The organism is Pseudomonas koreensis (assembly GCF_024169245.1).
GTDB lineage: Bacteria > Pseudomonadota > Gammaproteobacteria > Pseudomonadales > Pseudomonadaceae > Aquipseudomonas > Aquipseudomonas koreensis_F.
Genome location: NZ_JALJWP010000001.1, coordinates 1 through 57,671, shown reverse-complemented (window position 1 = coordinate 57,671; position 57,671 = coordinate 1). Strand labels below are relative to the sequence as shown.

At 60.0% G+C, this 57,671-nt stretch carries 46 protein-coding genes (1 of these 46 running past the window's edge); 21 read left to right on the top strand and 25 right to left on the bottom strand.

The window, feature by feature from the left end; translation table 11 throughout:
* The 6 genes from J2Y90_RS00230 to J2Y90_RS00205 all read left to right on the top strand — a co-directional run.
* Nucleotides 1–1,321: the 3' portion of a CS1-pili formation C-terminal domain-containing protein gene (locus J2Y90_RS00230; RefSeq protein WP_253495609.1), read on the top strand. It extends 1,202 nt beyond the left edge of the window; only the last 1,321 of its 2,523 coding nucleotides appear in the window; the start codon falls outside the window, past its left edge; it ends in the stop codon at nt 1,319–1,321.
* Between the two features lie 4 nt (nt 1,322–1,325).
* Nucleotides 1,326–2,540 carry a hypothetical protein gene (locus tag J2Y90_RS00225; protein WP_253495605.1) on the top strand — a complete coding sequence of 405 codons (1,215 nt, stop codon included), beginning with the start codon at nt 1,326–1,328 and terminating at the stop codon, nt 2,538–2,540.
* A 44-nt stretch (nt 2,541–2,584) separates the two neighbouring features.
* Nucleotides 2,585–3,328: a molecular chaperone gene (locus tag J2Y90_RS00220; RefSeq protein ID WP_253495601.1), complete on the top strand. Its 744-nt coding sequence runs from the start codon at nt 2,585–2,587 to the stop codon at nt 3,326–3,328.
* A gap of 33 nt (nt 3,329–3,361) precedes the next feature.
* Nucleotides 3,362–3,862, top strand: coding sequence for a CS1 type fimbrial major subunit (locus tag J2Y90_RS00215; RefSeq protein ID WP_253495598.1), 501 nt, complete (start codon nt 3,362–3,364; stop codon nt 3,860–3,862).
* A gap of 47 nt (nt 3,863–3,909) precedes the next feature.
* Nucleotides 3,910–5,154: a hypothetical protein gene (locus tag J2Y90_RS00210; protein ID WP_253495594.1), complete on the top strand. Its 1,245-nt coding sequence runs from the start codon at nt 3,910–3,912 to the stop codon at nt 5,152–5,154.
* A 72-nt stretch (nt 5,155–5,226) separates the two neighbouring features.
* Nucleotides 5,227–6,486 (top strand): hypothetical protein, encoded by a 1,260-nt coding sequence (locus tag J2Y90_RS00205; protein WP_253495591.1) that lies wholly within the window; start codon nt 5,227–5,229, stop codon nt 6,484–6,486.
* A gap of 68 nt (nt 6,487–6,554) precedes the next feature.
* On the opposite strand, the gene J2Y90_RS00200 is transcribed toward J2Y90_RS00205, so the two are convergent.
* Nucleotides 6,555–9,698: a transglycosylase domain-containing protein gene (locus J2Y90_RS00200; RefSeq protein ID WP_253495588.1), complete on the bottom strand. Its 3,144-nt coding sequence runs from the start codon at nt 9,696–9,698 to the stop codon at nt 6,555–6,557.
* A 292-nt stretch (nt 9,699–9,990) separates the two neighbouring features.
* Between J2Y90_RS00200 and J2Y90_RS00195 the strand changes: the two genes are divergently transcribed.
* The gene (locus J2Y90_RS00195) at nt 9,991–13,134 is read left to right on the top strand and encodes a dermonecrotic toxin domain-containing protein (protein ID WP_253495584.1); all 3,144 of its coding nucleotides are present in this window, start codon (nt 9,991–9,993) and stop codon (nt 13,132–13,134) included.
* 340 nt (nt 13,135–13,474) lie between these two features.
* Entirely contained in the window at nt 13,475–14,896 is a 1,422-nt protein-coding gene (locus tag J2Y90_RS00190; RefSeq protein ID WP_253495581.1) for an amino acid permease, read from the top strand.
* A 79-nt stretch (nt 14,897–14,975) separates the two neighbouring features.
* On the opposite strand, the gene J2Y90_RS00185 is transcribed toward J2Y90_RS00190, so the two are convergent.
* Both J2Y90_RS00185 and J2Y90_RS00180 read right to left on the bottom strand, forming a co-directional pair.
* Nucleotides 14,976–16,595: an FMN-binding glutamate synthase family protein gene (locus tag J2Y90_RS00185; protein ID WP_253495578.1), complete on the bottom strand. Its 1,620-nt coding sequence runs from the start codon at nt 16,593–16,595 to the stop codon at nt 14,976–14,978.
* A 172-nt stretch (nt 16,596–16,767) separates the two neighbouring features.
* Nucleotides 16,768–17,568: a helix-turn-helix transcriptional regulator gene (locus J2Y90_RS00180; protein ID WP_253495574.1), complete on the bottom strand. Its 801-nt coding sequence runs from the start codon at nt 17,566–17,568 to the stop codon at nt 16,768–16,770.
* 125 nt (nt 17,569–17,693) lie between these two features.
* On the opposite strand from J2Y90_RS00180, the gene J2Y90_RS00175 reads away from it, so the two are divergent.
* Together J2Y90_RS00175 and J2Y90_RS00170 are read left to right on the top strand one after the other, a co-directional pair.
* Entirely contained in the window at nt 17,694–18,512 is an 819-nt protein-coding gene (locus J2Y90_RS00175) for a carbon-nitrogen hydrolase family protein (protein WP_253495571.1), read from the top strand.
* 286 nt (nt 18,513–18,798) lie between these two features.
* Complete coding sequence (locus J2Y90_RS00170) at nt 18,799–20,124, top strand: APC family permease (RefSeq protein WP_253495567.1); 1,326 nt, start codon at nt 18,799–18,801, stop codon at nt 20,122–20,124.
* Nucleotides 20,125–20,131: 7 nt separating this feature from the next.
* Here J2Y90_RS00170 and J2Y90_RS00165 read toward each other — a convergent pair whose 3' ends face one another.
* From J2Y90_RS00165 to J2Y90_RS00145, 5 genes are read right to left on the bottom strand one after another with little or no spacing between them, the layout of a single operon-like run.
* Complete coding sequence (locus J2Y90_RS00165) at nt 20,132–21,535, bottom strand: ATP-binding protein (RefSeq protein WP_253495564.1); 1,404 nt, start codon at nt 21,533–21,535, stop codon at nt 20,132–20,134.
* Nucleotides 21,532–23,346: a DAHL domain-containing protein gene (locus J2Y90_RS00160; protein WP_253495561.1), complete on the bottom strand. Its 1,815-nt coding sequence runs from the start codon at nt 23,344–23,346 to the stop codon at nt 21,532–21,534. The genes J2Y90_RS00165 and J2Y90_RS00160 overlap by 4 nt, the downstream gene beginning before the upstream one ends.
* Nucleotides 23,343–24,296: a cytochrome-c peroxidase gene (locus J2Y90_RS00155; RefSeq protein WP_253495557.1), complete on the bottom strand. Its 954-nt coding sequence runs from the start codon at nt 24,294–24,296 to the stop codon at nt 23,343–23,345. The genes J2Y90_RS00160 and J2Y90_RS00155 overlap by 4 nt, the downstream gene beginning before the upstream one ends.
* Nucleotides 24,297–24,339: 43 nt before the next feature.
* A complete protein-coding gene (locus J2Y90_RS00150; protein ID WP_253495554.1) occupies nt 24,340–26,211 on the bottom strand; it encodes a putative bifunctional diguanylate cyclase/phosphodiesterase in 1,872 nt (623 codons plus the stop codon).
* Nucleotides 26,208–28,466 carry a GGDEF/EAL domain-containing response regulator gene (locus J2Y90_RS00145; RefSeq protein WP_253495551.1) on the bottom strand — a complete coding sequence of 753 codons (2,259 nt, stop codon included), beginning with the start codon at nt 28,464–28,466 and terminating at the stop codon, nt 26,208–26,210. Before J2Y90_RS00145 ends, J2Y90_RS00150 begins: the two co-directional genes overlap by 4 nt.
* A gap of 250 nt (nt 28,467–28,716) precedes the next feature.
* On the opposite strand from J2Y90_RS00145, the gene J2Y90_RS00140 reads away from it, so the two are divergent.
* The 4 genes from J2Y90_RS00140 to J2Y90_RS00125 all read left to right on the top strand — a co-directional run bounded on the left by J2Y90_RS00140 (nt 28,717) and on the right by J2Y90_RS00125 (nt 31,749).
* On the top strand, nt 28,717–30,078 hold the full coding sequence (locus J2Y90_RS00140) for an HD domain-containing phosphohydrolase (RefSeq protein ID WP_253495548.1): 1,362 nt from the start codon (nt 28,717–28,719) through the stop codon (nt 30,076–30,078).
* 66 nt (nt 30,079–30,144) lie between these two features.
* Nucleotides 30,145–30,579, top strand: coding sequence for an NUDIX hydrolase (locus J2Y90_RS00135; RefSeq protein WP_253495545.1), 435 nt, complete (start codon nt 30,145–30,147; stop codon nt 30,577–30,579).
* Between the two features lie 23 nt (nt 30,580–30,602).
* Nucleotides 30,603–31,241 (top strand): LysE family translocator, encoded by a 639-nt coding sequence (locus tag J2Y90_RS00130; protein ID WP_253495542.1) that lies wholly within the window; start codon nt 30,603–30,605, stop codon nt 31,239–31,241.
* Between the two features lies 1 nt (nt 31,242).
* On the top strand, nt 31,243–31,749 hold the full coding sequence (locus J2Y90_RS00125) for a GNAT family N-acetyltransferase (RefSeq protein ID WP_253495539.1): 507 nt from the start codon (nt 31,243–31,245) through the stop codon (nt 31,747–31,749).
* An 83-nt stretch (nt 31,750–31,832) separates the two neighbouring features.
* Here the strand turns inward: J2Y90_RS00125 and metR are convergent, their stop codons facing one another.
* Nucleotides 31,833–32,750 (bottom strand): transcriptional regulator MetR, encoded by a 918-nt coding sequence (gene metR / locus J2Y90_RS00120; protein ID WP_253495535.1) that lies wholly within the window; start codon nt 32,748–32,750, stop codon nt 31,833–31,835.
* A gap of 215 nt (nt 32,751–32,965) precedes the next feature.
* On the opposite strand from metR, the gene J2Y90_RS00115 reads away from it, so the two are divergent.
* Entirely contained in the window at nt 32,966–34,000 is a 1,035-nt protein-coding gene (locus tag J2Y90_RS00115; protein WP_253495532.1) for an alpha/beta fold hydrolase, read from the top strand.
* A 278-nt stretch (nt 34,001–34,278) separates the two neighbouring features.
* Here J2Y90_RS00115 and J2Y90_RS00110 read toward each other — a convergent pair whose 3' ends face one another.
* The 9 genes from J2Y90_RS00110 to J2Y90_RS00070 all read right to left on the bottom strand — a co-directional run bounded on the left by J2Y90_RS00110 (nt 34,279) and on the right by J2Y90_RS00070 (nt 43,292).
* Nucleotides 34,279–34,608, bottom strand: a complete 330-nt coding sequence (locus J2Y90_RS00110) for a GlpM family protein (RefSeq protein WP_172667875.1) — start codon at nt 34,606–34,608, stop codon at nt 34,279–34,281.
* A gap of 8 nt (nt 34,609–34,616) precedes the next feature.
* Nucleotides 34,617–35,942, bottom strand: coding sequence for a sigma-54-dependent transcriptional regulator (locus J2Y90_RS00105; protein WP_024014166.1), 1,326 nt, complete (start codon nt 35,940–35,942; stop codon nt 34,617–34,619).
* Nucleotides 35,939–37,840 (bottom strand): sensor histidine kinase, encoded by a 1,902-nt coding sequence (locus J2Y90_RS00100; RefSeq protein ID WP_253495529.1) that lies wholly within the window; start codon nt 37,838–37,840, stop codon nt 35,939–35,941. The genes J2Y90_RS00105 and J2Y90_RS00100 overlap by 4 nt, the downstream gene beginning before the upstream one ends.
* 155 nt (nt 37,841–37,995) lie before the next feature.
* On the bottom strand, nt 37,996–38,730 hold the full coding sequence (locus J2Y90_RS00095; RefSeq protein ID WP_016773390.1) for an amino acid ABC transporter ATP-binding protein: 735 nt from the start codon (nt 38,728–38,730) through the stop codon (nt 37,996–37,998).
* Complete coding sequence (locus tag J2Y90_RS00090) at nt 38,727–39,398, bottom strand: amino acid ABC transporter permease (RefSeq protein ID WP_253495526.1); 672 nt, start codon at nt 39,396–39,398, stop codon at nt 38,727–38,729. Before J2Y90_RS00090 ends, J2Y90_RS00095 begins: the two co-directional genes overlap by 4 nt.
* Nucleotides 39,398–40,144, bottom strand: coding sequence for an amino acid ABC transporter permease (locus tag J2Y90_RS00085; RefSeq protein ID WP_056790046.1), 747 nt, complete (start codon nt 40,142–40,144; stop codon nt 39,398–39,400). Before J2Y90_RS00085 ends, J2Y90_RS00090 begins: the two co-directional genes overlap by 1 nt.
* A gap of 200 nt (nt 40,145–40,344) precedes the next feature.
* Nucleotides 40,345–41,259, bottom strand: coding sequence for a glutamate/aspartate ABC transporter substrate-binding protein (locus tag J2Y90_RS00080; protein ID WP_253495523.1), 915 nt, complete (start codon nt 41,257–41,259; stop codon nt 40,345–40,347).
* 273 nt (nt 41,260–41,532) lie between these two features.
* On the bottom strand, nt 41,533–41,943 hold the full coding sequence (locus J2Y90_RS00075; RefSeq protein ID WP_253495520.1) for a DUF4440 domain-containing protein: 411 nt from the start codon (nt 41,941–41,943) through the stop codon (nt 41,533–41,535).
* The gene (locus J2Y90_RS00070; protein ID WP_253495517.1) at nt 41,940–43,292 is read right to left on the bottom strand and encodes an MFS transporter; all 1,353 of its coding nucleotides are present in this window, start codon (nt 43,290–43,292) and stop codon (nt 41,940–41,942) included. The genes J2Y90_RS00075 and J2Y90_RS00070 overlap by 4 nt, the downstream gene beginning before the upstream one ends.
* A 106-nt stretch (nt 43,293–43,398) precedes the next feature.
* Between J2Y90_RS00070 and J2Y90_RS00065 the strand changes: the two genes are divergently transcribed.
* Entirely contained in the window at nt 43,399–44,286 is an 888-nt protein-coding gene (locus tag J2Y90_RS00065; protein WP_253505007.1) for a LysR family transcriptional regulator, read from the top strand.
* A 335-nt stretch (nt 44,287–44,621) separates the two neighbouring features.
* Here J2Y90_RS00065 and glpD read toward each other — a convergent pair whose 3' ends face one another.
* The 4 genes from glpD to J2Y90_RS00045 all read right to left on the bottom strand — a co-directional run bounded on the left by glpD (nt 44,622) and on the right by J2Y90_RS00045 (nt 49,736).
* A complete protein-coding gene (gene glpD / locus J2Y90_RS00060; protein ID WP_253495515.1) occupies nt 44,622–46,157 on the bottom strand; it encodes a glycerol-3-phosphate dehydrogenase in 1,536 nt (511 codons plus the stop codon).
* Nucleotides 46,158–46,453: 296 nt separating this feature from the next.
* Nucleotides 46,454–47,209 (bottom strand): DeoR/GlpR family transcriptional regulator, encoded by a 756-nt coding sequence (locus tag J2Y90_RS00055; protein ID WP_007953179.1) that lies wholly within the window; start codon nt 47,207–47,209, stop codon nt 46,454–46,456.
* 95 nt (nt 47,210–47,304) lie between these two features.
* On the bottom strand, nt 47,305–48,807 hold the full coding sequence (glpK, locus tag J2Y90_RS00050) for a glycerol kinase GlpK (protein WP_126366033.1): 1,503 nt from the start codon (nt 48,805–48,807) through the stop codon (nt 47,305–47,307).
* A gap of 77 nt (nt 48,808–48,884) precedes the next feature.
* A complete protein-coding gene (locus J2Y90_RS00045; RefSeq protein ID WP_253495512.1) occupies nt 48,885–49,736 on the bottom strand; it encodes an MIP/aquaporin family protein in 852 nt (283 codons plus the stop codon).
* A gap of 351 nt (nt 49,737–50,087) precedes the next feature.
* On the opposite strand from J2Y90_RS00045, the gene ybaK reads away from it, so the two are divergent.
* Nucleotides 50,088–50,558 (top strand): Cys-tRNA(Pro) deacylase, encoded by a 471-nt coding sequence (gene ybaK / locus J2Y90_RS00040; protein WP_253495509.1) that lies wholly within the window; start codon nt 50,088–50,090, stop codon nt 50,556–50,558.
* Nucleotides 50,559–50,657: 99 nt separating this feature from the next.
* A complete protein-coding gene (locus tag J2Y90_RS00035) occupies nt 50,658–51,440 on the top strand; it encodes a PhzF family phenazine biosynthesis protein (protein WP_253495506.1) in 783 nt (260 codons plus the stop codon).
* Between the two features lie 108 nt (nt 51,441–51,548).
* On the opposite strand, the gene J2Y90_RS00030 is transcribed toward J2Y90_RS00035, so the two are convergent.
* Together J2Y90_RS00030 and argF are read right to left on the bottom strand one after the other, a co-directional pair.
* Complete coding sequence (locus tag J2Y90_RS00030; RefSeq protein WP_253495502.1) at nt 51,549–52,658, bottom strand: ABC transporter ATP-binding protein; 1,110 nt, start codon at nt 52,656–52,658, stop codon at nt 51,549–51,551.
* Nucleotides 52,655–53,575, bottom strand: coding sequence for an ornithine carbamoyltransferase (gene argF, locus J2Y90_RS00025; protein WP_253495499.1), 921 nt, complete (start codon nt 53,573–53,575; stop codon nt 52,655–52,657). The genes J2Y90_RS00030 and argF overlap by 4 nt, the downstream gene beginning before the upstream one ends.
* 407 nt (nt 53,576–53,982) lie before the next feature.
* Between argF and J2Y90_RS00020 the strand changes: the two genes are divergently transcribed.
* The 3 genes from J2Y90_RS00020 to grxD all read left to right on the top strand — a co-directional run bounded on the left by J2Y90_RS00020 (nt 53,983) and on the right by grxD (nt 56,953).
* A complete protein-coding gene (locus J2Y90_RS00020; RefSeq protein WP_253495496.1) occupies nt 53,983–54,273 on the top strand; it encodes a hypothetical protein in 291 nt (96 codons plus the stop codon).
* 135 nt (nt 54,274–54,408) lie between these two features.
* The gene (locus J2Y90_RS00015) at nt 54,409–56,514 is read left to right on the top strand and encodes a molybdopterin oxidoreductase family protein (protein WP_253495493.1); all 2,106 of its coding nucleotides are present in this window, start codon (nt 54,409–54,411) and stop codon (nt 56,512–56,514) included.
* A 97-nt stretch (nt 56,515–56,611) separates the two neighbouring features.
* The gene (gene grxD / locus J2Y90_RS00010) at nt 56,612–56,953 is read left to right on the top strand and encodes a Grx4 family monothiol glutaredoxin (protein WP_016773402.1); all 342 of its coding nucleotides are present in this window, start codon (nt 56,612–56,614) and stop codon (nt 56,951–56,953) included.
* Nucleotides 56,954–57,080: 127 nt separating this feature from the next.
* On the opposite strand, the gene bfr is transcribed toward grxD, so the two are convergent.
* Nucleotides 57,081–57,554, bottom strand: a complete 474-nt coding sequence (gene bfr / locus J2Y90_RS00005; protein WP_042607368.1) for a bacterioferritin — start codon at nt 57,552–57,554, stop codon at nt 57,081–57,083.
* Between the last annotated feature and the right edge of the window lie 117 nt (nt 57,555–57,671).

The window sequence follows — 57,671 nt, the reverse complement described above, 5'->3', positions numbered from 1 at the left end:
CGGCACGTCCATCGACTGGACGCTGGCCAATCACATCAGCCTTTTTGCCAACGTCTACAAGACCGAGGACTACGGCACCGGTCTGGACCTGCAGAGCCTCTACAACTACGGTTCCGGCAGCATCGTTGTCAGCCACAATCGCAGCTGGCTCGACACCACCAACACCTACGACACCTTGCCGGACGGCACGCGTGTTCGCCCGCGCAACGTGTTCATCGGCCAGACCAGCAATTCCTCGCTGGCGCTCAACCATCGGGTCAGCAGCAAAAGCACGATCAATGCCCGGGTGGCCCACAGTGAGGGCAATGTCGAAGGTCTGGGCGTGGACCTCGGCTGGACACAACGCACCACGCTGTTTGGCAGCGATGCCAGTTGGCGCTTGTCGGTGTTCGACCGACCGGGCAGTTACAGCAGCGGTGACGCGCGCAACCGCGGCGTCGATTTGAGCGTCAATCTGGCGTTGGGCACACCCGGTCAGCAGCTCACCGGCAGCATCGGCTCGCGTACCGCCCGCGACGGCCAGCGCGACAACAATGCGTCGCTCGGCTGGCGCAAGGACTTCAAGGATCATGTGCTGCAAAACGTTTCGGTCACGGCGCTGACCGATACCTACGGTGTTGGCATGTCCAGTCTGGCGAATTTCCGCACTGACTCGGTCAACGGCGATGGCTTTATCCAGCGCTCGTCGTACAACGGCAATTTCACCGGCGGCCTGAACCTCGACAGCACGCTGGTGGTCGGCGGCCAGCAGATGTTGCTGACCAGTCAGTACGAAATGCGCGGCGCCGGAATGATTGTCGATGTGGAGTCGGACATCGACGATATCGCCCTGCGTGCCGACGATTACAGCGGTGGCAGCGCGGCCTTGAAACCGGGGCGCAATTTCATCCCGATCACCGCGTACCAGAACAGCTCGGTGAGCTTCGACTTCCAGGGCAATCACGTACCGGCTGCCACGATCGAGCCGGCGCGCACTCGCTATCACTTGAACAAGGGCGGGGTGGAGTACCGCAAGATCCGGGTGATGAAAACCCTGACAGTGCTCGGTCGACTGATCGATGAGGCAGGGCAGCCGCTCAAGGGCCATCATGTGATCAACCACGCCAGCCGTGGCGTCACCGAGGTCGACGGGTTCTTTTCAATGGAAATGAACGCCGGTTCGCCGACTCTCGAAATCCGTCGCGATAACCGCTTGCTGTGTCAGTTCCGCCTCGATGCCAACCAGTACCGCAGTGAAAACAACGTATTGATGATCGGCGATCTGCGCTGTACGCCAGACACCGTGGCCGACGTCAGTGTCACCGCACAGAAGGCGGGCTGAACCGATGACCAAGTCGACATATGGCCTGGGCCTGTGGCTGGCATTGGCGACGCCGGCCGCCCAGGCGGCGAGTCAGGAGATCCGGGCGTTGTTTCAGCCGGATTCGTCGCAGCCGAGCAAAAACGTGTTTATCAACCAGACGCCGAACACCGGTTATTGCGCGGCTGCCCCCAGCGAATGTGCCGATAACGGCATGTTCAGCATTCAGTTTCCGATTCGTTTTGCATCTACCCGCAGTCTCCAGCCAGGTGACGCGGTGGCGGTCAAGGCCCCGGCCAATTGGCGGCAGCTGACGGTGACCAATGCCGAGACGCAGGAAACCGAGACCGTCGAAATCCGCATCATCGGCATTGGTTCCACCTTCGTGTTGAGCGACACCGCAGCCAATCTGGTAGGCGTCAGCGACCCGCTTGAAGGCCATCAGAAACTCTGGACCGGCAGCAGTTGGGTTTATGCTCCTGCCCCCTGTCTCTACAGTGGTGTCGGTTACTTTTCGCCCGATTACTACCGGTTTTTCTGGAAGGCACCGGTGGAGACGGCTTGCACCAAGGTTGCCGCGTTCAGCATTCCATCGATGTATTTCAACAATCTGGATTTCGCCTACGAGTTGCGCACGCCCAATCCGTTAGGCATGTCATCCGGCCTCTACACCGGTTCGCTGGCGTACTCCATCGGCAACGGCGGCGATTTCGATCTGGGACCGTTGATGGCGCCGGACGATGGCAGCCTGAATCTGGACTTCGTCCTCGACGTGCAGCACACCCTCAAGGTCGATCTGCCACCGGGCGGCAACAAAGTGCTGCTCGAACCCGAGGGAGGCTGGATGCGCTGGGTCGACAGTGGCCGCCCGCCGACACGCATCTTCCGTGATCAACTGTTCTACATATCAGCCTCGTCGCGCTTCAAGGTCATGATCCTGTGCGACTCCACGGGCGGGTCGCGCTGCAAGTTGCGCAGCCCCAGAGGCAATGTCACCGAGGTGGAAACCTACCTCACCCTGCCCAACGGCATCGACGGGCCTTTGGGGGGCACGGCGAGCCAGCTCAAGCTGCTTTACAACACCTGGGTCGGTCCTTTTCAACCGGGCTTTTATGTGGATCGCAAGGCCGGCTCATTGCGTTTCGAAATGCCCAGGGATGCCATCGACTTTCTGTTGCGGCCGGGTTTCACCGACACGCTCAGCGGCAATATCGCCGTTATCTGGGACTCGGACGTATGAACGTACGGACCGGAACCTTTTGCTTTTTTCATGGAGTTGAAGCGATGAACCGTGGTTTTTTGCTGGGCGTGCTCAGCGTGTTTTGCCTGACGGCGCAGGCCGGGCCGCAGATCAATGTCGGTACGGTGTACGACTATCTCGATGCCGATAAAAGTACCTATCTGAAGCGGGTGTTCAACAGCGGGGATGCCACCGCGTTCGTCAAGGTCAACGTTCTGGAGATTGTCTACGGTGCCGACGGCACGCCGAAGGAAATCCCGGTTGAGAACGCAGCCGACGGCGCTTCGCGCAATGGCCTGATGGCCAGCCCGGCGCGGCTGATCGTCCCGGCTCAGGGCATGCAGGGCACCCGTTTGCTGTACATGGGCGAACGCGATCGCGAGCGTTATTTCCGCGTGCGGTTCGTGCCGGTGGTGCCGGAAAAGGAAGACGAGTTCGCTGTCAGCCAGGAAGAACGCGAAGACTACAAAAAGGCACTGACGGCCGGGGTCAACGTGATGACCGGTTTCGGCACGGTGTTCTTTGTACGGCCCAGGGACGCACGCTTTGCCACGACGATCAATGAAACCGCCAGCCGCTACGAACTGCGCAATGACGGCAACACCGTGGTGATCGTCGACGAGTTCAAAAGCTGCTCGCTGAGCAACGAAACCGACTGCAGTGCGACTACCAAACACCATGTGCTGGCGGGCAAGACATTCGCCTTCGACAAGGAGAAGGGTCGTGCGTACCGCTTCTTCCTGATCGAGGGCAGCGAGAAGAAGAACCTGACGGTCAGCAGCCGCTAGGTCTGCTTTTCATTGACGCAACAGGTAACCAACATGATCAAGCAATGCACCGTCGCCGCGCTGATAGCCGCGGCGGCCCTGACCAGCGATGCGGCCTGGGCGGCTCGGGAAGAACACATTTTCGAAGTGACACTGAACGTGCCAAGCCGACCGTTCTACATCATTCCCGCGGAGCCGGACTGGATTCACCGGCCGCAGCGGCTCGACTGGAATCACTCGACCTCAAGCCTGAGCAGTGTGCGCAAATACTTTGATGTGCGCCACGACACCAGTGCGATTGAGGCGCGGCTGGAGTCCGAGCCTTACCTTTCCAACGGTCGGCCGGCGGACGATATCAGGCTGCGCGTGACGTTCAACAAGGTGGAGTTGAGCGCCGAGATGGCGCCGCGCGAGGTGGTGTCGCAGGCCGAAGCCGCTGCGGGCGCACGGGTGTTGTTGCAGATCGACCCCATCAAACCGGAGGCAGGCTACCGCCCCGGGGATTACGCCGGCAACGTGCTGTTGCTGTTCAGTGCTCGAGCGCCTGGCGAGTGAGTCGGCGCGTACAGCCCTGCTATCGAAATATTTTCAGGAGAACACCCTTGAGTTTTTCCAGCCCCCCCGGCATCCGCCCATGGATCGGTTTGCTGCTGACGTTGTTCAGCGCTGCGGCATTGGCCGAAGTGCACAACATCGAAGCGACCTTCGAACCGGACTTTGCCAACCCGCAAAAAAACCAGTTCAAGAACCAGACCCCGTCGGAGGGGTTCTGTCGGCAGATGCCCGCGAACTGTGAGGCTCTGGGACTGTTCAGTCTGATCGCCCGGATACCGTTCACGGCCAACGCGCCGATAATGGCCAACCACACCGATCCGCGTCAGGGCGGTATGGCCAGGGTGCCTTCCAGCTGGCGGGATGTGCAGGTTACGCACGCCTCGGGTGATTCACACATCGTCCAGTTGAGGATCGCCGGTATCGGTCACGAAACAGCACTGCCATTGCCGATCTACGACGTGACGGACAAGGGCTGGTGGGACGATTTATGGGAAGGAGGAGGCTGGGCCTGGGCACCGGCACCCTGCGTGGGGGTCGGTAACTATACGGCAGGCGATTATGGCTATAACAGTTTCTGGAGGGTGCCCGAGGGCGTGGGAACCTGTGCAAAAAAGGCCCTGTTCGATATTCCGATGTCCATGCGCTATCAGTTTTTCGTCTACGCCTATGAACTGCGCACCCCGGATCCGCTGAAGATGGATGCGGGCGACTACACCGGCTCCATCACCTACACCGTCGGTCCGAACATGGATTTCGACATGGGCGATGTGATGATCCCGAGCGATTCGATTCTGACCCTCAATTTCAATCTGAAGGTCACGCACACCATGAAGGTCGATATTCCTCCCGGCGGCAACCGCGTGGTGCTGGAGCCGGTGGGCGGTTGGCAGTCGTGGCTGAACCAGGGGCGCAAGCCGACCCGGCTGGTGCGCGACCAGACGTTCAATATCTCGGCCTCGAGCCGCTTCAAGATGAACATCGAGTGCCAGTACGTCGTCGACAACAGCTGCGCGTTATGGGAGTCGACCGCCGGCCATGTAGCGCCGCTGGAAGTCAGCGTCAGCCTGCCCAACGGGCTGACCAATGGCGCCGGGCAAGCGGTCAATCGCCGGCGCTTGCTGCGCGATGGCACGGGCACCGAGCTGTTTCAGCCGGGCTTCTATCTGGATCGCAAGGTCGGCACGCTGCATTTCGAAGTGGCCCGCGATGCGGTGGATGAAATGCTCAAGGACGGCTATGCCCGCAGCTATTCGGGCAATGTCACGGTGATCTGGGATTCGGAAGTGGGTTAGGCGAATTGTCGATTGCGCTGTGTCACCAGGGAAACTTCGGATGTTCCGACGCCATTTTGAGGAAAACAGATCATGGGTAGCTATTGCATACGGTCTCTGCGCTTGCCGAAGAGCAGCGTGTGGAGCGCTTTGGCGCTGTCGCTGATGGCCGGGGCAGCGGCGGCTGAAGTCCATAACATTGAAGCGACCTTCGAGCCGGATTTTGCCAATCCGCAAAAAAACCAGTTCAAGAACCAGACGCCATCCGAGGGTTTTTGTCGGCAAGCGCCCTGGGCTTGTGAGCCTGTGGGGCTGTTCAGTCTGATCGCCCAGATACCGTTCACGGCCAACGCGGCGATTCAGGCCAACCACACTGATCCTCGTCAGGGCGGGATGGCCAGAGTGCCCTCACATTGGCAGAACATTACTGTCACTCACTCTTCCGGTGATACGCAGATCGTGCAGTTGAGAATTGCCGGTATCGGTCATGAAACGCAGCTGCCAGACACGGTGGTCAAGTTGACCGGAGGTGGCGGGTGGGACGATCTGTGGGCGGGCGGCGCGTGGATGCACGCCCCGGCGCCGTGCCAGGGCGTCGGTACTTTTTCCGCCGGAGAAGTGGGCTACAACAGTTTCTGGAAAGTGCCGACGGGCGCGGGGGCCTGTAGCAAGCAGGCGAAGTTCGATATTCCGCCGTCCATGCGCTATCTGTTTTTCGTTTATGCCTATGAACTGCGCACGCCGGATCCGCTGAAGATGGAGTCAGGCGACTACACCGGTTCCATCACCTACACCGTCGGGCCGAACATGGATTTCGACATGGGCGATGTGATGATCCCGAGCGATTCGATTCTGACCCTCAACTTCAATCTGAAGGTCACGCACACCATGAAGGTCGACATTCCTCCCGGTGGCAACCGCGTGGTACTGGAGCCGGTGGGCGGCTGGCAGTCGTGGCTGAACGAGGGGCGCAAGCCGACTCGGCTGGTGCGTGACCAGACGTTCAATATCTCGGCCTCGAGCCGCTTCAAGATGAACATCGAATGCCAGTACGTCGTCGACAACAGCTGCGCGCTGGGGGAGTCGACCGCCGGCCATGTGGCACCGCTGGAAGTCAGCGTCAGCCTGCCCAACGGGCTGACCGATGGCGCCGGGCAAGCGGTCAATCGCCGGCGCTTGCTGCGCGATGGCACGGGCACCGAGCTGTTTCAGCCGGGCTTCTATCTGGACCGCAAGGTCGGCACGCTGCACTTCGAAGTGGCCCGCGATGCGGTGGATGAAATGCTCAAGGACGGCTATGCCCGCAGCTATTCGGGCAATGTCACGGTGATCTGGGATTCGGAGGTAGGTTAAGCGCGATTCCGCTCAGGCGGCTCATGCCGAATCTGGCGGGACAGGAGCAAGAGCGGTGACGCGATGTTTCATCCGGAAAGAATTGCCGGCTGCGCAGGGCCGGTGGTGACCACGGGTGGGTTTTCCGCCGGACGACATTGCGAGTCACTGCCCGGTTGCAGATACGGCGTGAGAATCGGCGCCATGCCCTTGAGCACCTGTGTGGGCAGGGCCGAGGTGAACTTGAAGTTCTCCGCCGAGCGCCCGGGCACGAACGCGGTGAGGGTGCCGAAGTGGTGGTCGCCGATGTAGAACACGAAGGTCGCCGTGCGGTTGATCGACTTTGAACTGATGATTCGCCCGCCGGAACCGATCGCCGCGATGCGGTTGTCGCCGGTGCCGGTTTTACCGCCCATGGCCAGCGGCGTGCCGTCAGGCAATTTGAAACTGCCGGACACCCGTTTGGCCGTACCGGCATCGACCACTTGCGACAGCGCTTCGCGCATGGCTCGCGCGACTTCCACCGGCATTACCCGTTTACCCACATGCGGATCGTTGACCACTTTGGTTTCGTAAGGTGTGCCGGCAGCGAAATGCAGGCTGTCGATGCGCAGCGTCGGCATGCGCACGCCGTCGTTGAGGATGGTGCCGATCAGCTCGGCCAGCGCGGCGGGGCGGTCGCCGGAACTGCCAATGGCAGTGGCCAGCGACGGCACCAGGTGATCGAACGGGTAGCCGACTTTCTGCCAGCGCTGATGAATATCGAGAAACGCTTCGATCTCGAGCATGGTGCGAATGCGACTGTCGCGGGCGCCCTTGTGCCGACTCTTGAACAGCCAGCTGTAGACTTCCTGGCGTTCGAAATGGCTGGCCTTGACGATCTCGCTGAAGGTTGCCTCCGGGTGATGCAGCAGGTAACCCATCATCCACAAATCGAGTGGATGGACCTTGGCGATGAAGCCCTGATCAGGCAAATCGTAACTGCCGGGGCCATAAGAATCGTAGAGGCGGATCAGACGCTCGTCAGTGAGTTTTTCGTTGAGCCTGGTGCCCTTGAGGTGCGAGCGCACGAACCGGTTGAAATCTTCCTGGCTGGCCTCCGGCAGCAGATAACGATGCACGGCCGCCATGCGGATCGGCGTCGGGCGCATGCTGTCGAGGAAGGTATCGAGACGCGCCTGGGTGTCCTTGTTCCTGTACTTCTTCCAGAACTTGAGCAGGAACGAGGTGCCTTCGCGGTCGGCAAAACTGGCCAGGTATTCCTGACGGCGCGGGTCGCGATCATCCTTGAGCAATTCGGCGTTCGGCCCTGAGTAGGTGGTGTAACGGACGATGTCGCGCATCAGACGAATGAACGGCAGGTTGATCGACTCGCGCAATGAATCGCGCAAAGTGGGCAGGCGACCGTTGTCCTCTTTGCGAAAGTTGTGAAAGGTGTGCAAACCGCCGCCGGTAAAAAACGCCTCGCCGGGGCTCGCCGAATATTTGCGATCAAGCGCGGCGCCGAGCAGCTTCGACAGGTCGTGATCCTTGTTCTGGATCAGGTAGTCGATGACCCAGCGACTGAGGCGATCCTGATCCGGCACTTCGACCTTTTTCAGTTCCGCCACGCCCATGGCGCCGTACTTGTCGTGCAGCTCGGCGACGATTTGCAGGTAGGTGGTCAGCACGCGCATTTTCGCTGTCGAGCCAAGTTCGAGTTTGCTGCCTTCGTTGATGTCGAACGGTTGGTCGGTGCTGTCGGTCTGCACCCGTACGCGCGAGCCGTCCGGGGTCAGTTCGAACAGGGTGAAGCTGTAGCGTACTTGCGTGGTGCTGGTCGGCGTCAGCAAGCGTTCGCCGAGCAGGCCGATTTCCGCAGCGTAAGCCGGGTCGGCGAGTTTTTTCAGGTAGGCGGTGGCCTGGGTTTGCAGATCGCCCTGCAGGGTGCTGGTGGCCGACAGGTCGAGGCGATCGAGGTCGTACAGCGGCCGGTTGAGCATGCTCGCCAGGCGGCTGCGGGCAACGCTGATGCCTTTGTTGGTTTCGATCGGTTGCATCGTTGGCTGGGTCTGCCAGTCGCGGTACGACACCGTGCTGGCCAGCGCGGCGTCGGCGAGGGCGCTGTCGATCACGCCGTTCTGTTTGAGCAGGCGCAGGTGGCTGTCGGTCAGACTGGCAAGATCCTCGCGGCCTCTGGTCAGGTAAAACGATGGACGGCGCTGGGCGATCATCAGCGAAAGCATTTCGCGCAGGGCCAGACCTTTGGCGGCCATGGTCTGTGGGTCCGTCGCCGGGCTGTTCAGTTGCTCATTGGCTTTGCTGAAATCACTGCCGTACCAGACCCGCAAGCCTTCGGCCATACCGTGGACTTCGCCATGCCCCGGCACTGCCGACAGTGGCACGCTGTTGAGGTAGTCACGCACGATGTTCTGTCGCGCACCAAGGGTTTGCGGGCCATCCTGATAAGCCCGCACGCTGGCCGAAAACATCTGGCGCAGTTTCTCGGCGCCCGACGCGGTCAGGCCGTCCGGCGAATGTCGATACTTCTCCAGTTGCGTGGCCAGCGTACTGCCGCCCGCCGACTGGCCGGGCAGGTGTAGCAACTTCGCCACTTGCGACCACGCCGCCATGCCGAAGCGCGGCCAGTCTACCGCCGGGTTGGCCAACGGTTGTTTCGGGTCGAGGAGAAAGCGGTTTTCGATGAACAGCAGGCTGCTGACCACCACCGGTGGAATCGCCGCGAAGTCGGCATACAGTTGCTGCGGATAGTTGTATCGATACAGCGGCGCGCCCCGGCAATCGGTGATCGACAGCCCGGCCTGAATCTTTTCCGAATACGGCACGAACAGGCCTTTGTCGGTGTAACCGAGCAGGGCAGGGGAGAAGCGCGTCTGCTCAGTGATCACGTAGTTGCGCTTGAGCAGGCGCGGCAGGAATTCGTCGAGCGAGCTGTAACCCAGGCGCAGATCGAACGGCCCGTTGCCCGGATAGCGAATCGCTTCGCTGGGGCCGGGTTCAAGTTTGTAGGTCAGCGACGCGGCGTACTGGCTCAGCTCCCGCGCCTGGAAGCGCGAGGTGCGCATTTCCTTTGACGCAGCGAGTCCCACCACCACCGCGATGATCAAAAACAACAGCCAGAAAGCCTTCCACCCATGCCGGTTGCGGCGGGTTTTTTCAGGGCCAGGCGCTTCATTCACACGTTCAGTCTGAACCACGGTTTTACTCGAATCGGTTTGCCACAAAGCGCCCATAGTCGACTGATCCATTCACGCAGATTGATCGGACTTGTCTGAAGCTTAGACGGTGGTTGGGGTCGGTGAAAAAAATGTGCGGCCAGGGGCAGGCCTGGAGGTACGGCACGGAGAATGCGATGCGATGTGGCGTGTTGAAAGACTGCGAATCAAAAGCACACGGGTGTAACGATTTCGTAACGGTTATTTGTATGAATATAAGTTGCTAAAGTTCGGTAGTACTCATCGGCTTCGCCTGTTGAATGTTTTGATGTTAACTCAGGCTTTAATTTTATTTGTCTGGAATGAAGTCATGTTTGAATCTCGTGGTCAGGTTTTCAGCATTGCCGAACATGTCGGTATTGTTAAGGCCGCAACGCCGTCGCCATTGTTGAATATGTCAAAAGAAAACCTTGAGATGTTAAAGACGTTTGATGCCAATGCACCACTGTGGCTAAAGAGTGCGTCGCCGAAACAACGCGAAGAAGCTCAATGGCTGATAGAACAAAGTTTGACCGCGCACACGTTGCTCAATAACGCCATGGCATCGGTGAAAACACCTCATGAATTCGCCGCGCCGTTGCTGGCAATGGCCATCAAAGAAAGGTTTGGCCTCGATCTGGACGTCAATCGGGTGCTTGTGGATTTATCCGGTAAACGCGATTTCCACACCTCGCAAATTCCACCCGCTTCGCTGCTTGACTCCGCCCTGCAAAACCATCCGGCTGAAAAAAAGCCGATGTTCTTTTTCAAGGCGAATTGCTATACGGCAGCATCGGGAGGGGAGGTAGTCGAAGTCGGGCTTGGTGTTCATGAGTTTATCGATCTGTGCAGGTTGCTCGATCTCGGGAAACAGTATCAGGCCCATATGCATACTGAACTTCATTGGGCTGACGGCAGTGCTCGGGACGAGTTGAACAAACGCTTCGTTAACTACCAGAAAACGGCGCTGAGGGCTGCGAGTTATATTGCACTGTGTAAAGGTGATATTCGCCGCGAGCATTTTGAAGCACTGATATCGAGTATTGAAGGGAAGGAACATGTTCATGTCGACGGCAAGACATTGTGGTATCGCAGTTTGAGCTTTAATGAGTTGCCCGTGCACAGCTGCATCATTTTCGAGATCGCCGAGCCGGGCGATGAAAGCATTCTGGACAATCTGCTGCCAACCGTTGACGGTTTTGCCAATAACGATTTCATTGCCTACATTCCCGATGACCCCGATCATCCCGTTAAGCACTACACATCCATGACGGAGCTCAAGGCCCGGTTGATCGAACAGTTCGTGCGTCGCGCTGAAAGTGACTCGCCCAAGGCGCCAACGGCTTATCAACGATTCTTCAGCCGTTTCATGCGTTACAAGGATCGGTCGACGTTCTATTACAGCTTTACCGAAGAGGTTCCGACAGCGTCAGGCAAACCACGGCTATGGGACCATGAAACCCGTCGGCAAAAGCACGATCCCGACTTTCTTCTGCAGCTCAGAGTGCTGGATCCATCAGGTGATCCCTGGGCCCGGCACTATGACGTCTGGACGACATTGCAGCGGGAGTTCAACCAGCGGATTTTCAGCGATGCCCGCGAGGCTGCTGTGTCCAATGCCGATGCCGATGTGCGGGATGAGCAATCCTTGCTCGCGATATTCCTTGAAGTCGGCCTGGCCGCACTGAATGTGCTGTCCTTTGCGGTACCTCCATTGGGATTGGTCATGCTCGGGGTGTCGGCCGTGCAGTTGATGGACGAGGCGCTGGAGGGGCTTGAAGATCTCAGTAAGGGCGACAGGGAAGCCGGTTGGGAACACATCACCGACGTGCTGGAAAACATCGGCATTGGTGTGGCGACGCTGCCGTTGCTGGCCGGCGTTCATTCGGAATTCACGCCGATTGAAATGCCCAGTGGACAGAAGCGATTGTGGAAGCCTGACCTTGCGCCTTACCGAAGCGATGTATCGTTGGCAGACGTGAAGCCTGATCCCCAGAATCAGTTTGCGGTCGGCGCCAGACACTATGTGAAGGTCGAGGACGGCGTCTTCGAGAAAGTCATCGAACCGGCCACCGGGCAAGCGAGAATTCTTCACCCGAACAAACCGCAGGCTTACCAGCCGATTGTTGAACAAGACGGAGCTGGCGAATGGCAACATGCGTTACCCCCTCCTTCGACATCCGTCGAACCGACACCGGCCGGGTTCAGTAACAGGCAGTTTCGTCGCGATGCCGTCAGACCATCCGAAGTCGCTCGCCTCAGCCCGGCAGGCAAAGGGATTTTGCAAAGTGCTGACGGACAGCGTCGTTATATTCGCAATATAGATGAGCGGGGCAAGGTCGCGGTGTACCGCGTCAAGAATGATTTCACCCTGAATGCGGAAGCGGTCGACGTTCTCCTCGTCGATTCGAATTTCGATGAACTGACGCCTCGCAGATACCGGCAAGTGGCGCCGGATCAATGGCAACCGCAGTCGCTGTTCGGCGGCGATATCACCGATGATTTTCATGAGACGGACGTCGTCAGCGGACCGCAGCCGGGTGTCTCTGGCAGGCCGGTCTGGGTGCGTCCACCCTTCCACCGAGAGCAATTGCCCAATGGCCTGTGGGAACCGCGGATCGAGGTCGTGGCGCTCCGGGACGTGCGGCATTTGTCCTACGATTGGGGTGAGTTCAAGTTCGTACCCTATTCCGTCAGGTCGACCAATATCCATGCAGCGCTGTCGGCGCCGGAGTTTGGCAATGTATCGATCAGTGCCGGGCTGTTCAATCCGCAGACGGCGCAGTATTCCGTTGGTACGCATCCGTTCGACATTGCTACGCAAGCCAATTACAAGCTTGGCGGCGGGCAAATGATGTTTTCCATGGAGCGGCTGACACACACCTCAACGTTGCAGAGTGAGTTCAACGCGATCAAGTTCGTCGATCTCGCGGCAGGCGAGCTACCCGGCCAGAACGATACCGTGCACGGATACTGGGCGCCTCAAGGTGGCTATGTGGATATTCCAGTGCATCCGGGATGGGGAGAGCCTGACCATGTTTTCACACCTGCCTTCGGTGGGTGTTCGTGGGTTGTGGATCAAATGAGCGAGAATGTTCTACGCGTGCGCCATGTCGAGGCCGGCAGGGAAGCGGCTCAATACAATGATCTCCCTGCCCATGAGCATGGATGGGGCCTGAGCACGGCTATGGAGTTTCCGGAGTACGGCTTGCTTAACGATGAGCAGGGCAATGCCTACATGATCCTGACGTCATTTGCCTACATGAAATACGACCGGGTTGCGCAGGAGTGGGTACTGCATTATCAGTCTCAGCGCGGCGCACCGGAGATCGCCGCCTATTCCCGAACGGAACCGGGCTGGTTCGAAAGCTCGCCCCGGCTGGTCAAGGTATATTCCGGTGAGAAAGTCATCAGAACGGGAACCAAGCGGGTGACAACAGTTGCGTCCCAAGCGCTGCAAAGCAACGCGGCGTAGCGCCCGACTGCTCAGTTGAAACCGCACGAAGCAAAGACGCTGCACCCTCCTTGTGCAATACTCGCCGCGATTTTTTGGCAGCGAGTTTTCCTACAGTTGCCAGTTGATCGCCTCGGTCAACTGGCATATCCCCGACAACTCCCGCTGAATCTTGTGATTTATAGAGTGAAAAGACCTGCGACAAGGTTTTTATACTGCACGCCCCGCTGATCTTTCAGGCCCGTCCTGCAAGACGCGTCCGCCCACGAAGCCGACGCGGTTTCCTGCCCAGCCAAGGCCTATCGGCCGACGCTTCGAAACCCGGTGGTCATATCCAATAACAAGACGAGGTTGTACCCCTATGCCAGTCGGCAATTCTCTGCCTCACGGCGATACCGCTTCGGGCGGTCCGCTCAAACGCGAACTCGGCGAACGGCATATCCGCCTGATGGCGCTCGGTGCCTGTATCGGCGTCGGTCTGTTTTTAGGCTCGGCCAAGGCCATTGAAATGGCCGGCCCGGCGATCATGCTTTCCTACATTCTTGGCGGTCTGGCGATCCTGGTGATCATGCGCGCCCTCGGCGAAATGGCCGTGCACAACCCGGTGGCCGGTTCGTTCAGCCGCTACGCGCAAGATTATCTCGGGCCGTTGGCCGGTTTCCTCACGGGCTGGAACTACTGGTTTCTGTGGCTGGTGACCTGTGTTGCGGAAATCACCGCCGTGGCGGTGTACATGGGTATCTGGTTCCCCGATGTGCCGCGCTGGATCTGGGCCCTCGCGGCGCTGATCAGCATGGGCTCGATCAACCTGATCGCGGTCAAAGCCTTCGGCGAATTCGAATTCTGGTTCGCCCTGATCAAGATCGTCACCATCATCGCCATGGTGATCGGCGGCGTCGGCATCATTGCCTTCGGTTTCGGCAATGACGGCCTGGCGCTGGGCATTTCCAATCTGTGGGCGCACGGCGGTTTCATGCCCAACGGCGTGACCGGTGTGCTGATGTCGCTGCAAATGGTCATGTTCGCCTACCTCGGCGTCGAGATGATCGGCCTGACCGCCGGTGAAGCGAAGAACCCGCAAAAGACCATTCCGGACGCGATCGGCTCGGTGTTCTGGCGAATTCTGCTGTTCTACGTCGGCGCACTGTTCGTGATTCTGTCGATCTATCCGTGGAATGAAATCGGCACCCAGGGCAGCCCGTTCGTGATGACCTTCGAGCGTCTGGGCATCAAGACCGCCGCCGGCATCATCAACTTCGTGGTGATCACTGCGGCGCTGTCGTCGTGCAACGGCGGCATCTTCAGCACCGGGCGCATGCTCTACAGCCTGGCGCAGAACGGCCAGGCCCCGACCGGTTTCGCCAAGACTTCGAACAACGGTGTGCCGCGTCGTGCGCTGCTGCTGTCGATTGCGGTATTGCTGCTGGGCGTAATGCTCAATTATCTGGTGCCGGAAAAAGTCTTCGTCTGGGTTACCTCGATCGCCACCTTCGGTGCGATCTGGACCTGGGTGATGATCCTGCTGGCGCAACTGAAATTCCGCAAAGGCCTGAGCGCCAGCGAACGTGCCGGCCTCAAGTACAAGATGTGGCTGTACCCGGTCAGCTCGTACTTCGCACTGGCGTTTCTGGTGCTGGTGGTCGGCCTGATGGCGTACTTCCCGGATACCCGCGTGGCGTTGTATGTAGGCCCGGCGTTTCTGCTGTTGCTGACGGTGTTGTTCTACGTGTTCAAGTTGCAGCCGACCCAGGTGTCGCAAGACCCGGTGCGTTCGGTTTCCTGAATTCTGACGCCTGAAAACAACAAAGCCCCGGTCGCGAGATCGGGGCTTTGTTGTCAGTGGTCAACAGTGATTGTCAGTGCTACGCGGCCGCTACTTCCAGCGGCTCAAAACTGTCCGCCCGCGCCATCTGCCACATCCGCGAATAGAACTCGCCATTCACTTCGCCGGTGAGCAATTCCCCCGGTTTCAGAAACACATGCAGCTGCGAAAACAACTTGATCTCGGTCGCCGACATGCGCCGCACCAAGTGCTTGGCCGACAGTTGCGACGGATGCTCGAGCCCGGCTGCCGCGAGCATTTCCGCCAGCGCTTTGAGCGTGCTGCGATGGAAGTTGTAGACGCGCTGGGCCTTGTCCGGCACCACCAGAGCGCGTTGGCGCAGGGCGTCCTGGGTGGCGACGCCGGTCGGGCATTTGTTGGTGTGGCAACTTTGCGACTGGATGCAGCCGATGGCGAACATGAAGCCGCGCGCGGAGTTGGCCCAGTCGGCGCCGATGGCCAGCACGCTGGCGATGTCGAAGGCGCTGACGATCTTGCCGCTGGCGCCGAGTTTGATCTTGTCGCGCAGGTTGAGGCCGACCAGCGTGTTGTGCACAAACAGCAGACCTTCGCGCATCGGCACGCCGATGTGGTCGGTGAACTCGACAGGGGCTGCGCCAGTGCCGCCTTCCTTGCCATCGACGACGATGAAATCGGGAAGGATGCCGGTTTCCAGCATGGCCTTGGCAATGCCCATGAATTCCCATGGATGTCCGAGACAGAACTTGAAACCCACCGGTTTGCCGCCGGACAGTTCACGCAGTTGCTGGATGAACTGCATCATTTCAATCGGTGTGGAAAACGCACTGTGGCGCGATGGCGAGACGCAGTCCTCGCCCATCAGGATGCCACGGGTTTCGGCGATTTCCCGGGTGACCTTGTGCTTGGGCAGGATGCCGCCGTGGCCGGGTTTGGCGCCTTGGCTCATCTTGATTTCGATCATGCGCACCTGCGGGTTCTGTGCCTGCGCGGCGAAACGCTCCGGGTCGAAACGGCCATCGCTGGTGCGGCAGCCGAAGTAGCCGCTGCCCAATTCCCACGTCAGGTCGCCGCCGTGCTCGCGGTGATATGGGCTGATGCTGCCTTCACCGGTGTCGTGGGCGAAGTTGCCGAGTTTCGCGCCCTGGTTCAAGGCGCGGATGGCGTTGGCACTGAGCGAGCCGAAGCTCATCGCCGAAATATTGAAGATCGACGCCGAGTACGGCTGCGTGCACTGCGGGCCGCCGACAGTGACGCGGAAACCGTTCGGATCGCTCAACGGCGCCGGACGCATCGAATGGCCGATGAATTCGAAGCCGGACTGATAGACGTCGATCAACGTGCCGAACGGTTTGTCGGCGGTCTCGTTTTTCGCTCGCGAGTACACCAGCGAACGCTGCGCGCGGGAGAAGGGCAGGGCGTCGCTGTCGGACTCGAGCAGATACTGGCGAATCTCCGGGCGGATGCCTTCGACCAGATAACGGATATTGCCCAGAATCGGGTAATTGCGGCGCACCGCGTGGCGCGTCTGCAACAGGTCGAAGATCCCGAGCAGGCTCAGCACGCCAGTGACGGCGGTGATCGGCCACAGCCAGTCATGTTCGAGGAAAGGCAGGCTGGCGAGGGTGAAAATCACACAGGCGGCAAAGAAGGCGTAGCGGCTCAGCAGCGACAGGCTCATACGGTTTCCCTGGTTCGGACTCGGAATATTCATCGAAGATTTAGGGATGAACACCATTCCCCTGTAGGAGTGAGCCTGCTCGCGATAGCGGTATATCAGCTGCAAACGATTTCACTGACCCGACGCCATCGCGAGCAGGCTCACTCCTACATAAAGCAATTTCATCAAGCGTTCAGGCGTTCTGCGCCTGCAAAAAAATCGAAAACAGCTCGGACTGGGATTTGATCCCCAGCTTGCTGTACATGTGTTTCTTATGGACTTTCACGGTTTCCACGGAGATTTCCAGCTTACGGGCGATTTCTTTGCTGGAGCAACCGCTGAGCATCAAACGCCCGACATCCAGTTCCCGCGCGGTCAGTTGGGCGCCCTTGAGCTGTTGCACCGACGCTTCCAGTTGCACGCGCCAGTCGGCCTGCGCCGGTGCGGCGGCGAGGGCGACGGTTTCGTTGATCTCGTACGGCAAGCGCTGGCGCAGCAGACCCAGTACCCACGGCTGAATCAATGACAGCAAAGCAATCTGCTCACCAGTGAAACGTTTTTCACTGCCCAGCGACAGGCACAGCGTGCGCTCCCCTTCGAGCTGGCAATTGAACTGGATTTCGTCCGCCACCACATTCAGACGAAAGTATCGCTGGTAATACTCGGTCAGCTCGAAATGCTCCGGCGCGACTTCCGAGAGGCGATAGAGCCCGGTTCGCGACTGCTCGCGGCAGGCGATGTAGAACGGATCGAGCAAGTACAGACCACGCAGATAATCCTGGAACAATGGGTCCGGGCTACCGTCCTCACCCGGGCATTCGGCGAAGACTTGCGGATGCTGTTCGGCGCTGAACAGCAGCACGACCCAGCTATCGAACGTCACGTACTGCTCGAGCAGACGCACCAGTTGCGCCCAGAAATTCGGCTTGTCCAGCGCGTCGATCAGTTGCCCGACAGCGCGGTGCCAAGTGATGTCATTCAACGAAAGTGTCATCGATCTACCCCTATCGGGTTACCCCGGCCGCGTGATTCCCTGGCCGGTTGCTTGCTGCGCATACTGGCCCACAGACAGGCACCGGGCAATCTTTCCAGGCTCGGCGCTCACAACAAGGAATTCTCATGAAAGTCGAACTCGCCCAACTGGCGGGCCGTGACAATGACACGGCTTACAACCTCCAGCGCGCACTGACGGCGATTGCTGCCTGCGCGGCCGACACGCAAATGATCGTGTTCCCGGAAACCCACCTGATGGGCTTTCCCAATGCCGAAACCGTGGCGCGAATCGCCGAACCGCTCGACGGCCCGACCGTCAGCGCCGTGTGCGCGGCGGCGCGTGAGCGCAACATCGCAGTGGTCATCGGCATGGCCGAAAACGACAACGGCCGCTTCTACAACACCACGCTGCTGATCACCCCAGAAGGCATTGCCCTGAAATACCGCAAGACTCATCTGTGGGCGTCGGATCGCGGCGTGTTCGAGGCCGGCGACCGCTATGCCACTTGTGTGTGGAACGGCGTGCGCGTCGGGCTGTTGATCTGCTACGACATCGAGTTCCCGGAAACTGCCCGCGCCCTGGCGCAACTGGGCGTGGAATTGCTCATCGTCACCAACGGCAACATGGACCCGTACGGCCCGACCCACCGCACCGCGATCATGGCCCGCGCCCAGGAAAACCAAGCGTTTGCGCTGATGGTCAATCGCGTTGATGCAGGGGATGACGGCCTGGTGTTTGCCGGCGGCAGTGCGCTGGTCGATCCGCTGGGGGCGCTGCTGTTCGAGGCTGGGCGCGAAGAAGGGCAGTTCAGGGTCGAGCTGGATTTCACGCAACTGGAGATCGCGCGCAAGGATTACCGCTATCTGGATGATCAGCGTCTGAAGTTGCCGGGAGAGGTGGTGGAGCAGGCTTGCGGTGTTCGCGAGTTGTTGATTCCACACTGATAACCACTGCCCTCACCCTAGCCCTCTCCCGGAGGGAGAGGGGACTGACCGAGGTGTACTTTCGAGATACATCGACCTGAGATGCCGAGTCGAACTCAGGTATCGAAATCCACACAGATCGGCTCCCTTTCCCCCTCGCCCCCTTGGGGGAGAGGGCTGGGGTGAGGGGGGAAAGATCTCAAGCCGAACCACGATGCAAGCCACACACAACAACAAAACAGACCCGAAAAATTTTCGCCGAATCCGGCTCTGCCATAAATCCAATAACATTCGGAGTAAGTCGCCCATGGCTCGTTTGCAACGCACCCTTTCGCTAGGGTCGGTGGTGCTGTTCGGCATCGCCTACATGACGCCGATCATTGTCCTCGGCACCTTCGGCATCCTCGCCCAAACCACCGCTGGGATGGTGCCTGCGGCTTATCTGGCGGCGCTGGTGGCGATGTTCTTCACCGCCATGAGTTACGGGCGCATGGCCGCCGCGTTCCCTGTCGCGGGCTCGGCTTACAGCTACGTGCGCAAGGCGATCAGCCCCAAACTCGGCTTTATCGCCGGTTGGGCGGTGTTGCTCGATTATCTGTTTCTGCCCATGGCCATCTGGTTGATCGGCGCGGCTTACCTGACGTCGGCCTTCCCATCGATCCCGCAATGGATCTGGGTGCTCGCGTTCATCGGTATCACCAGTGCGATCAACATCATCGGCCTGAAACTGGCCAACGGCATCAACGCCTTGCTGATGCTGGTGCAGTTCCTCGTGCTGATCGCCTTCGTTGCGCTGTGCGTGCACTACATCGGTGGCGATGCGGGTACGCCGTTGTGGTCGATCAAGCCGTTTTTCAACGGCGACATGCAGCTGCCGCTGATCATGAGCGGCGCGGCGATCGCTTGCTATTCGTTCCTCGGCTTCGACGCAGTCAGCACCCTGACCGAAGAAACCCGCGATCCACGCCGCACCATTCCCCGGGCGATCATGCTGATCACCTTGATCGGCGGCCTGATCTTCGTCGGCGTCTCGTACTTCGTGCAGATCGCTCATCCGTCGTTCCATTTCGACAGCGTCGACTCGGCTGCTTATGAAATCGCGCGCAACATCGGTGGTGATCTGTTCGTCTCGATCTTCCTGATCGGCCTGATCGTCGGCCAGTTCGCCTCGGGACTGTCGGCCCAGGCCAGCGGTTCGCGACTGTTGTTCGCCATGGGCCGCGACGGCGTCTTGCCCAAGTCCTTCTTCGGCACGTTGCACGCGCGCTTCGGCACACCGGTCAACAGCATCCTGCTCTGCGCCGTGGTGGCCTTGCTGGCGCTGAAACTCGACGTCACCACCTCGACCTCGTTCATCAACTTCGGCGCGTTCCTGGCATTCAGTCTGGTGAATCTGTCGGTGATCTTCCATTACTGGATCGGCGGCGAGAAAAAGGGCCTGCGCGAGTTGTTGCTGTTTCTGATCTTCCCCTTCATCGGGCTGGTGGCTGATTTGTGGCTGATGGTCAGCCTTGATCATCTGGCGGTGTATCTGGGCCTGAGCTGGCTGGCGATTGGCGTGGTGTATCTGGCGGTGCTGACGGGCGGCTTCCGTCGCCAGCCACCGGAGATGGATTTTCAGGAAGCCGCCTGAGACGGCTTCACGCAGCGGGCCGACTCTGACGCATCGGCAACTCGACGCGAAAGGTCGTGCCCACGCCCGGCTCGCTGCGTACCGAGATTTCTCCTCCGTGTTTTTTAACGATGCCGTAAGACAGGGACAGGCCAAGCCCGGTGCCCTGGCCGACCGGTTTGGTGGTGAAAAACGGATCGAAGATTTTCTGCAGGATATCCGGCGCAATCCCCGCGCCGGTATCGGCAACCTCCACCCAGGCAGTTTCCTGTTGTTGCCCGATGCGCAAGGTGATGGTGCCGCGTTCGGGCCCCATGGCCTGAGCCGCATTGACCACCAGGTTCATGATCACCTGATTGATTTGTGACGGCAGACACTCGATATCCGGCAAGGGCTGATATTCCTTGATCAGGTCGGCCTTGTACTTCAGCTCGCTGGCGACAATGTTCAGGGTCGACTCTATGCCTTGTTGCAGATTGGCCCACTGCCATTGCTGGTTGGTATCGACCCGGGAGAAATCCTTCAGGTCCTTGACGATCTGCCCGACCCGGCCGATGCCTTCCTTGGACTCGCGGATCAGCACCGGAATGTCTTCGAGGAGAAAGTCCAGATCGACGTCTTGGCGCAACTGCTCAAGCCGCGCCACGGACTCGCTGTCTGGCGTGGGCCCGAGCGTTTGCCAGGCATCGAGTACGCTCAGCAATTGTTTGAAGTAGCCGTCGAGGGTGCCGAGATTGGAGGAGATGAAGCCGATCGGATTATTGATTTCATGGGCCACGCCGGCCGCCAGTTGGCCCAGTGAAGCGAGTTTTTCCGACTGCACCAACTGACTTTCCAGTTGCTTGCGCTCATCGATTTCCCGTTGCAGTTCTTCGCTGGCCTGCTTGAACTGGGCGGTGCGCTGATCGACCAGGTGTTCCAGATGATGCATCTGCAATGATGCACGTTCGGTCATCTGCCATTTGGTCAGCAGGGTGTTGGCCATCTGCTGCACTTCGATGTTGTCGAACGGTTTTTTCAGAATCAGCAAGCGGTCATGCGCCTGCAGGCGTTCCAGCAGTTCATCCCAGGAATAATCCGAGTAGGCGGTACAGACCACTACCTGCAACTGCGGATCGTGCTGCCAGAGATGTTCGATGGTTTTCGCGCCGTCCCAGCCATCGGGCATGCGCATGTCGACGAAGGCCAGCGCGTAGGGGCGTTGCTCTTTCAGCGCCTGCATCAGTTTGCCCAGGCCTTCTTCGCCGCCATAGGCTGAATCGAGCTCGAACAGCGGGCGCCGGGGGCGGGTCTGGGCACCGAACAGGGCGGCCTCCATCTCGTCCAGTTCCACTGACTGCGCCGCTGGCGGCGCAAGAATCTTGCGGAAGTCTTCGTGAATCGACGGCATGTCGTCGATCAGCAGAATGCGGCGGTTCGACAGTTCGCTCATGCGTGCTCCGTTACGGTAATCAGCGGTATCTGCAGGGTGAACAACGCACCTTTGCCCGGGCCGTCACTGTGCGCGGTGAGGCGCCCGTTCATTTCGATCGCGGCCAGGGCACAACTGTGCAGGCCGAACCCGTGGCCTTCCTTGCGGGTGGTAAAACCGTGAGCAAAGATCCGTGTCATGTTCTCCGGTGCGATGCCTTCGCCATCGTCCTTGACGCTGATTTCGAGGAAGCCGTCATCGACGATTTTTACTGCCAGGGTCATGGTGCGTGGGCGGTTGCTGAGGTCGGACATGGCGTATTTGGCGTTGCTGATGAGGTTGATCAGGATCAGCAGCAAGCGGTGTTTGTCGCCCATCACCTGCGGCACATCCGCATATTCCCTGACCACCGTGACGTGGTGCCGGGTCAGGGCACCGGCGTTCATGCGCAACGCGTCTTCGAGCAACTCGTTGATCAACAGCGGCTCGGTCATGCTGCTGGCGCCAGCGTAGGACTGCTGGGTGGCGACGATGTCCTTGATGTGATCGACGCTCTTGTTCATCTGGTTCAGTTCGTCGAGCATTTCCTGCTGCTCCTGGGCAATGGCGACCACCAATTGGTTGAGGTAGCCGGGGAGCAATTTGCCTTTGGCGTCTTCGCTGAGGAAGGCGCCGAGGTCATGCGGGTGTTCGTTGATCATTTGCATGGCCTTGCCCAGACCCTGGGATTTGCTGCTGCGCAGCTTGCGTGTGATCAGGTCGCTGGAGATGTTCACGCTGTTGAGTACGTTGCCGACGTTGTGCAGCACGTTGGTGGCGATTTCCGCCATGCCGGCCTGACGTGCCGCGCCGAGCAGTTCGCTTTGCGCGTCCCTGAGTTCCCGGGTGCGCTCCTCGACCCGTTGCTCCAGTACATCGTTGGCCGTTTGCAGGGCACTGTTTACCCGGTTGATCTCGGCGAAACTGCCAATCAGGCGGATGGCCAGCCACACCAGCGACAACACCAACAGCACCGAAAACAATAACAGGTAGACGTGGTACTGCCGGTCGACCTGATCGGCGCGCTGCTGATCGTGGTCGAGCATGGTGGTGATGACGTCCAGGCGTTCGGCCACTGGAATGGTTTCGATGCTCTCGAGTAACTGGTTGACCCGTGGCTGTTCGCGAGCAATCAGGGCGATGTGGTTGCTCAGGATCCTGATCGGCGTTTCAAATGCCGGTGGCAGGCGTTCGGCGTTCACCTTCAGTTTGTTCAGGCCGACCTCGATGTCGGCGGCCCTGTCGTCGGAGGTGACCTGGGCGAATTCCAGGGCGCTGAGCAGCAAGTCGTAGGTATCGGTGATGATGTTTTGCAGCTGCAATTTATCGAAGTCCGACAGGCTGGCCAGCTGTTGCAGGATGTCGTCTTCAGCCGTGGGCAGAAAGGCCAGGGAGTTGCGCAACAGCGCATTCTGCGATTTGAACTGTTCGACCAGACGGGTCTTTTCCTGCATCGCTTGGCGGAAGTTCTCGTGGGCGTCGTTCCATTGCGCCGAGTCTTTGCGTCCATGCCCGGACTCTATCGCGTCGAAGCGCTCCCACAGCCGGTTCATCTCGTTCATCGGCGACACCAGCGGATCGTAGTTGTGGGTGAGCGCGACCCTGGCCTTGAGGACCTCGTTTTCCCACAGCGAGTTCTGCTGCTTGATCTGCCGGATCAGATCCCGCGACTCGGTGTACGTCATGTTCTGGTCGGAGCTGGACTTGAAGTAGAGAAACAGCAGGATCGAGGCCAGGGCCATGGCGACCAGCGTGAGCAACAGCAGACTGCGCCGACGGGAGATGTTGATCATAGTGAGCCCGCCCATTGGCCGGTGAGGGTCTTGAGAAACAGAATGATCAGTCGTTTGTCCTCTTCGCTTGGCATGCGCCCCAACTGGTACTGGAACATCACATCCACCGCCCGCTCGAGGGTGGGCGCCGAGCCATCGTGAAAATACGGTGCGGTGATCGCGACATTGCGCAGGCTCGGCACCCTGAATACGGCCCGATCCGCTTCATCGCCGGTGACATTGAAGCGGCCCTGATCGGCCACGGTGGGGTTGCCGCGATCGGCGAGGTAATCGCCGAACACGCCGAATTTCTGGAACATGTTGCCGCCGATGTTCACCCCTTGATGGCAGGCAATGCAGCCGTACTCCTTGAAGCGCTGATAACCGTACTTTTCCTCCAGGGTGAGGATGTCGGTGTTGCCCAGCAGGTATTGATCGAAACGTGAGTCGGGCGTCAGCAGGGTGCGTTCGAAGCTGGCCAGCGCCTGCTGGACATTGGCTCTGGTCACACCGTCCGGGAAGAGGGCGGCGAAGTCGCGGCGATAGTCGGGGTTTTGGCCGAGCCGCTCGATGACCGTGTTCCAGTTGCTGCCCATTTCATGGGGGCTGGTGATGACGACGTTGCTTTGTTCTTCCAGGGTTTCGACGCGGCCATCCCAGAACTGGCGAAAGTTGAGGACAGCGTTGAACACCGTCGGCGTGTTGAACGCTACCGGTCTGCCGTCGAAGCCCAGAGACAAGGCGCGGCTGTCGGCACCGTTCTTGTCCAGTTGGTGACAGCTGGCGCAGGACAGCGTGTTGTTGATCGATAACCGTGGCTCGTGGAATAACCGCCGACCGAGTTCCACGTGCCGGGCGTCCTGCTGCGCAGCCGCGGGCAACGGTTTGAGCGGCTCGTCCAGCGGCTCGGCAGCGGCCCCGGCACACAATCCGCACAGCAGCAACGTCATGGCGTGGTGGTAAAGGCTCATTGGCAATCGTCTCCCTGACTCAAGGCCGGTTTCAAAGTGTTCATCAGATCGCCCACGGCGCGGGTTGCGTGCCGGCCAGCAAGCGTGCGAACGCGTCGGCTGGCAGGGCTTTGCTGAAAAAGTGCCCTTGGCCTTCTTCGCAGTGATGGGCCTTGAGAAAGGCCAGTTGTTCGGCGGTTTCGATGCCCTCGGCGATAACGTTCAGCCCAAGACTCTTGCCCAGGTTGATGATCGCGCTCACCAGCGCGGCATCGTTGCGGTCGTTGCACAGGTTGCGAATGAAAGATTGGTCGATCTTCAGCACGTCGATGGGAAACCGCCTCAGGTAGCTCAGGCTGGAATAGCCGGTGCCGAAGTCATCGATCGCCAGGCGCGTGCCCAGCACTTTCAGGCGATTGAGCGCCGTCATCGTCGCCTCGACGTTTTGCATCAGTACGCCTTCGGTGATTTCCAGCTCCAGCCACTCGGGCGCCAGTCCTGTCTGCTCGAGTACGTGCTCGATGCCTGCGACGAAGTCACGCTGGCGAAAATCGATGGGCGAGGTGTTCACCGACATGCGGATCGGTGGCAGCCCGGCCACTTGCCAGGCGCGGGTCTGACGACAGGCTTCGGCCAGTACCCATTTGCTCAGCGGTACGATCAGGCCGCTGTCCTCGGCCACCGGGATGAAGTCCGCCGGGTAGACCCAGCCATGCCCCGGTTTCTGCCAGCGCACCAGGGCTTCGGCACCCACCACTCTGGCACTGCGCAGGTCGATCTTGGGCTGATAGTGCAGAACCAGTTCGTGGTTTTGCAGAGCGCGGCGAATCCCTGACTCGATGCTCTGCTGTTCGCGGGCGTGCTGGTTCATGGCCTCGATAAAGAAGCCGATGTTGTCGGGCCCCTGTTCCTTGACGTTGCGCATCGCGGTCTCGGCTTTCTTGATCAGTTCGATGGCCTCGAGACCGTCATCAGGGTAGACGCTGATGCCCAGGCTGGCGGTGACGCTGACATCATGGCCGGCAATCGTCTGCGGCAGGCGAATGGCGGCGAGGAGTTTCTCCGCGATGCCGCGGGTTTGCAGGGGATGGTTGATGTCGCCGAGGATCACGACGAACTCGTCGGAGCCGTAGCGAAACACCGAGTCCGAATCACGCACGCAGGCCAACAGTTGCCGGGCGGTCTGTTTGAGTATGTCGTCACCCGCCGGATGGCCCAGCGCATTGTTTATGCGCTTGAAACGATCCAGACCAAGGAACATCACCACCAGTTGCCTGTCATGGCGCCGGCAGACAGCCATGGCCTGGCTCAGGCGATCGCCCAGCAAGGTGCTGTTGGGCAGTTCCGTCAGGCTGTCGTATTGCAGCAGGTGCGAAACCTTGAGCAGTTCGTGAACCCGCGCCTCGATGGTCCGCTCAAGGCTGAGCATCTTCAGCGCTGCGTCCTGCGCCAGCTGCCACTTCCAGGTCAGGGCGTTGGCCATCTGGCGGATTTCCAGGCTGTCGAACGGTTTTTTCAGGATCAGCAACTGGTCGCCGAACTCCAGCCGTTCGGCCATCGCCTCCCAGCTGTAGTCGCTGTACGCCGTGCACAAGGCGATTTGCAGGTTCGGATCGACCAGCCACAGTTGCTCGATGGTTTCCAGGCCGTCCCAGCCGGGCGGCATGCGCATGTCGATGAAGGCAAGCGCATAGGGGGTGCCGTTGGCCAATGCTCGTTTGACCAGTGCGAGCGCTTCCTGGCCCTGATAGGCGGAGTCGATCTGGAAGCTCGGGTGCGGCGCCTGATGGGTGCCGAACAAGGTCTGTTCCAGTTGCTGCAGATCGCCGGTGTCCGCAACCTGCGGCGCGAGGATCTTGCGAAAGTCCTCATGGATCGCCGGCGTGTCGTCGATGACCAGAATGCGCCGGTTGGTCTGCGGAAAAGGCGTTTTCATGCCTCGTCCTCCTTCGGCGCCCGACGGCAACTTTCCTTGAGCAAACGCCCGGCCTGCTCGGCGCTGACCGCCGCGCTGAAATACCGCCCGCGGGCGCTGGGCAGCGGGGGCGCGGCGACGGTCGCGCAAGGCAGGTCCGGCGACGGTTGGCCATCAGCGATGATGCCGATGTCCAGGTCCCGGGCGAAGTTGACGATGGCACGCAGGGCGTTGGCGCCGGCGACATCGTGGGCGGCACTGTCGACGAAGCTCTGGGCCAGTTTGAGGTGATTGACCCGGTAGGTTTTCAGGTAGTCGAACGAGGAGTATTCGGTGCCGAAATCATCGATGGCGATGGTCACACCCAGTTCACGCAGGCGCGGCAACGCATCGTTGTGCGTCCATTTGGTCTGGGCCAGCGTGGCCTCGGTAACATCGAAGCGCAGGTCCCAGGGGGCGAGTTCCCAGCGGGCGGTGGTGCGCAGCACGTCGTAGATGAGTTCCGGACCGCTCTTGAGTTGCGCCAGCGAAAGTTTAATCGCCATCACCGGCGGTGCGACCCCTTCGTTACGCCACAGATGCATCTGCTGGCAGGCGTGATTCAGCACCCAGCGTCCGAGCGGAATGATCGCGCCGGTTTTCTCCGCGATCGGCACGAAATCGCAGGCCGGCAACAGGCCGAGGCGCGGATGCTGCCAGAGGATCTGCGCCTCCATGCCCAGAATCCGGCCGCTGTGCTGATCAACTTCCGGTGCATAACGCAACATCAGTTCATGGTTCTCGAGGGCTGTCATCAATTCGCTGATCAGGGTCATGCGATCCGCCATTTCCCGGGAGATTGCCTCGGAATGGAAGTGATACTGGTTGCGGCCCATTTCCTTGGCCCGATACAGCGCCATATCGGCCTGCCCGAGCAGGCTGTCGGCATCGAGGCTCAGATCGTTGTAACTGCTGATACCGATGCTCACCGAAATGTGCAGCGCATTGCCGGCCAGGTTGTAGGGCGCGAGCAACGTGTCGCGGATATTGGCGGCCATCGCGGCCGATTGGGTCGGGTCACTGACGTCCAGTTGCAGGATCGCGAATTCGTCACCGCCCAGGCGCGCCACCACGTCGTTTTCCCGCACGCCGGATTTGATGCGCCGGGCGACTTCCTGCAGCAGCAGATCGCCCACCGGGTGACCCAGGGTGTCATTGATCCGCTTGAAGTGGTCCAGATCCAGATAAAACACCGCAAACGGCATGGCGCCCCGGCGCGCGGCAGCGAATGCCTGATGCAGGCGTTCGATCAGGGTGGCGCGGTTGGCCAGGCCCGTCAGGCCATCGGAGCGGGCCAGCAAGGCCAGTTTGTCCTCGGCCAGACGACGTTCGGTGATGTCGAGGATGATGCCTTCGACCTCCAATAGTCGGCCGTCATGATCGCGCACCGGGATGTAGCGGTTTTCCACCCAGCGCCAGGTGCCCTGGCCGGTGCGCATGCGAAATTCTATGGAAGCGCCCGATGCATGCCGATCCATAACCCGGGCCATGGCTGCGTCGACGCTGGCGTGATCGTCCGGGTGAATCAGCACCTGCGCCCAGTCTGGCGAGCCCACCAGATCGGCGGCGACATGGCCGTAGCGGGTAATGTTGTGGGAGATATACATCAACGCGAACGAGGGATCACCGCGCAAGCGGTACAGGATGGTCGGGCTGTTCTGCACAATGATGTTGGCGTCGGACAGCTCGCGGGTGCGCTCCTGGACTGCATTTTCCAGCAGGTTCATCTTCAGTTCGGCGTCTTCGGTCATTTGCCATTTGACCGTGAGGGCGCTGGCCATCTGCCGGATCTCGATCGCGTCGAAGGGTTTTTTCAGAATCAGCAACCGGTCATTCAGCTCCAGACGCCGGTCGATTTCTTCCCAGGAATAATCGGAATAGGCCGTGCACAGCGCAACTTGCAATCGGGGATCGACTTGCCACAGCCGTTCGATGGTTTCCAGGCCATCCCAGCCCGGTGGCATGCGCATGTCGATGAACGCCATCGCATAGGGGCGGTTTTCTGCCAGCGCGGCTTCGACTCTGTCGAGGGCTTCGCGGCCCTGGAAGGCCGAATCGAGTTCGAACTGCTGGGATTGTCTGGCGGACGGAGTGCCGAACAACAAATTCTCGGTTTCGCCCAGACCCTCGTCGTCCAGGATGACCGGACTGAGAATCTTGGCGAAATCGCCATGGATCGCCGGACTGTCGTCGACGATCAGCACACGACGATTGATGTGCGCGGTTGGCCGGTTCATGTCGTGCCTGCCAGAGGCTGGCATGCTGTTGTCATCCTGGGCATCCTTTTCCTTCGCCAATTGCCAGTTCCAGAGCCACGGTGTCCTGCGCTGTACTGAGCATAGTCGTCTACTCGGTACTACGCTTTCAGGCCCGCAGGAAGATTTGCGTGAAATCAGGCAGAAATCATCTAGCCTTGGACACAGGCACGGACTTGCGAGGTGTTTGTTCGGTGTGCCGTTAACCCTGTTTTCGTTTTGAGGCCATGCCATGGAAGAGCAATCCGCCCCGATGCCGGGGCATCGACCCACGGTGCTGTTGGTTGATGACGAGGAATCGATCCTCAACAGCCTGCGCCGTCTGTTGCGCGGCCAACCCTACGACGTTCTGCTGGCCACCAGCGGCGCCCAGGCGCTGGACATCCTTGCGCAGCAGCCGGTGAATCTGGTGATGAGCGATGCGCGCATGCCGGGCATGGACGGCGCTTCGTTACTGGCCCATGTTCGTCAGCGCTATCCGCAGACTGCGCGGATCATGCTTACCGGCTATGCCGATCCGTCGGCGATCATCAAAGCCATTAACGACGGGCAGATTCACCGTTACATCAGCAAGCCGTGGAATGACGAGGAATTGCTGCTGATCCTGCGTCAGTCTCTCGAACACCAGCATTCCGAGCAGGAGCGCGAGCGGCTGGAGCACTTGACGCGGATGCAGAACGACCAGCTCAAGCAGCTCAACATCACCCTGGAAAAACATGTGGCGGCGCGCACCGCCGAGCTGCAGCAGACCGCCGACATGCTCGATCTGGCGTACGAAGAGCTCAAGCACAGCTATGTCACTGGCACCGAAGTGTTTTCGCTGCTGGCCAATCTGCGTTTGCCGCCTGCCAAACAGACCAACCGGCAGATCATCGAACTGGTGCGCAGCTACTGCAAACAGCATGGCCTGGACGAAGCCAGCAGTCGCGACCTGGCCATGGCTGCGGCGTTGTACAACATCGGCAAGCTGAGCTGGACCGACGCGATGATGACCACGCCTTCGGATCTGCTGCGCCATACCGAGCGCGAGCGTTATCGCGATTATCCGAAGCAGAGCGAATCGTTGCTCATGACGCTGGATCCGATGAAGGACGCGGCGCGTCTGATCCTGCACCATCAGGAGCGCTGGGACGGCAGCGGGTTTCCCGACCGGCTCAAGGGCGAGGGCATTCCATTCGGTTCGCGTCTGCTGAAACTGGCAGTGGATTTCGTCGAGTTGCAGCGCGGTCTGATTCTCGAGCGACAGATGAACAGCGACGAAGCATTGCTTTACCTGCGCCAGTACGCCGGGCGTTTGTACGATCCTGATCTGGTCGAAGATTTCATTCAGGTCTGTGCGGCATTCCTCAGCGACGTCACGCTGGCCGACCCGTCGGTCAAGGTGCTGTCCACCCGGGACCTGGCGGCGGGAATGATTCTGGCGCGCAATCTCAATGCTGATAACGGCATGCTGCTGCTTAACGCCGGCAAGGTTCTCAGTGCGCTGCTGGTGGAAAAACTGATCGCGTTCGAAGCGATGGAAGGCGGCAAGTACAAGATTTTCGTCAAGGTACCGGAGGAGGTTGAAGCCGAGCTCAAGGCTGTGGAGGAATGACCGGCGAGGTGACGGCATAGACGCGGGCATGGGATCCTTGCGGTTTTTCAGGCTGGTGACTGCTCCGTGACTTCCGTATCTGTTGCTCCGACACACCTCATCCATATCGCCGCCGCGCTGCTGCTCAACGCCCAAGGCCAGACCTTGCTGGTGCGCAAGCGTGGCACCACGGCGTTCATGCAACCGGGCGGCAAGATCGAAGCCCATGAGCTGCCGATCCACGCCCTTGCCCGAGAGCTGGAAGAGGAATTGGGGCTTCAGATCAATCCGGCGCAGGCCTCCTTTCTCGGCCAGTTCTCGGCACCTGCCGCCAACGAGCCGGGGTTCGTCGTGCATGCCGACATTTTTCAACTGATGATCGACGCTGACGTTATGCCCGCAGCCGAAATCGAGGAGGTCATCTGGGTCGATCCGGCCACTGATCCGGCGCTTGAACTGGCACCATTGACACGCGAGCACATCCTGCCGTTTTATCGCCGTTCACTGACCGCACTCGCCTGATCATCCTCGCAAAGGACTTTGCCATGATCCCGCTGCCAGACCTGCTGATGTTTGCCGCCGCTGCACTGCTGATGGTGCTGACACCGGGGCCCAACATGATCTATCTCATCTCGCGCTCGATCTGTCAGGGACGCAAGGCCGGGATCACGTCGTTGCTCGGCGTGGTGGCGGGGTTCTTTGTGCATCTGTTTGCGGCGGCGGCCGGTTTGACCGCAGTGTTCCTCGCCGTGCCGATGGCTTATGAAGTGCTGAAATGGGCCGGTGCGCTGTACCTGTTGTGGCTGGCCTGGCAAGCGGTGAAACCCGGCGCGCGCTCGCCGTTCGAAGCGCAGCAATTGCCGGCCGACTCGTCACGCAAGCTGATCACCATGGGCTTTCTCACCAGCGCGCTGAACCCGAAAATCGCCGTGTTCTACCTCTCGGTATTTCCGCAATTCATCACCCCTGAACACGGCTCGGTGTTCACCCAAAGCATCGTGCTCGGCCTGACCCAGATCAGCGTCAGTTTCTGCGTCAATTTGCTGATCGCGCTGTTCGCGGCGGCCATCGCTTCGTGGTTTGTGCGTAACCCGACCTGGCTGGCGTTGCAGCGCTATTTCATGGGCCTGGTCCTTGGCGGCCTCGCGGTGCGGTTGATGCTTGAACAGCGGCGGACCGCCTGAGGTGTGGATCGAACGGCTGGATGCCAGTCATGCCCTGGCTTACCGCGAGCTGATGCTCGAAGCCTACGACCGGCATCCGCAGGCGTTCACCTCCAGCGTGCGCGAACGCGCGGTAATGCCCTTGAGCTGGTGGGAGGGCCGCCTGACCAGCAAGCTCGATGTGGTGCTCGGTGCCTTCGACGGCAGCACGCTCGCCGGCATTGTTGGCCTGGCCTTCGAACCGCGCGAGAAAGCCCGGCACAAGGCAACGCTGTTCGGGATGTACGTATCAGCCGATTTTCGTCAGCACGGTTTGGGTCATGAACTGGTGCAAGCAGCCATTGCCGAAACGCAAAATCATCGCGAACTGAAAGTCATCCAGCTCACTGTTACCGCCGGCAATGACGCTGCTTTCAACCTCTATCAGCGCTGTGGCTTCGTCCAGTTCGGCCTTGAACCACTCGCGGTGCGGGTCGGCGAAGATTATTTCGACAAGATCCACATGTGGCGTGAAGTCCATCCGGCATGAAGATCAAAAGATCGCAGCCTTCGGCAGCTCCTACACGGTTGATGTAGGAGCTGCCGAAGGCTGCGATCTTTTGATTTTGGCGTTCAGCGAACCGCGCTGACACCGTCCAGGGTCGAGAACGAGGTGTCTTTGGCCGTCAGCAGAAAATCACGCATGTACGGTGCATCGAGCATGTCGGTGCGAATCGCTGCATACAGCGTCGCGAACAAGCCTTTTTCCCCAAGCCGTTTACCCTTCACATAACCGCGCGAACTGTATTCGTGCAGCGCCCAGTGCGGCATGCCGCAGACGCCACGTCCGCTGGCGACCAGTTGCATCATCATCACCGTCAGTTCCGAGGTGCGCACTTGCGCCGGCTCGATGTCGGCCGGTTCCAGAAAACGCGTGAAAATGTCGAGGCGGTCGCGTTCCACCGGGTAGGTGATCAGCGTTTCGGTCAACAAGTCTTCCGGGACGATGTACGGCTTGCTCGCCAGTGCATGCTGATTGGCGACCGCGAGCATGGCTTCGTAAGTGAACAGCGGCACGTAAGTGATGCCGGCAATCTCCAGCGGGTCGGAAGTCACCACCAGATCCAGATCTCCACGCGCCAGGGCTGGCAGCGGGGCGAAGGCAAAGCCCGAGGCGAGATCCAGCTCGACCTCCGGCCACGCATCGCGGAATTGGTCGATGGTCGGCATCAGCCACTGGAAGCAACTGTGGCATTCGATGGCCATGTGCAAACGCCCGGCGGTGCCACCGGCCAGACGACTGATATCGCGCTCGGCGGCACGCAGCAAGGGCAGGGTGGCGTCAGCCAGTTGCAGCAGGCGCAAACCGGCGCTGGTGAACCGCACCGGTTTGGTCTTGCGCACGAACAGTTGCATGCCCATGCGCTCTTCAAGTTCTTTGAATTGATGCGACAGGGCTGACTGCGTCAGATGCAGGCGGTCAGCGGCATCGACCAGACTGTCGGCTTCGCGCAGGGCATGCAGGGTTTTCAGGTGACGGATTTCAAGCACCGGCTGGCTCCATGAAGAAAACTTGTGACAATCGCAGGGTGGTTGAGTTTGTCTCATGTTGACCGGGCTGTCGACATCCTCTGACTCACCGCGTGAATTCCCTGAGGGTGACCGCTCGGCACTCTTCATCAAACTGTCACGCAAGTGTGGCAGCGCGATTGAACAAACTTCATCAGACTCGCGCTCTACTGGGGTTCTGCGTTTCGGTGTTTTTCATGTTCAAGCAATTTTTATCAATCGCGGCCGTGCTGGCCGCGCTTTTGTTGGGCCCGGCGGTTTCGGCAGCCGCGCGTTGCGACGTCAATGTGCCGACCGAACGGGTCGATCTGCAACAGGTGAGCATTGCCTATCAAAGCATCGGTCGCGCTCAGGATCCGGCCCTGTTGCTGGTGATGGGCCTGGGCGGGCAGTTGATTCACTGGCCCGACGAAGTGGTGGTTGCGCTGTGTCAGCAGGGCTTTCGGGTGATTCGCTATGACAATCGGGACGTCGGTCTGTCGACCTGGCGGCAGACACCGGTGGAGGCCAACCTGACGTTCGAAGTGCTGCGCTACAAGCTCGGCCTGCCCGTTTCTGCACCGTATAGCCTGACCGACATGGCTGACGACGCGCTGGGTCTGATGGACGCGTTGCACGTCGAGCAATTCCATGTGCTGGGTGCGAGCATGGGCGGGATGATTGCTCAGCACATGGCGGCAATGGCCCCGCAGCGGATCGAGAGCCTTACGCTGATCATGACCACCTCGGGCGCCGAAGGCTTGCCGGCACCGAGTGCGGCGCTGGTGCAGTTGCTGTCGCGGCGTGGTGCGCCCAATCGTCAAGTAGCGCTGGAACAGCAGGCGGATTTGCTGGCCGCGTTGGGCAGTCCGGCAGTCAGCGATGACCGACAGGCGCTGTTGCAGCAGGCGGCGGCGTCCTATGACCGTGCGTTCAACCCCGAAGGCGTGAAGCGGCAGATCATGGCGATCCTTGCCGAGCCTAGCCGTGTCGCCTTGCTCAATCAGTTGCGCGTGCCGACCCTGGTGGTGCATGGCACAGCGGATCCGCTGCTGCCGGTGATGCACGGTGTGCACCTGGCGGCGCACATTCAGGGCAGTCAGCTGAAACTGATTCCGGGATTGGCGCATCGCTTTCAAGAGGCGTTCAAGGAGCCGTTGCTGGCGGCGGTGCTGCCGTATTTGCAGGCGCATCGCGAGGACACTTCGCATTGGGCGCAGGTTGAACCGGTGGCGCAGGGGAATCTGCTTTAGCTGCTGAAGATCAAGAGCCCCTCACCCTGACCCTCTCCCGGAGGGAGAGGGGACTTACCGAGGTGTCTTGCGCTATCCGCCGACCTGAATGACCGGGTCGATTATGAGTTCGGTGAATGCGTTCAAGTTACGCATCCATAATCGACTCGCTTTTTCATCGAATCCATAATCGACTCGGTTTCTCAGGTCGATGTAATTTGAAGCACCCTGCGGTCGGCCCCCTCTCCCTCCGGGAGAGGGCTGGGCGGGCGTCGTTCCGATGAGGGTAGCCTCTGATCTTAACTGTGCAGCCGCACCCAGACCGTGACCAGCACCGTCGCCGCCATCAACCACGCCACCGCCGCCACGGCCAGCGATGCTTCCAGACGCATGCGGTCGACCATCACATACAACGTCGCCAGATAGATGAAGTACGGAATGATCGACCACATGCCAAACACGATCGTGGTCTTCAGGTCGTCGACCGAGCGGCCCTTGCCGACGATGTAATGCGCAATCAGGGCAAAGGTCGGAAACAGCGGTACCAGGCCGGCGATGTAGTAGTTTCTGGTCTTCGACAGCGCAGCGAGGATCAGCACCACTGCGGCGCCGATAGCGGCTTTGAGAATCAGATCCATCAGTGGCTCAGCCCGTACTTTTTGACTTTGTCGAACAGCGTGGTCTTGGCCATGCCGAGTTCCTGGCTGGCCTGGGTCAGGTTGCCGCCGCTGCGTTGCAAGGCGTCGACCAGCAGGTTGCGCTCGAAGGCTTCCACCGCTTCGGCAAATGCCAGACCCTGACCGGCGCTGGCCCCGGATTTCTTGAAGGCCGGCAGGCCGAGGGCGAAGCGTTCGGCGACGTTGCGCAGTTCGCGCACGTTGCCCGGCCAGTCGTGGCTCATCAGGTTCGACAGGGTCTGGTTGTCCAGCTCCGGCAGCGCGCGGTCGAAGCGCAATGCCGATTGCTGGGTGAAGTGCTCGAACAGTTGCAGGATGTCTTCGCGGCGTTCGCGCAGTGGTGGCAATTCCAGGGTCACGACGTTGAGGCGGTAGTACAAGTCGCTGCGAAACTCGCCGGCCTTGCTCGATTCGTCGAGGTCGGATTTGGTTGCCGCGATCACCCGGCAATCCACCGCCACGCTCTGGTTCGAACCGAGGCGTTCGAGCGTGCGTTCCTGCAATACGCGCAGCAGTTTGATCTGCAACGGCAGCGGCATGCTTTCCACTTCGTCGAGGAACAGCGTGCCGCCGTCGGCGTGTTCGATCTTGCCGATGCGGCGTTTGCCGGCGCCGGTGAAGGCGTTGGCTTCGTGGCCGAAAATCTCGCTTTCAAAAAGGTTTTCCGGCAGACCGCCGCAGTTCAGCGCGACGAACTGTTTGCTGTGGCGCCGACTGAAATCGTGCAGGCAGCGGGCGACCAGTTCCTTGCCGGTGCCGGTCTCGCCTTCGATCAAGACGTTGGCCGAGGTGTCGGCGACGTTGGCGATCAGTTCGCGCAGGTTCTGCATTGCCGGCGAGCGACCGATGATCCGCCCTTCCAGCGAATCGCGTTCAGCCAGTTGCCGACGCAATGACGACACCTCACGGGCGAGGCTGCGTTGCTCCAGCGCACGCCGCGCGACATCGACCAGACGCTCCGGCGAGAACGGTTTCTCCATGAAGTCATAGGCGCCTTTCTGCATGGCGCCGACGGCCATGGAGATGTCGCCGTGGCCGGTGATCAGCACCACCGGCAGGCTGCGATCGCGTTGCTTGAGGCGGGTGAGCAATTCCAGGCCATCGATGCCCGGCAGGCGGATGTCGCTGATGACGATGCCGGCGAAGTTGTCGCCGACCTGCGCCAGCGCTTCTTCGGCACTGCCGACGCCGATGCACGGAATGTCTTCGAGGGTCAGCGCCTGTTGGCAGCCGAGCAGTACATGGGGATCGTCTTCGACAATCAGCACACTGAGTTCGGGGTTCATATTGGCTCGGCAGGAAGAGGGCTTACCAACGGTAAACTGAGGACGAAAGTGGTGCCACCGCCGGCCGGGTGTTCGACACCCAGGTGCCCGCCAGTGGCCGCGGCGAGGCTGGCGGACAGGGTCAGACCCAGCCCCAGGCCTTGCTCGCCAGGTTTGGTGGTGAAGAACGGTTCGAACAGATGCTTGCGCGCTTCAGCGTCGATGCCGTGGCCGTTGTCGCGCACCCGCAGGCGATACTTGCCGTTGAACTCTTCACCCTCCAGCCACAGTTGCGGCTGCGGTTGCGCATGCATGGCGTCGAGGGCGTTGCCGATCAGGTTGACGAGGATCTGTTCGAGGCGGGTCTGATCGATCTGCACCTGCACGTCGGCAAACTGCCGATGAATCTGCAGCTCGGTGTGTTCCAGGCGCGCGCCGAGCACTTGCAACGCGGCGTCGACGGCTTTGCCGAGACTGGCCTGACCCTTGTTGTCGCCGCGCCGGGCAAACGAACGCAGGCTGGCGGTGATCCGGCCCATGCGGTCGATCAGGTCGTTGATGGTCTTGAGGTTGGTGCTGGCGACGTCGAGCTGGCCGCGCTCGAGAAAGCGCACGGTGTTGCCCGACAGCGTGCGCATGGCGGCCAGCGGCTGGTTCAATTCATGGGCGATGCTCGTCGACATCTGCCCGATGGCGGCGAGTTTGCCGGCCTGCACCAGTTCATCCTGGGCGCGGCGCAAGGTCTCTTCGGCCTGGCGACGCTCGCGGATCTGACTCTTCAGCCGTTCGTTGCTGGCGCGCAAGTCGGCGGTGCGTTCGGTAATCCGACGCTCCAATTGGCTGTTGGCTTCCTGCAACGCTTCGCGCGCGGCGAGGCGGGTGGCGAGGACTTTGCGCCGCTCGTTCCAGGCAATCAGCAGGAAGGCAAACAGGGCAAACGCCACCGCCACCAGAATGCCTTGGTTGATCGCTTCGCGGCGCAGATCCTGCAACGGCGTGAGCAAGGTGAAATTCCACGGCGTGTCGCTCAGCAGCCGGGTTTGCGCCAGGTAACTGATGTCGTCTTCGTCGGGCTGCAATTCGCTGTTGGCCGGGAAGGTCAGTTTTTCCACACCTTCGGCCAGTGTCTCGCGGGCCAGCGGTTGCAGTTCGTTGAGCGGGAACCAGTAGTACTGCAGGCTGCGCGCGAGTTTTTCCTTTATCTCGTCGCTCAGCGGGATCACCGATTTCAGCCGCCTGGCCGGGTCGCTGGAAAGAATGATGATGCCGTTCTCATCGCTGACGAACGCTTCCAGACGCGCCCGTTGCCAGCGTTCTTCCATGGCTTCCAGACGCACTTTGACCACCGCGACACCGATGATCTTGCCGTGCTCTTCGAGGCCATGGGCGAGGTAGTAACCGGGTTCGCCATTGGTGCTGCCGATGCCGTAGAAACGCCCGGGCTGGCCGCGCACGGCGTCCTTGAAATAGGCGCGAAAGGACAGGTCTTCACCCAGGTAACTGTCGACATCGCGCCAGTTGCTGGTGGCCATGACCCGGCCGGTGGTGTCCATCACGTAGATGGCCCGACTGCGGCTGCGGCGGTTCAGGCCCTCGAGGTAATCGTTGACCGTCTGCCGGTGCTCCGGGGTCGGGTCGGCCAGCAACTGCGGCACACTGGTTTCGAGTTCCAGCAGGCTGGGCAGGTAGGTGTATTTGCTGATCTCGCTTTCGACCGCGCGGGCGTGCAGTTCCAGCTGACGCTGGCCGTTCTCGCCGAGGCTGCGGATGCCGAAGTGTTCACTGGTCCAGAAGCCGATGAAACCCAGTCCGACCATCAGGGCGATGATCAGTGGCGGCAGGAACAGATGGCGGATCAGACGGGGCTTCACGGCAAGTGATGGCTTTGCAGCGCGATAAAGAGTGGGGTCGCATTTCATCACAGATGCCTTGGGTCAACCACAACACTTGCAGGCTCACCACTTTCCATGTGGGAGCGAGCTTGCTCGCGAAGGGGCCGGTACATTCAACATCACTGTTGATGGAGAAAACGCCTTCGCGAGCAAGCTCACTCCCACAGGTATTGTGGTGGTTGTTAGTGCTGCAGGATTTTCTCGAGGAAGTGCTGCGCGCGTTCGGAGCGGGCGCTGATGTCGCCGAAGAATTCCTCTTTCGGGCAGTCTTCGATGATCTTGCCCTGGTCCATGAAGATCACCCGGTCGGCCACTTTACGGGCGAAGCCCATTTCGTGGGTCACGCACATCATGGTCATGCCTTCGTGAGCCAGTTGCACCATCACGTCGAGTACTTCGTTGACCATTTCCGGGTCGAGCGCCGAGGTCGGTTCGTCGAACAGCATGACGATCGGGTCCATCGCCAACGCACGGGCAATCGCCACACGCTGTTGCTGACCACCGGACAGTTGCCCCGGATGCTTGTGGGCGTGCGCCGACAGGCCGACGCGCTCAAGCAGCTGCAGACCCTTTTTGGTCGCCTCTTCCTTGCTGCGGCCAAGCACCTTGATCTGCGCGATGGTCAGGTTTTCGGTGATGGTCAGGTGCGGGAACAGCTCGAAATGCTGGAACACCATGCCCACGCGCGAACGCAGTTTCGGCAGGTTGGTCTTCGGGTCGGCGATCGATGTGCCGTCAACCACCACGTCGCCTTTCTGGAACGGCTCCAGGGCGTTGACGCACTTGATCAGCGTCGACTTGCCGGAACCCGACGGGCCGCAGACCACGATCACTTCGCCTTTCTTGACCTCGGTGCTGCAATCAGTCAGCACCTGGAAGTCCCCATACCACTTGTTGATGTTTTTGATAGAGATCATACGGCGAACCTTTTCTGCAGACGCTTGACCAGCCGCGAGGCGGCGAAGCTGATGATGAAGTACACGAGACCGGCGAAAATCAGGAACTCATTGGAGCGGCCGATGATGTCGCCGCTGGCGCGCGAGGCGTTGAGGAAGTCCACCAGGCCTACGGTGTAGACCAGCGAGGTGTCCTGGAACAGGATGATGCTCTGCTGCAGCAACAGCGGGGTCATCTTGCGGAACGCCTGCGGCAGGATGATCAGGCGCATCATCTGCCCGTAGTTCATGCCCAGTGCTTGCGCAGCACCCATCTGGCCTTTGGAAATCGACTGCACACCGGCACGGACGATCTCGCAGAAGTACGCCGCTTCGAACATCATGAACGCCACGACGCAGGAGGTGAACGCGCCGATCGGCGTGTCTTCGCCGGTGATCCAGCGCAGCACGAACGGCACCGCCAGGTAGAACCAGGTGATCACCAGCAGCAGCGGAATCGAGCGGAAATAGTTGACGTAAGCGCCAGCAACGCTCGACAGCAACTTGTTGTGTGACAGACGGCACAGCGCGAGGATCGTGCCGAGAATCATCCCGCCGATCACGCCCATGGCCATCAGCTTGAGGGTCATCACCATGCCGTTCCACAAGCCGGGAATGGCCGGGACGATGCCACTGAAATCGAATTCCATTATTTACCCCCCACGGAGATCAGGCCGGGCACCGCGACTTTCTTCTCGACCAGGCGCATCAGCAGCATCAGGCTCATGTTGAGGGTGAAATAGATCAGCGTCGCCAGGGTGAACGCTTCGAACAGGTTGGCCGAGAACTCGGCGGTCTGTTTGGTCTGCGCCAGCAATTCCATCAGACCGATCAAGGACGCCACGGAGGAGTTCTTGAACACGTTGAGGAATTCCGAGGTGAGCGGCGGAATGATGATCCGGTAGGCCTGGGGCAGCAGCACGTTCCAGTAGATTTGCGGCAGTTTGAAACCCATCGCGCGGGCGGCGGATTCCTGGCCACGGGGCAGCGCCTGGATACCGGTGCGCACTTGCTCGCAGACACGGGCGGCGGTGAACAGACCGAGGCAAACGACAACGCTCAGGTAGGCCGAAGTGGTCGGGTTGAGGTCCTGCTTGTACCACTCCTGCAGATCCGGCGGCAGCAGATCGGGCACCAGGAAGTACCAGATGAACAGCTGCACCAGCAGCGGCACGTTACGGAACAGCTCGACGTAGCAGGTCGCAATGCCCGATACGATGCGGTTCGGTACGGTGCGCATGATGCCCAGCAGCGAGCCAAGCAGCAGGGCGATGATCCACGCCACGACGGCGATGGCGATGGTCCAGCCCAGACCGGAGATGAACCAGTCGAGATATGTCTCGCTGCCCACGCCGGTGGACTTGAAGAACACGCCCCAGTCCCAGTTGTAATTCATTAGGGTCTCCCCTCGATTCGATCGATGTACAAGTGCCCGCCTGGGGAACTCCGTTCCCTCCCCAGTCTTTTTTCAAAGACCGGGCACACGCGATCGGCTCGACAGCCACCGGTTCGAGTGTTTCCAGAAAAATGCCAGCAGGGAGTGACCATCCCCTGAAAAGGCAGGCGCCTCCTCAGGGGATAAGGTTAGTCAGAAAATCAGGACTTCTTGTCGTCAGCCGCTTTGTCGGTCGGATTGGCGATCAGGTTCTTGAGCTCGTCGCTCATCGGGAAGTTCAGGTTCAGGCCTTTTGGCGGAATCGGCTGCATGAACCACTTCTCGTAGATCTTGTTGATTTCGCCCGATTTGTAGGTGGCGACGATGGCGTCATCCACAGCCTTTTTGAACGGCGCATCGCCTTTGCGCATCATGCAGCCGTAGATTTCGTACGACTGTGGCGTGCCGGTCACTTCCCAATCGGCGGCTTTCTTGGCCTTGGCGGCTTCGCCGGCGAGCAGGGCGTCGTCCATCATGAACGCAACGGCACGGCCCGATTCCAGCATCTGGAACGACTCGCCGTGGTCTTTGGCGGAGATGACGTTCATGCCCATCTGCTTGTCAGCGTTCATCGCCTTGAGGATGCGCTCGGAGGTGGTGCCGGCGGTGGTCACGACGTTCTTGCCTTTCAGATCGTCGAAATCCTTGTACTTGGAGTCTTTCTTGGACAGAAGACGGGTACCGATTTCGAAGATGCCGACGGAGAAGTCGACCTGCTGCTGACGCTCGACGTTGTTGGTGGTCGAACCGCACTCGACGTCCACGGTGCCGTTCTGCACCAGCGGGATACGGGTTTGCGAGGTAACGAGGTTGTATTTGACTTGCAGGTTCGGCAGGTCGAGGTCTTTCTTGATCGCTTCGACGATGGCCAGCTGGATATCGTGCGAGTAGCCGACCGGCTTGCCGGAAGCATCAGCGATGTAGGAGAACGGAATGGAGGCGTCACGGTGGCCCAGGGTGATGACACCGGACTCTTTGATCTTCTTCAGGGTGCCGGTGAGCTCGGCGGCGAAAACTGGCGTGCTGATCAGAGCGGCAGCAATGGCTGCGCCCAGGATATGGGGAACGATGCGCATCAAATTTTCCTCGACATTGTTTTTTTTATGGAGCCAGTTTATCGGCCCTTTTTGTGCTTCGAATGCCTGACGGCTCCTGAAGTGTTGGCACAGCAGGCATTCGTCGAGAGAGTGTAGAGCATGACTCGTGCCAGAGCAGGCGTCATAGATTAAGTTATTGTTTTGTAACGTTATTAAAGATTTGTGACAGCGATTTTATGAGGATCTGATCCGGTTAACCGAATCGACTGTGGAGTCGCGTTCGGAAAACCGAATGACTCGTAGCGTACAGGTTCAAGACTCCCGGTTCAGTGGCGTTTCATGCAAATACAGCCACTTCAGCCCGGCTGGCTGCGCGCTCAGGATCGCCACCGACACTCGCGAATGTTCAGCGCCGTTCAAACGATGGGTTTCTACGTAGCTCACGGCCAGCGTCCCGTCCTGCTGCCAAACCGTGTGCACATCGCTGATCTCGATATCGAGTCCCTTCTTGGCGCCCACGGCACTCCTGAACAGCTGCTCGACCTCGGGCCGGTTCAACGGGATCGCCGAGATGCCAACCATGCTGAAATCTCCAGCAAATGCCTGCATCAACGGCTCGATGCTCGCGGCGCCATTGCCGTCGGCATCGGTGAATACCCGGAGGATCAGCTCGTGGATGTGGTGAATACTGTGTTCGGCCAGTTCGATCAGATTCTTTGTCATGGGCGTTCCTTTGCAGGGGGCAGTTGATTCATTTGCAACAGCGGTAACAGACCGACCAGCGCTGCGATCGCGAAAGTCGCGTGATAGGCCTGCGTAGTGTCGAGCTGCTGGAGCAGCACATTGAAGATCATCAGAAACAGTGCGGCACCGAGGCTGAAAGACATCTGGCGATTGATGTTCCAGATGACACTGGCCTTGTGCATGTCGCCGTCGGTGAAATCCATCATCGATGTGGTCTGCGCGGTATTGGCACCGATGCCGCCACCGATGCCCATCAGGCTGTAAGCGATCACGATGATCCACTGATCACCTGGCGCACTGACCAGCACCAACGTGGCAATGCCGGCGCTGTGCAACAGCATGCCGAGGGTGAACAGGCGCCTGGCGCCGACCCGGTTGTAGACCCGTCCGCAAATGGTCATCGCAATGAACGCACCGATGGCGTAGACGAGCATGAACATTCCCGTCAGCCGGGCGCTGAAGTGCAGGGTGCTCTGCAGGTAGAAAATGCTCATCAGGTTGACCCCGGTGAACACGCCCGGAATCGCGTAATAGATGAAAATCGACGTGCTGAGTTTTTTGCTTCTGAGCAGGCTCAAGTCGATGATCGGGTTGTTGCAGCGGCGGTAGTGCAGCAGATACAGCGCGACGAATATCAGCCCCGCAATGACAAAACCCAGCGCTGGCCATGGCGGATAGTCGCCGCCGTACAGCGACATCCCCATCAGTAGACTGGCGAGCGCCGAGCTGACCAGCAACAGGCCCTGGATATCCGGACGCTGAAGTTCGGCGGGTCGGCTTTCCCTGATCCACAACCAGGACAGCGCGGCGGCAAGCAGCGAAAACGGAATGTTGCTGTAAAACACCCAGCGCCAGGAGCTGAGGTCGACAATGAGGCCGCCCACGGTGGGTGAAATCGCCGGTGCGATCAGTGCGACGGCCATCACCAGCGTGGATATTTTCGCCCGTTGCTCACCTTGGAACAGATTGAACGTCAGCGCGTGCCCGACCGGAATCAACAGGCCGCCGCCGATGCCCTGGACGAAGCGCCAGATCACCAGTTCCTCGAAGCTGTCTGCCTGGCCGCACAGCCACACCGCCGCTGCAAACAGCAACATCGAGGCCGTCAGAATTTCGCGGCTGCCCAAGCGTGCGGCCAGCCAGGTGCTCACCGGAACGATCAGCGTCAGGCCGAGAATGTAAGCATTGCCAACCCACGCCACCGCTGAGCTGTTGACGTGCAACGTTGCCGACAGACTGGGCAGCGCCACCGCCGACATGAAGATGTTGATGCAGTCGATAAAGAAGCCGAGCAGGAACACCGACGCGACTTTATAGCGGTAACTCATGCTGTTTTCCCCTTTGTCGTCGAGCATAGGGGCGATAGACTCCGGCCGTCGATGCAATGGGGCTGAACACAATGTTTGAAGGGATTGAACCGTGACGCAGGGCGCCCTGCACACGCACTTGAATCGGGTGCAGACGTTTCTGGCGATCGTCGAACTGGGTTCGTTCACCAAGGCTGCGAGCCATCTGACCCTCAGCCGGGCCATGGTCAGCCTGCACATCAAAACGCTGGAAGCGGCGTTGTCTACAACTCTGCTGATGCGCAACAGTCGTGCTGTGTCGCTGACCGAGGCGGGGCAGAGCTTTTACAACGAATTCAAAACCATCGTTGCCGATATCGACACAGCCTTCGACAGGGTGATGCACGGCACAAAGCGCGTTTCGGGAACGTTGCGGATCAGTTCCACCAGTGAATACGGCGAGCGATTCATCCTGCCGCTGATTCCGCTGTTCGCCGAGCGCTATCCGCACATCCGCCTGTGCTACGACTTCAACTCTTCGCTCAATGATCTGCTTGCCGAACGGCTGGATCTGGTGGTTCGCCTGGGCAATCTGCCGGACTCGGCGTTCAAAAGCCGGAAACTGGCGGACTATGACATTGTGCTGGTGGCGACTGAAGGGTTTCTGGCCCGCCATCCGGTAAAAACGCCGCAGGATCTCAATGCCGTACCGTGGATTGCCAACAGCAATTTGCTGGCGCCGACGCAGTGGGTTTTACGCGATGGTGTGGGGGAGGGGGTCGAGGTCAGTGGCACGAGTCAATTCCAGTCAAATTCCTCGACGGCGATTCGTTCGATGACCTTGTCGTCGCTGGGGGTGTCGGTGTTGCCGGCGTGGATGGTTGAAGACGATTTGGCCTGCGGGCATCTGGTGCGCGTGTTGCCGGAATACTCGCTGCCGTCACAGCCGATCAGCCTGGTGTTTCCTGATACGCCGCATCTGCCGCAGAAATCGCGGGTGTTTATCGATTTTCTATTGGCGCATCTGGGGCGCTGAAATCAAAAGCCCCTCACCCCAACCCTCTCCCGGAGGGAGAGGGGACTGACCGAGTTGTTCCTGCGAGCTTCGCCGACCTGACATCCCGCGCCGAACTCAAGTCGTGAAAAAGCACTCACACCGCTTCCTTCCTCCCTCACCCCAGGATTTGAATTCCACCCGGATGGCTCCTTCCCGCGAGCGCCGGACTTGAGAATTTCCCCAATCTGCTCCCTTTCCCCCTCGCCCCCTTGGGGGGAGAGGGCTGGGGTGAGGGGGGGTGGATCTTGCGGGCACAACAAAAAGCCCCTGAATCTCACAATTCAGGGGCTTTCGTTCAAGCGATGGGGCGAAGATCAAGCCGCCTCGATCTTCCGGTTCTGCTCGACCTTGCCCAGATACGTCGCCAGCTTCTGCTGCTCGTCCGGTGTGGTGAACAACCCAAGCTTGGTACGGCGCCACAGAATGTCATGCGCCGTGGTCGCCCACTCTTCGCTGCACAGGTAATCGACTTCACGGGTGTAGAGACCGCCGCCGATGTGCTCACCCATGTCGGCCAGCGTTTCCACGCCTTCAAGCATGCGCCAGGTGCGGCTGCCGTAAGTGACGGCCCAGCGCCGGGCGATTTCCGTCGGGACGAAATCGAACTTGTCGCGAATCCGCGCGCTCAGGGCCTCTGGCGTGGTCATGTCTTCGCCGCCGGGTAGCGTGGCGGTGGCGGTCCAGCTCGGGCGCATCTGGGTGAAGAACGGCATCAACTGCGCCATCGCCGACTCGGCGAGTTTGCGATACGTAGTCAGCTTGCCGCCGAACACCGACAGCAGCGGCGCTTCTTCAGCGTTGCCCGACAGCGCCAGGGTGTAATCGCGGGTGACGGCGGACGGGTTGTCGGATTCGTCGTTGCACAGCGGACGTACACCCGAGTAGCTGTGCAGGATGTCTTCGCGGCTGACTTGCTTCTTGAAGTGGGCGTTGACCACTTTCAGCAGGTAATCGGTTTCGCTTTCGGTGATCGCCACTTTCGCCGGGTCGCCGGTGTATTCGCGGTCGGTGGTGCCGATCAGGGTGAAGTGGTTCAGGTACGGAATGGTGAAGACGATACGCTGATCTTCGTTTTGCAGAATGTGCGCGTGCTCGCCTTCGTACAGTTTCGGCACGATGACGTGGCTGCCCTGAATCAAACGGATGCCGTACGGCGACTCCATCTTCAGGTCGTCGCGGATGAATTTGGCAACCCACGGGCCGGCGGCATTCACCAGCGCTTTTGCGGTGATCGAAAACAGGCTGCCGTCGGCGCGCTCCAGATGCAGATGCCACAGGCCCTTGGTGCGTCGGGCACTGACACAGCGGGTCTGGGTGTGTACGTGGGCGCCTTTCTCACGCGCAGCCATGGCGTTCAATACGACGAGGCGGGCGTCATCAACCCAGCAGTCGGAGTATTCGAAGCCTTTCCTGATTTCGCTTTTCAGCGCGCTGTCGGCGCCAAACTTCAGACTTTTCGAACCTGGCAACTTTTCGCGCTTGCCGAGGTTGTCGTAAAGGAACAGGCCGGCACGGATCATCCATGCCGGGCGCAGGTGCGGACGGTGCGGCAGGACGAAACGCATCGGTTTGACGATGTGCGGCGCCTTGGCCAGCAGCACTTCGCGCTCGGCCAGTGCTTCGCGCACCAGACGGAATTCGTAATGTTCGAGATAGCGCAAGCCCCCGTGGATCAGCTTGCTGCTGGCCGACGAGGTGTGGCTGGCCAGGTCATCTTTTTCGCAAAGGAACACCGAAAGACCGCGACCGGCGGCATCCGCTGCGATCCCCACGCCATTGATCCCGCCGCCGATCACGGCAACGTCATAGATCTCGGAGAGAAGGGGCGTACGCAAGGTAGAGGTGGACATCGGCTGGCCTCGGTTCTTTTGGTTTTATGTCTTGGAAATCGAACATTAATGTTCATTTGCGAAAATGGTAGCCCATAAAGACGCGCACAGCCAGTCACGTTCGATTGAAAAAACTCATCGAAGGGCAGAGAAAGGAAAATATTCGAACATTAAATGCGCGCAAAAGCGCGGAGGCTGTAACCGATCGTTCCCATGCTCCGCGTGGGAATGCATCCATCGACGCTCTGCGTCGGCTTTTGGAGTGGGACGCAGAGCGTCCCGGGCTGCATTCCCACGCGGAGCGTGGGAACAAGCAACTAGACGACTTCCAGGCGAATCTTGTGCTGGCTCAGCAACTGCGCCAGCGCCGGCACCGGTTGCTGATCGGTGACCAGGCAATCGATCAGGCTGATCGGCCCTAGTCTAATCATTGCATTGCGCCCGAACTTGCTCGAGTCCGCCGCCAGGATCACCTGCCGCGCGTTGGCAATGATCGCCTGGCTCACCCGCACTTCCTGATAATCGAAGTCGAGCAGGCTGCCGTCCTCATCGATCCCGCTGATGCCGACCAGGGCGAAATCGACCTTAAATTGGTTGATGAAGTCCACGCTCGCCTGACCGACCACACCGCCGTCACGCCGCACGTTACCGCCGGTCAGCAGCACATCGAAATCATCCTTGGCGCTGAGCATCGAGGCGACATGCAGGTTGTTGGTGATGATCTTCAGGTGACTGTGATTGAGCAGGGCGCGAGCGATCGATTCGGTGGTCGTACCGATATTGATGAACAGCGAGGCGTGATCGGGGATCTGCGCGGCAATGGCTTCACCGATACGTTGCTTTTCATCGCGCATCTGATCGGCACGCATCGCATACGCGGTGTTTTCGACACTGGAATCGTAAGCGGCGCCACCGTGGTAGCGACGCAGCAGATTGGCTTCCGCGAGCTGATTGATGTCGCGGCGGATGGTTTGCGGGGTGACAACGAACAGCGTGGCCATTTCCTCGATGCTCACATAGCCGCGTTCGCGGACCAGCTCGAGGATTTGCTGCTGACGGGGAGGCAGATTCATGGGGCTTCCTTTGGGCTGCCAAGCAAAATTTGCCCATGATGCCGCAGGAATCTGCTCCCTACCAGTTTGATACCCTTCTGGAACTGCACGTTGGCTTATTCAGCGTCCTCGCGCGCCCAGTCACGGGTGCGGCTGACGGCTTTTTTCCAGCCTTTGTACAGTTTCTCTTTTGCGGCTTCGTCGAGGCTCGGTTCGAACTCGCGCTCAATCACTGCCTTGCCGCGCAGTTCTTCCAGGCTGCCCCAGAAACCGCAGGCCAGACCGGCCAGATACGCCGCGCCCAGTGCAGTGGTTTCGCGCATTTGCGGGCGTTCGACCTGGGTGCCGAGGATGTCGGCCTGGAACTGCATGAGGAAGTTGTTCGCCACCGCGCCGCCGTCCACGCGCAGGGCCTTGAGGCGTTCGCCGGAGTCCTGTTGCATGGCGTCGAGTACATCGCGGGTCTGGTAGGCGATCGATTCCAGCGCGGCGCGGATGATGTGATCGACACGCACGCCGCGCGTCAGGCCGAACAACGCGCCCCGGGCATACGGGTCCCAGTACGGTGCGCCGAGACCGGTGAACGCCGGCACCAGATAGACGCCGTTGCTATCCTTGACCTTGTTGGCGAAGTATTCTGTGTCGTGGGCGTCGTTGACGATTTTCAATTCGTCGCGCAGCCACTGCACGGTGGAGCCGCCGTTGAACACCGCACCTTCCAGAGCGTAAGCGACTTCGCCGCGCGGGCCGCAGGCGATAGTGGTGAGCATGCCGTGCTGGGATTTCACCGCTTTGTCGCCGGTGTTCATCAGCAGGAAGCAGCCAGTGCCGTAGGTGTTTTTCGCCTGGCCCGGCTCGACGCACATCTGCCCGAACAGCGCCGCTTGCTGGTCGCCGGCAATACCGCCGATGGCGATGCCGCTCTTGGTGCGACCGTAGATTTCCGAAGAGGCTTTGACTTCCGGGAGCATCTCGCGCGGGATGTCGAGAATCTCCAGCATCTTCGAATCCCACTCCAGCGAGTGGATGTTGAAAAGCATGGTGCGCGAGGCGTTGGTGTAGTCGGTGACGTGCACCTTGCCGCCGGTGAATTTCCAGATCAGCCAGCTATCGACGGTGCCGAACAGCAGTTCGCCGTTGCGTGCACGCTCGCGGCTGCCTTCGACGTTGTCGAGGATCCACTTGAGTTTGGTGCCGGAGAAGTACGGGTCGGTGACCAGGCCAGTGGTGTCGCGGATGTAGTCTTCGTGGCCGTCGCGCTTGAGCTGCTGGCAGATCTCGGTGCTGCGGCGGCACTGCCAGACGATCGCGTTGTACACCGGGCGGCCGGTGGTCTTGTCCCAGACTACGGTGGTCTCACGCTGGTTGGTGATACCGATCGCGGCCACCTGGTCGTGGTGCAGGCCGGCCTGGGCCAGTGCCTCAACCATCACTGCGCTCTGGGTGGCGAAGATTTCCATCGGGTCGTGCTCGACCCAACCGGCCTGCGGATAGTGCTGAACGAATTCGCGCTGCGCGGTGCAGACCACGTTCGCGTCGCGGTCGAAAATGATCGCGCGGGAGCTGGTCGTACCCTGATCAAGGGCAATGATGTAGTTCTTGTTCTGAATGTCGGTCATGTCGATTGCCTTGGACGAAAAAAACGAGAGTGGGCCATGGCGCAGGCTCGGATGGGCAGGAGCCGGCGCCGACTGTTTCAAGAAGTTCTTGGTTTGCCGTCAATGGCCGGTTCTGCATCCTTTGTAGCAGGTGTGACGCCGGTCAGGTGACGGGCGATGAGCCCGCGATACCCGGCAGCGCCGAGGCAGGCACCGACAATCGGTGCAAAAATCGGAATCAGGAAATACGGAATGTCACGTCCACCGGTGAAGGAAATTTCACCCCAACCGGTAAAGAAAGTCATCAGTTTCGGACCGAAGTCACGCGCCGGGTTCATCGCGAAACCGGTCAGCGGGCCCATCGCACTGCCGATCACGGCAATCAGCAAACCGATCAGCAGCGGTGCCATCGGGCCTCTTGGCAGACCGTTGTTGTCATCGGTCAGGGCCATGATCACGCCCATCAGGATCGCGGTGATGATCATCTCGACCAGAAATGCCTGAGCCGTCGACAGCACCGGGTTCGGGTAAGTCGAGAACACCGACGCCAGTTCCAGGCTGGCGGCCGAACCACGCACCATCTGGTGGGTTTGTTCGTAATCGAAGAACAGGTTGCTGTAGAGCGTGTAGACCAGCAGCGCGCCGCAGAAGGCGCCGGCAATTTGCGCGAGGATGTAGAACGGCAGTTTGCGCTTTTCGAAGTCGGCGAAGATCGCCAGAGCAATGCTCACGGCCGGGTTCAGGTGCGCGCCGGATACCCCGGCGGTGAGGTAGATCGCCATGCTCACGCCGACGCCCCAGATGATGCTGATCTCCCACAGGCCGAAGCTGGCGCCCGCGACTTTGAGCGCGGCGACACATCCGGTGCCGAAGAAGATCAAAAGGGCCGTGCCGAGAAACTCGGCCATGCATTGGCCGGAAAGCGAAGGTTGCGGTAAAGCAGCTGTCATTGAAAACCTCGGTTCTTTTTCTTGTGTGGCGCCTTGCCAACGGAGCAGGGCGCGATCTTCACCGGGTTGGAATCCCCATTCGGTTCCCGGGTTACTGCTGGGTACTGCGTTGACCATAATTCTTACATTATTCAGATTCGAAAAAATATAGACAAGAAACAAACCTGTCAAAGGTCGAAAGTGAACCGCCGGTCACAATAAAACTATTCGCTGTGTGAATGATCAGCGCAGGTGGTTGACTGAATATGCCGCCGAGCCGCGGGAATCGCGGGCGGCGCTAGAGCCTTTTGCCGATTGATGACCTAGAATCGGCCGCAGGTTTTTTCTGAGATTGCCGAACCCGGAGCTGCCATGACCCCAGCGTTGGACTTGTTGAAAAAAGTTCGTGCCGAACATCGCGTGCACAGTTTCGAACATGATCCGAAGGCCGCGTCCTACGGGCTGGAGGCAGCGGAGAAGCTCGGACTCGAACCGGCGCAGGTGTTCAAAACCCTGCTGGCCGCCAGTGAAAAAGGTGAATTGCTGGTGGCTGTGGTGCCGGTCGTCGGAACGCTCGACCTCAAAGGGCTGGCGCACGCCGCCGGAGTGAAAAAAGCCGAAATGGCCGATCCGGCTGCTGCGCAACGTTCCACTGGCTACCTGTTGGGCGGCATCAGCCCGCTCGGGCAGAAGAAACGCCTGCGTACCTTCATCGATAATTCCGCTCAGGGGTTCGCGACTATTTATGTGAGTGCCGGGCGGCGAGGACTGGAAGTGGAATTGGCACCGGCGGTGCTGGCCGAGCACACCCAGGCGCAGTTCGCCGATATCGGCCGGGCTTAAAATGCGCGCCAGCTGTATGAAGAAAAAATTGCGCTTCTGTCACTGGCACTGATCCGGGCCGCCGTTGCATGCTCGATCGACCAATTCAGGGAGAAAATCATGCAGCTTGCGTTTCATCAGGTCGACGCTTTCAGCGATCGGCCGTTCAGTGGCAACCCGGCGATGGTCTATCGGCTCGACAGCTGGCTGGCCGATGACTTGATGCAGAAAATTGCCGCCGAACACAACCTGGCGGAAACCGCATTTCTCGTTCGCGAAGGCCAGGCCTGGCATATCCGCTGGTTTACCCCGACCACTGAAGTGCCGTTGTGCGGACACGCGACCCTGGCCAGCGCGTTTGTGCTGTTCGAAATCCATAAGGAAAGTGCCGAGCGCATCGACTTCACCTGCAAGTCTGGCGCGCTGAGTGTCAGCCGCGAGGGCGACCGCTTGTGGCTGGATTTCCCGACGATCATCCCCTCGGAAATCGGCGTGACGCTGGATGTCGAGCGGGCGCTCGGCGTTGAGGCGGTTGATGTGCTCGGCTCCAACGAATTGTTCGTGGTGCTGGAGTCGGAACAAGCCGTGCTCGACTGCAAGCCGGACATGGCCGCGCTGGCGAAACTGCCGTGGCTGGGCGCGATCGTTACTGCGCGTGGCAATCAGCATGACTTCGTCTCGCGCTATTTCGCCCCGGCGATCGGCATCAATGAAGACCCGGTGACCGGTTCGACGCATTGCAGCCTGATTCCGTATTGGGCCAAGCGCTTGGGCAAGTCGAACCTGACCGCGTGCCAGCGCTCGGCGCGGGGCGGGGAGTTGTTCTGTCGATTGGAGGGTGAGCGGGTGAAGATTGGCGGCAATGCGACGCTGGTGGCCAGCGGCACCCTGCATCTGAGCTGACCGCAATCCCTCCTGTAGGAGCTGCCGAAGGCTGCGATCTTTTGACTTTCAAGATCAAGATCAAAAGATCGCAGCCTTCGGCAGCTCCTACACGGGAAGGGTGTTCGATCAGAGGCTGGTGCTGAATCGGCGGACGCCGTTTTCCACCGCCGGAATCTGCGCCGCCGTGCTGCCGGACGCCTGGAACAGCACCAGGTGATCCGCCGCTACGCGAATCCCGACCTGCGCGCCGACCAGATGATCGGCATGGCTGGGGAAGATCGATTCCAGCTGCGCCCCGGTCGGCAATTGCAGGCGGTACAGGGTGGCCGCGCCCAAAAACGTCTTGCCGACAATCTGCGCCTGCAATGCGCTGTCCGGCGCATAGACAATGTCATCCGGACGCAACAGCACATCCACCGCACCGCCGATCGGCCAGGTGTAAGCGCGATTGCCGCGCAGTTCACCCAGCTCGGTCTGCACCGATTCCGGGCTGATAAGCTGGCCGCGAATGAAGTAACCCTGACCGATGAAACTGGCGACATATGGCGTCGCCGGTTCGTGATAGAGGTTGTAGGGCGTGTCCCACTGTTCCAGCCGACCTTCCTTGAATACACCAACGTGATCGCTGACGGCGAAGGCCTCTTCCTGATCGTGGGTGACCAGAATCGCGCTGGTGCCACGGGCCTTGAGAATGTCCCTCACCTCATGGCTGAGCTTGCGGCGCAACTCGCCATCGAGGTTGGAGAACGGCTCGTCGAGCAGCAGCAGTTGCGGCTCCGGCGCCAGGGCGCGGGCGAGGGCGACCCGCTGTTGCTGGCCGCCGGACAACTCGTGGGGGAAGCGCTTGCCGAGGTTCTTCAGATTGACCAGTTCCAGCAGTTCCTCGACCACGCGCGTCTTGTGTGGGTGCTTGCGAATGCCGAAGGCGATGTTGTCGGCCACGCTCAGGTGCGGGAACAGCGCGTAGTCCTGAAACACCATGCCGATCCGACGTTTCTCCGGCGCCAGGGTGAAACCGGCGCTGGAGAGGGTTTCGCCACCGAGGGTGATTTCGCCTTCATGCACCGGTTCGAAACCGGCGATGGCGCGCAGGGTGGTGGTCTTGCCGCAGCCGGACGAGCCGAGCAGGCACCCTATGTCACCGGCGTTGAGGTGCAGATTGAGGTTCTGCACCACGCGTTGATCTTGATAGCCGCAAGCGAGGTTGCGCAGGTTCAGCAGTAATTCATGGCTCATGCGTGGTGATATGCCGGTTCGACGAGGAACTCGAGCAGGGCCTTCTGTGCGTGGAGACGGTTTTCTGCCTGATCCCAGGCGACGGAGCGCGGGTCATCGAGCAGGTCGAGACTGATTTCTTCGCCACGGTGCGCCGGCAGGCAGTGCATGAACAGCACGTCCTCGGCAGCGAGGTCGAGCAGGGCACGGTTGACCTGGAACGGCGCGAACAGCTTGAGGCGCTTGGCAGTTTCCTCTTCCTGACCCATCGAAGTCCAGACGTCGGTGCTGACCAGATGCGCGCCGCGTACGGCGTCTTGTGGATCACGCACGATGGTTACGCGATCACTAGCCCTGGCGACAAACTCAGGGTTCGGCTCGTAACCTTCCGGGCAGGCGACGCGCAGCTGGAAGTCGAACTGGATCGCCGCTTCTATATAGCTGTTGCACATATTGTTGCCGTCACCGATCCAGGCCACGGTCTTGCCCTGGATCGAGCCACGGTGCTCAAGAAAGGTCTGCATGTCAGCGAGCAACTGGCACGGGTGCAGATCATCGGACAGGCCGTTGATCACCGGCACGCGCGAGTTAGCGGCGAATTCGGTCAGGGTGCTGTGGGCGAAGGTGCGGATCATCACCGCATCGAGCATGCTCGACATGACGATGGCGCAGTCGCTGATCGGCTCGCCACGGCCCAGTTGGGTGTCGCGCGGGGACAGGAAGATCGCCTGGCCGCCGAGCTGGATCATCCCGGCCTCGAAGGAGATCCTTGTACGTGTCGAGGATTTCTCGAAGATCATCCCCAGCACGCGGTTTTTCAGAGGCTCGAACAGTACGCCGCGGTTACGCAGGTCCTTGAGCTCAACGCCTCGACGGATCACGCTGACCAGCTCTTCGGGCGTGCAATCCATCAGGGAGAGAAAGTGCCTTGCGCTCATCATTGACTACCTTTTTGCTACAGACCGCAGATGCTCAAAGCCTTGTTTAACGGAACAACGGGCGAGACCTGCGGCGTAAGCCGCACGGGGCGACGAAAATGGGGGGAAGGCGCGATATTGACACTAAATGTCGCGTTATGCCAATAGGGTACTTTTTCAGCGGGATTCGGAGCGCGAACCGAGCATTTCGATCACGCAATTTGACGCCGGATTCAGTACAGCGGTGAGCCTCTTTGTACACTGGCCCCGCCGCGCTTGGCAATGCGCCGCGACGGCAACGCAGCGGTCCTGGTCGGTTTGTGAACGCTGCGCCATGGATTCGCTTGGTCGGATGTTCAGACTGAAACATTTGCTAAAGCAAAGTGCTGGGTTATAAATAAGTTTCGAGCGACGCAGGAAGCCTCCGCATGGAATCGAAAGAAAAACTGTTAATGGAACTGCTGGGCCACACGGCTCGCTCTCTGACCCATCTCACCGCCTCGGTCACCTCGATGTCTTTCGAGTTGCTGCGCAGTGAAGACGAAGTGGTGAAATCCGCCGGTCGGCACATGATCGATCGCATGGCCACCATCAGCGCCGGGCTCGATGAGCATTGGCGCTTGATCGGCGAACTCACCGGCGTGCACGTCGCTCACGAGCAGATTGAAACCATCCAGGAAATCCAGCTGGCAGCACCGCCGCAGTTGCCGCCGAACTGATCGCGGCGATTTATCGGCTGTCCTGATAACCGTCGATTCACAAGACGAACGTCGCTGGCGCCGCCTCTGCGCACGGGCCATAGTTTTGTTCCCGCGGGCGTGATTGCCTGCTCCCGAACAAGACAGAGACTGGCCATGACCAAGACTCTTCATCACCGTGCGTGCCACCTGTGCGAAGCCATTTGCGGGCTGACCATCGAAACCACAGAAACCGATGGTCAGGTCGCAATCACCTCGATCAAGGGCGATGCCCTCGATACCTTCAGTCGTGGCCATATCTGCCCGAAAGCCGTGGCCCTGCAAGATATCCAGAATGATCCGGATCGCCTCCGCCAGCCGATGCGTCGGGTCGGCAGCGAATGGCTGCCGATCGAATGGGACGAGGCGTTCGCTCTGGTGGCCGAGAAACTGGCGGCGATTCAGGAACGTCATGGCCAGAACGCCGTTGCGGTCTATCAGGGCAATCCGAGCGTGCACAACTACGGCCTGATGACCCACAGCAACTACTTCCTCGGTTTGCTGAAAACACGCAATCGCTATTCGGCAACCTCGGTCGATCAATTGCCACATCACCTCAGCAGCTACCTGATGTACGGCCACGGTTTGCTGTTGCCGATTCCGGACATCGATCACACCGATTTCATGTTGATCCTCGGCGGCAACCCGCTGGCCTCCAACGGCAGCATCATGACCGTGCCGGATGTCGAGAAACGCCTGAAGGCTATTCAGGCACGCGGTGGCAAAGTGGTGGTGGTCGATCCGCGGCGCAGCGAAACCGCAGCGATAGCTGATCAGCATGTATTCGTCCGCCCGGGCGGCGATGCGGCGTTGCTGTTCGGCATGCTCAATACGCTGTTCAGCGAAGGTCTGACCCGCGACAGCCATTTGCCGGTCGATGGCCTGGACGAGGTTCGCAGCGCGGTGGCGGCGTTCAGCGCCGAGGCCATGAGCCCGCTCTGCGCGGTGCCTGCCGAGCAGATCCGTCAACTGGCGCGCCACTTCGCTGCCGCGCCGAGTGCGGTCTGCTATGGACGCATGGGCGTTTCGACCCAGGCCTTCGGCACCTTGTGTCATTGGCTGGTGCAACTGATCAACCTGGTCACCGGCAACCTCGACCGCGTTGGCGGTGCCTTGTGCACCGAGCCCGCGGTGGATCTGGTGGCGTCAACCTCGGGCGGGCATTTCAACAAGTGGCAGAGCCGGGTTTCCGGACGGCCGGAATACGGCGGCGAGTTGCCGGTGTCGGCGCTGGCCGAAGAAATGCTCACCGCAGGCGAAGGGCAGATCCGCGCGTTGATCACCGTGGCCGGCAACCCGGTGTTGTCGACGCCCAACGGCCGGCAATTGGAGCAGGCGCTGGACGGCCTCGACTTCATGCTCAGCATCGACCTGTACATCAACGAAACTACGCGCTACGCCGATCTGATCCTGCCGTCGACTTCGGCGCTGGAGAACGATCACTACGACACCACCTTCAATCTGTTCGCGGTGCGCAACGTCACTCGCTTCAATCGCGCGATTCTCGCCAAGCCTGAGGGCGCGCTGCATGACTGGGAGATCTTCGTCGGGCTGGCAAAGGCGTTCGCCGAGAAAACCGGCAAAGAGCTGAAACCGACCATGCCGCCGGCGAAGATGATCGACATGGGCCTGCGCATGGGCCGCTACGGTGACGCGTCCGGGCACAAGCTTTCGCTGGCGACGCTGTTCGATCATCCGCACGGCGTTGATCTGGGCGCACTCAAGCCGAATCTGGCGCCACGCCTGAAAACGCCGAATCAGCATATTCAGGCCGCACCGCCAGAAATCCTCGCCGACCTCGCACGCTTTTCCGCGTTGCAGGCGCCGGCTGCCGATGAATTGCTGATGATCGGCCGTCGACATGTGCGCAGTAACAACTCGTGGATGCACAACTTTCATCGATTGGTGAAGGGCAAGCCACGGCATCAATTGCTGATGCACCCGGATGATCTGGCCAGCCGTGGTCTGGCCGACGGGCAACGGGTCCGGGTGAGCTCGCGGGTCGGGCAGATCGAAGTGGAGGTGCTCGCCAGTCTCGACATGATGAAAGGTGTGGTCAGCCTGCCGCACGGTTGGGGCCATGCGCGCCCGGGCGTGCAAATGGCGATCGCCAGTGGCCAGCCGGGATCGAGCGCCAATGACCTGACCGACGAATGTCAGCTCGACGAATTGTCGGGCAATGCGGCGCTGAACGGCGTACCGGTGACGGTTGCGGCGGCTTGAGCAGGTCTGTCGGGGAGACCGAGCATGGCGCTCGGGATTCCGCTACAATGCGCCACCGTGCCGACCTCTGAGTCGGAAAGTTCAGCCGAGGTGCTCCATGGATATCATCGAAACGATTAAAGAGCAGATTGCCAACAACACCATTCTGCTTTACATGAAAGGCTCGCCGAATGCCCCGCAGTGCGGCTTCTCCGCAAAGGCTGCGCAGGCTGTGATGGCCTGTGGTGAAAAGTTCGCGTACGTGGACATCCTGCAGAACCCGGAAATCCGCGCCAACCTGCCAAAGTACGCCAACTGGCCGACTTTCCCGCAACTGTGGGTCGGCGGTGAGCTGGTCGGCGGCAGCGACATCATGACCGAGATGGCTGCAGACGGTTCGCTGCAAAGCACCATCAAGGCGGCAGTTGAAGCGGCTGCGGCGAACAAGTCCGAAGCCTGACTCGCGTCTCCTGTAGGAGCTGTCGAGTGAAACGAGGCTGCGATCTTTTGATCTTCGGCCAATAAAAAGCCCCGCACCTCCAAAGAGGGCGGGGCTTTTTAGTGTCTCGGATCCGGCGAATGTCAGATCATTCTTCGCCCATCTGCGACTGCAGATAGTTTTCCAGACCGATCTTGTCGATCAGGCCGAGCTGGGTTTCCAGCCAGTCGATGTGTTCTTCTTCCGACTCGAGGATGTCTTCGAGCAGTTCACGGCTGCCAAAGTCGCCAACGGTTTCGCAATGAGCAATGGCGGCTTTCAGATCGGCGTGGCCGGTCTTTTCGATGCGCAGGTCGCACTCAAGCATTTCGCGGGTGTGTTCGCCGATGTGCAGTTTGCCCAGGTCCTGCACGTTCGGCAGGCCTTCGAGAAACAGGATGCGCTTGATCAGCTTGTCCGCGTGCTTCATCTCGTCAATGGATTCTTTGTATTCGTGCTTGCCGAGCTTGTTCAGACCCCAATCTTCGTACATGCGCGCATGCAGGAAGTACTGATTGATCGCGACCAGCTCATTGGCAAGGATCTTGTTGAGATGCTGGATGACTGTAATGTCGCCTTTCATGATCGGAGTCCTGCCCTGTATTAACCGTATATAAGGCGGAGTTTGAGCTTGGTATTTATAAGTGTCAAACCTAAGTTGTTGAATAATAAATGAAAATTAATCGGAATAAGAATGTTT

Bases quoted from the DNA above. Each gene is read 5' to 3' on its own strand.
- J2Y90_RS00225 (WP_253495605.1), top strand. From the start codon at position 1,326: ATGACCAAGTCGACATATGGCCTGGGCCTGTGGCTGGCATTGGCGACG.
- J2Y90_RS00220 (WP_253495601.1), top strand. From the start codon at position 2,585: ATGAACCGTGGTTTTTTGCTGGGCGTGCTCAGCGTGTTTTGCCTGACG.
- J2Y90_RS00215 (WP_253495598.1), top strand. From the start codon at position 3,362: ATGATCAAGCAATGCACCGTCGCCGCGCTGATAGCCGCGGCGGCCCTG.
- J2Y90_RS00205 (WP_253495591.1), top strand. From the start codon at position 5,227: ATGGGTAGCTATTGCATACGGTCTCTGCGCTTGCCGAAGAGCAGCGTG.
- J2Y90_RS00200 (WP_253495588.1), bottom strand. From the start codon at position 9,698: ATGGGCGCTTTGTGGCAAACCGATTCGAGTAAAACCGTGGTTCAGACT.
- J2Y90_RS00195 (WP_253495584.1), top strand. From the start codon at position 9,991: ATGTTTGAATCTCGTGGTCAGGTTTTCAGCATTGCCGAACATGTCGGT.
- J2Y90_RS00190 (WP_253495581.1), top strand. From the start codon at position 13,475: ATGCCAGTCGGCAATTCTCTGCCTCACGGCGATACCGCTTCGGGCGGT.
- J2Y90_RS00185 (WP_253495578.1), bottom strand. From the start codon at position 16,595: ATGAGCCTGTCGCTGCTGAGCCGCTACGCCTTCTTTGCCGCCTGTGTG.
- J2Y90_RS00180 (WP_253495574.1), bottom strand. From the start codon at position 17,568: ATGACACTTTCGTTGAATGACATCACTTGGCACCGCGCTGTCGGGCAA.
- J2Y90_RS00175 (WP_253495571.1), top strand. From the start codon at position 17,694: ATGAAAGTCGAACTCGCCCAACTGGCGGGCCGTGACAATGACACGGCT.
- J2Y90_RS00170 (WP_253495567.1), top strand. From the start codon at position 18,799: ATGGCTCGTTTGCAACGCACCCTTTCGCTAGGGTCGGTGGTGCTGTTC.
- J2Y90_RS00165 (WP_253495564.1), bottom strand. From the start codon at position 21,535: ATGAGCGAACTGTCGAACCGCCGCATTCTGCTGATCGACGACATGCCG.
- J2Y90_RS00160 (WP_253495561.1), bottom strand. From the start codon at position 23,346: ATGATCAACATCTCCCGTCGGCGCAGTCTGCTGTTGCTCACGCTGGTC.
- J2Y90_RS00155 (WP_253495557.1), bottom strand. From the start codon at position 24,296: ATGAGCCTTTACCACCACGCCATGACGTTGCTGCTGTGCGGATTGTGT.
- J2Y90_RS00150 (WP_253495554.1), bottom strand. From the start codon at position 26,211: ATGAAAACGCCTTTTCCGCAGACCAACCGGCGCATTCTGGTCATCGAC.
- J2Y90_RS00145 (WP_253495551.1), bottom strand. From the start codon at position 28,466: ATGAACCGGCCAACCGCGCACATCAATCGTCGTGTGCTGATCGTCGAC.
- J2Y90_RS00140 (WP_253495548.1), top strand. From the start codon at position 28,717: ATGGAAGAGCAATCCGCCCCGATGCCGGGGCATCGACCCACGGTGCTG.
- J2Y90_RS00130 (WP_253495542.1), top strand. From the start codon at position 30,603: ATGATCCCGCTGCCAGACCTGCTGATGTTTGCCGCCGCTGCACTGCTG.
- J2Y90_RS00115 (WP_253495532.1), top strand. From the start codon at position 32,966: ATGTTCAAGCAATTTTTATCAATCGCGGCCGTGCTGGCCGCGCTTTTG.
- J2Y90_RS00105 (WP_024014166.1), bottom strand. From the start codon at position 35,942: ATGAACCCCGAACTCAGTGTGCTGATTGTCGAAGACGATCCCCATGTA.
- J2Y90_RS00100 (WP_253495529.1), bottom strand. From the start codon at position 37,840: ATGAAATGCGACCCCACTCTTTATCGCGCTGCAAAGCCATCACTTGCC.
- J2Y90_RS00095 (WP_016773390.1), bottom strand. From the start codon at position 38,730: ATGATCTCTATCAAAAACATCAACAAGTGGTATGGGGACTTCCAGGTG.
- J2Y90_RS00090 (WP_253495526.1), bottom strand. From the start codon at position 39,398: ATGGAATTCGATTTCAGTGGCATCGTCCCGGCCATTCCCGGCTTGTGG.
- J2Y90_RS00085 (WP_056790046.1), bottom strand. From the start codon at position 40,144: ATGAATTACAACTGGGACTGGGGCGTGTTCTTCAAGTCCACCGGCGTG.
- J2Y90_RS00080 (WP_253495523.1), bottom strand. From the start codon at position 41,259: ATGCGCATCGTTCCCCATATCCTGGGCGCAGCCATTGCTGCCGCTCTG.
- J2Y90_RS00075 (WP_253495520.1), bottom strand. From the start codon at position 41,943: ATGACAAAGAATCTGATCGAACTGGCCGAACACAGTATTCACCACATC.
- J2Y90_RS00070 (WP_253495517.1), bottom strand. From the start codon at position 43,292: ATGAGTTACCGCTATAAAGTCGCGTCGGTGTTCCTGCTCGGCTTCTTT.
- glpD (WP_253495515.1), bottom strand. From the start codon at position 46,157: ATGTCCACCTCTACCTTGCGTACGCCCCTTCTCTCCGAGATCTATGAC.
- J2Y90_RS00055 (WP_007953179.1), bottom strand. From the start codon at position 47,209: ATGAATCTGCCTCCCCGTCAGCAGCAAATCCTCGAGCTGGTCCGCGAA.
- glpK (WP_126366033.1), bottom strand. From the start codon at position 48,807: ATGACCGACATTCAGAACAAGAACTACATCATTGCCCTTGATCAGGGT.
- J2Y90_RS00045 (WP_253495512.1), bottom strand. From the start codon at position 49,736: ATGACAGCTGCTTTACCGCAACCTTCGCTTTCCGGCCAATGCATGGCC.
- ybaK (WP_253495509.1), top strand. From the start codon at position 50,088: ATGACCCCAGCGTTGGACTTGTTGAAAAAAGTTCGTGCCGAACATCGC.
- J2Y90_RS00035 (WP_253495506.1), top strand. From the start codon at position 50,658: ATGCAGCTTGCGTTTCATCAGGTCGACGCTTTCAGCGATCGGCCGTTC.
- J2Y90_RS00030 (WP_253495502.1), bottom strand. From the start codon at position 52,658: ATGAGCCATGAATTACTGCTGAACCTGCGCAACCTCGCTTGCGGCTAT.
- argF (WP_253495499.1), bottom strand. From the start codon at position 53,575: ATGAGCGCAAGGCACTTTCTCTCCCTGATGGATTGCACGCCCGAAGAG.
- J2Y90_RS00020 (WP_253495496.1), top strand. From the start codon at position 53,983: ATGGAATCGAAAGAAAAACTGTTAATGGAACTGCTGGGCCACACGGCT.
- J2Y90_RS00015 (WP_253495493.1), top strand. From the start codon at position 54,409: ATGACCAAGACTCTTCATCACCGTGCGTGCCACCTGTGCGAAGCCATT.
- grxD (WP_016773402.1), top strand. From the start codon at position 56,612: ATGGATATCATCGAAACGATTAAAGAGCAGATTGCCAACAACACCATT.
- bfr (WP_042607368.1), bottom strand. From the start codon at position 57,554: ATGAAAGGCGACATTACAGTCATCCAGCATCTCAACAAGATCCTTGCC.